The sequence below is a fragment of the Bacillus sp. G1(2015b) genome (assembly GCF_001482475.1).
Taxonomy (GTDB): Bacteria; Bacillota; Bacilli; order Bacillales; family Bacillaceae; genus Bacillus; species Bacillus safensis.
Map to the genome: position 1 here is coordinate 288,357 of NZ_LKIC01000028.1, position 56,192 is coordinate 344,548.

Here is a 56,192-nt window from a genome sequence, read left to right on the forward strand (position 1 = left end):
GCAAGCGTTCTAGTCAATTCAAGATGCTGCTTTTGGTCTTCTCCAACAGGGACTAAATCAGTACCATATAATAAGATATCGCCAGCCATTAATGGGGGATACGTTAATAGGCCTGAAACAACGGCTTCCTTACCAGCGGATTTGTCCTTAAATTGGGTCATTCTTTCTAATTCTCCAATATAAGCAACACATTGCAGCATCCATCCTGCCTGGGCGTGAGCAGGTACCTCTGATTGGATAAACAATGTTGCCTTCTCTGGATCAAGTCCAACGGCTAAATAAAGAGCTGCTAAGCTTCTAATATTTTGGCGGAGAGCTAATCGGTCCTGACTCACTGTAATCGCATGCTGATCTACGACACAAAAATAGCCATTATAGTCATGCTGCAAATCGACAAATTGCTTCATTGCTCCAATATAGTTCCCTAATGTGACAGAACCGCTCGGCTGAATGCCTGAAAAAATTGTCTTCTTTGTCATACTAAAACCTCTTTTCTTCAATATAAAAAGGCCCACCCATCACTTTTCAACAGAAAAGGGACGAATGAACCGTGGTACCACCCTTGTTATTTCACATAGAAATCACTCAAGACGTTGATAACGGAGACTGCTCCGTCTAAGCCTACTTACTTTTTTAGAAGTGTTCGGTTAGCTGCTCCAAAGCCCATTCCATACATGCCATTATCTGCTCACACCGGCCGCAGACTCTCTGTAAATGGGGAATATATGTACTCTTCTTTTTCACCGCAACAATATGTCTATCTATTATAAAGGATGTCCATGAAAAAGTCACGAAGCCATTATGTGACCTTCTCATCATGCCTATTGACACTTAAAATTTTAGATAAAATAACAAATATCTGTCAGAATTTTTTAAAAAAGGATGATTAATTATATGTATAAAACATTATTCCTGCTGAATTTGTTAAATTATTTTAATCAATTTACGCTTTAATTTGTTGAAGTGATTGAGACTTTAGTTTATAAAAATCCCTCTTTATCCCCATTTACGTTTTTAAAAAATATATGAAATTGATATTGCAATAAATTATTCTATTCATTATAATGAATTTGTTCACACGTTTGTGCTAGGCTCTTTACATAGTGAAAATTCAGAAAAAACAAAAGAAATAGAAAGTAAGCTATTCAGGGACTTTTTTACGCTATTTCTTAAATCTGAATCTCATCTTCTATCGAGACCTTTGAACTAAAAACATATTATAAGGGGGAATACAGTTGAAAAAGCGTTGGTCTGTTGTTACTTTAATGCTTATTTTCACACTTGTATTAAGCGCTTGTGGTTTCAGCGGAAACAAATCAGGCGACAGCACGAGCAGTTCTGGAGAGGCTAAAACAACATTAAATGTGAATATCTCCACTGAGCCTTTTTCTCTACATCCGGGATTGGCAAATGATTCAACTTCAGGTAGTGTCATCCGTCAGACTTTTGAAGGATTAACAAGAATTAACGCTGAAGGAAAGCCAGAAAATGCAATGGCTTCTGATATCAAAACAAGTGCTGATGGTAAAACATACACATTCACACTTCGTGATGCAAAATGGTCTAATGGTGACCCTGTTACAGCTAAAGATTTCGAATATGCTTGGAAATGGGCATTAGATCCTAAAAATGAATCTCAATATGCTTACCAGCTTTACTATATTAAAGGTGCTGAAGCAGCGAACAAAGGGAAAGCGAAAGTTGCTGATGTTGGCATTAAAGCTAAAGACGACAAAACGCTTGTAGTTGAGCTAGAGAACCCAACACCGTTCTTTACTGAACTAACTGCATTCTATACGTATATGCCAATCAACAAAAAAGTGGCTGAAAAGAATAAAAACTGGTACACAAATGCTGGTGAAAACTACGTATCTAACGGACCATTCGTTCTTTCTAAATGGAAACATGGCGGTTCTATCACGCTTGAAAAGAACAAAGAATACTGGGATAAAGATACTGTGAAATTGAAAAAAATCAACATGTCTATGATCAAAGATACAAACACTGAGCTTAGCATGTTCAAAAAAGGCGAGCTTGACTGGGCTGGTTCTCCAACTGGAAGCCTTCCAACTGAGTCTTTAAAAACATTGAAAAAAGAAGGCGGTCTGAAAATCCAAACGATCGCTGGTATCTATAACTACAAATTCAACACAAAAGTAAAACCTTTAAACAATGCAAATATCCGTAAGGCCCTGACATACTCAATCAACCGTCAAGCGATCGTTGACAAAATTACGCAAGGTGAGCAAGTGCCAGCAATGGCAATCGTTCCTCCAACAATGGAAGGATTCACTGATAACAAAACTGGCTACTTCAAAGATCACGATGTAGCAACTGCTAAAGAGCTTCTTGAAAAAGGTGTGAAAGAATTAGGTTATAAGTCTGTTTCTGATCTTCCAACATTGAAACTTTCTTACAACACTGATGAAGGCCACCAAAAGATTGCACAAGCAATTCAAGAAATGTGGAAAAAAGATTTAGGTGTGAAAGTTGAACTTGATAACTCTGAGTGGAACGTATACATCGACAAAATCCACAGTGGAGACTACCAAATCGGACGTATGGGCTGGTTAGGTGACTTCAACGATCCAGTGAACTTCCTTGAGCTTTACAAAGATAAAGACGGTGGAAACAACGACACTGGATGGGAAAGCAAAGAGTACAAACAATTGTTGAATGATTCTGCTAAAGAAACAGATAAAACAAAGCGTGAAGAAATGCTGAAAAAAGCAGAAGAAATCATCATCAACGATATGCCTGTAGCACCAATTTACTTCTACACTCAGCTTTGGGTACAAGATCCTAAACTAAAAGGTGTAGTTGTATCTGGACTAGGTGATGTTCAATACAAATGGGCACATTTCGAAAAGTAAGAGTCATAGTGTAAGAGATCTACGGCAAGGATCTTAAGGTATATGGAGGATGTCTCTCCATATACCTTTCTTGCTGATTAGAGAAATTGTTGTAAAATCATGGAGGTGCAATTCCGTTGCTTAAATATATCGGTAAGCGATTAATATATATTTTAATCACACTGTTTGTTATTGTAACTGCAACTTTCTTTCTCATGCAGGCAGCACCTGGTGGTCCATTCTCTGGAGAGAAGAAACTTCCTGCTGAAATTGAAGCAAACCTAAACGAGCACTACGGATTGGACAAGCCCTTATTTGTTCAATATGTAAGCTACTTAGGTTCAGTTGCAAAATTAGATTTTGGTCCCTCATTTAAATATAAAGGACAAACCGTAAATGACTTAATCAGTTCTGGATTCCCCGTTTCCTTTACCCTCGGAATTGAGGCAATTCTCCTCGCATTAGCATTTGGTGTATTGTTTGGGGTCCTTGCAGCGCTCTATCATAACAAGTGGCAAGACTATACGATTGCCATTTTAACGATCTTTGGAATCTCAGTTCCAAGTTTCATTTTAGCGGCGCTACTACAATATGTATTTGCATCTGAGGCAAGCATTATAGCGATCTTCCCAGTTGCAGGATGGGAGTCTTGGGCCAGCACCGTACTACCTTCTATTGCACTTTCCTTCATGCCAATGGCATTTATCGCTAGACTTGCACGGTCAAGTATGCTTGAAGTACTAAATAGTGACTACATTAGAACGGCTAGAGCGAAAGGATTAACAAAATCAGCTGTGACGATCAAACACGCCATCCGAAACGCATTGTTGCCTGTTATCACATACATGGGACCAATGGCTGCTTCAGTTTTAACAGGTAGTTTTGTCGTTGAGAAGATATTTGGTATTCCTGGATTAGGCTCTCACTTTGTCACAAGCATTACAAACCGTGATTACACCGTCATCATGGGTGTTACAGTCTTCTACAGTATTATTCTATTAGTCAGTATTCTAGTCGTTGACGTTCTCTACGGTATTATCGATCCTAGAATTAAACTGACGAAGGCGAAGAAAGGGGTCTAACACATGGAAGAGATGAGAAAAGATTTATTTGTGCCTGCGACAGCTGACGCAGCAGAATCTGAAAAAATTTCTAAACCTAGTCTATCTTTATGGAAGGATGCCATGCTTCGCTTCCGTGCCAATAAACTTGCAATGGTTGGACTCACAATCATTTTTATTATTGTGATGCTGGCCATCTTTGTTCCGATTTTTTCTAAATATGATTACTCTACAACCGATTTATTGAATGCTGACCAGCCGCCTTCAAAAGAGCACTGGTTTGGTACAGATGATTTAGGACGTGACATGTTTGTCCGTACATGGGTCGGGGCAAGAATTTCGATCTTCATCGGTCTTGCTGCAGCGCTCCTTGACGTAATCATCGGTATTATCTGGGGAAGTATTGCTGCATTCAAAGGCGGCCGTACAGATGAAGTGATGATGCGTATTGCAGACGTTTTATGGGCAATTCCAACACTATTAATGGTCATCTTAATGATGGTTGTTCTTCCTAAAGGATTATTAACGATTATTCTCGCCATGACAGTCGTAGGCTGGATTAACATGGCGCGTATTGTTCGGGGACAGGTTTTACAATTAAAGAGTCAAGAATACGTTCTTGCAGCACAAACATTAGGTGCGAAAACATCTAGACTTTTATTTAAACACTTAATTCCAAACTCAATGGGACCGATTCTTGTGACAATGACATTAACGATTCCTTCTGCTATTTTCACAGAGGCGTTCCTAAGCTATCTAGGGCTTGGTGTACCGGCTCCGTTAGCGAGCTGGGGAACAATGGCGTCTGACGGAATTCCAGCCATGACGTACTACCCTTGGAGATTATGGTTCCCAGCCGCATTTATCTGTATTACAATGTTTGGTTTTAACGTGGTTGGAGACGGACTAAGAGACGCTTTAGATCCGAAGTTGCGTAAATAAGGAGTGATTAGGATGGAACGTGAACGTATTCTAGAGGTGAAAGACCTTGCAATCTCATTTAAAACATATGGTGGAGAAGTTCAAGCCATTCGTGGTGTGAACTTCCACTTAAATAAAGGCGAGACACTTGCTATTGTAGGTGAATCTGGCTCTGGTAAAAGTGTGACATCACAAGCGATCATGAGACTAATTCCGATGCCGCCTGGTTATTTCAAGCGCGGACAGATCCTGTTTGATGGCCAGGATATTGTCAAGAAAACCGAGAAACAAATGCAAACCATTCGAGGAAAAGACATCTCAATGATCTTCCAAGATCCGATGACGTCTTTGAATCCAACGATGAAAGTCGGGAAGCAAATTACAGAAGTGCTGTTCAAGCATGAACAAATCTCAAAAGAAGCGGCTGAAAAAGAGCCATTGAACTATTGGAGCTTGTAGGAATTCCAATGCCTGAAAAAAGAATCAAACAATATCCGCACGAATTTAGTGGCGGGATGAGACAAAGGGTTGTCATCGCTATGGCGCTTGCAGCAGATCCAAAGCTGTTGATTGCTGATGAGCCGACGACTGCACTTGATGTAACAATTCAAGCACAAATTTTAGAATTAATGAAAGAAATTCAGAAAAAGGTTGACACTTCGATTATCTTTATTACGCATGATCTAGGTGTTGTGGCCAACGTCGCTGATCGTGTAGCTGTTATGTACGCAGGACAGATTGTGGAGACAGGGACTGTTGATGAAATTTTCTACAATCCAAAGCATCCGTATACATGGGGACTTTTAGCATCAATGCCGAGTCTTGACACTGATGGTGGAGAAGAAGGAAAGCTGACTGCCATTCCAGGAACACCACCAGATCTGACAAACCCGCCGAAAGGAGATGCATTTGCACTCCGCAGCGATTATGCAATGAAAATTGACTTCGAACAAGAACCGCCAATGTTCAAAGTATCAGATACGCATTATGTGAAATCATGGCTACTTCATCCGAATGCACCTAAAGTTGAACCGCCTGCTTCTGTAAAGGCGAGAATGCGTGAACTAGAAGGTAGCTACGAAAAACCTGTATTAGTAAAAGAGGGTGAATAGCATGGCAGAAAAACTGTTAGAAATCAAAAATTTGAAGCAGCATTTCCATACAGCAAGAGGAACTGTGAAAGCAGTTGATGGGGTTTCATTTGATATTTACAAAGGTGAAACGCTTGGTCTTGTAGGTGAGTCTGGTTGTGGTAAATCCACTACGGGTCGTTCAATCATTAGACTTTATGATGCGACAGATGGTGAAGTTCTTTATAAAGGGGAAAATGTACACGGGAAGAAATCAAGACAAAAAATGCTTGAATTCAACCGTCAAATGCAGATGATCTTCCAAGATCCATATGCTTCACTCAATCCTAGAATGACAGTGCTTGATATCATTGCAGAGGGCATCGACATTCATGGTCTTGCGAAAACAAAACAGGCGCGTAAAGAGCGTGTGTATCAATTACTTGAAACTGTTGGATTGAACAAAGAGCATGCGAACAGATACCCACATGAATTCTCAGGCGGTCAAAGACAGCGTATCGGAATTGCACGTGCATTAGCAGTAGAGCCTGATTTCATCATCGCCGATGAACCAATCTCTGCATTAGACGTGTCGATCCAAGCGCAGGTCGTCAACTTATTGAAAGAACTTCAAGAGGAAAAAGGTTTAACGTACTTATTCATTGCCCATGACCTGTCCATGGTAAAATACATCAGCGATCGTATCGGCGTGATGTATTTCGGAAAATTGGTTGAGCTGGCACCAGCGAATGAATTATACGAAAACCCGCTTCACCCATACACAAAATCATTATTGTCTGCGATTCCGCTTCCAGATCCTGATTATGAGCGTAACCGTAAACGAATCAAGTATGATCCATCTGTTCACAAAGGAACAAACACCGAGTTCCGTGAAGTGAAGCCAGGTCACTTTGTGAGCTGCACAGAGGAAGAATTCAAAGAGCTTCAGGCGAAACAATCATAAGAAGAGAGAAGCACTGCTAATGCAGTGCTTCTTTTTATTTGGGTCTAGTTTCATCTATATAGAAAGTGTCACTCATCAAAAAGAAATAAACTCACAATCATAGGTGAAGTGAAAATAAGTAGTTTAATTCAAAATAAGGAAAAATATGATACGCTTATGTTATGAAATTTCAAATTGTAAACTTTTTCGTTTGGGGGAGGACAATTGAAAAGAATAACATTATCAAATGGGGAAACAGTTGAAGTTGAGTGTCTTAGTTGTGCATTAACGAATGGATTAGTTGAACCAGAAGGTGGCGTGGTTATTGAAACAGAGTACTTTCACGCCCATCAAGATGTCGCTTATCCAATTAAAGGGTTAATAATTTTAGCTTCAAAAAGACACATCACATGTTTAGATGATTTAACTAATTCAGAAAGATTAGACTACATAGACGTTTTAGCAAGGATAAGAAAAGCACAAAGAACCGCTTTAGGGATAGAATATGTCTATTATTTTTACAACGAAGATACAACCCATCATTTTCATACTTGGATGGTGCCAAGATATGAATGGATGTATAACTTCGGACGTTCAGTTGAATCAGTCCGACCAGTATTACTTCATGCTAGAAATGAAATGAACACCAAAGAAAATATTGTAGAAGTTAAGGAAGCCATCACCATTCTTACCAAAGAATTAAACAAATAAAAGAAGGGGGGAAATAGGATGTTGAAATGGAAAACCTATCGTTATTCATTGCTTCATGTTCTCATTGTATTCATACTATTTTCAACGTCTTTTTTCAGGAAGCCAAACGGAGGAAAGTGGATGTTCGTGTTTATGGCGCTCATTGGGATTGTGTCTTTTTCAGTGGAATATATGCTTAACCGAAAGACAAGGGGGCAGAAGCAAGAAGCACGGCGTGTAAAATATCTTTATTTCATCATGTTGCAAATCACGATGACACTGATCTTGTTTGTCTGTATTCAACTCGTCATGAATTGTTCGTTATAAAACTTTTTTTACGTTAATTGAAAAAAAGTGAAACTACTGAAGACTTTGCTGCGTCTTACTAGTACAGGCGTTTAAATAGCAGGAAATCGGGAATATCTAAGGAAGTGGTTCTTAACTATAGCATAAGGAGCAGATCCATGAATTGGTATGAAAAGCTCAGTGAATACTTCCCGATAGAAGAAATGAAGTCAAAAGAGCATATGGAAGCTTTATTAAAGGAAAGAAGTGATATTTATCATAAGGAGGAAGGACCTCATCATGTGATGATGTACGCCGAATTTGATTCTTTCATCTTTATTGATTATTTATTTGTTTCCAAAGATGCAAGAGGTGAAGGCCTCGGATCAAAGCTGATCCATAAGCTGAAGGAAAAAAAGAAACCGATCTTGCTTGAAGTCGAGCCTGTAGATGAAGATGATGCAGATACTGCAAAACGCCTAAAGTTTTACCAAAGAGAGCACTTCAAGCATGCAGAATCAATCGGTTATAAACGCAGGTCACTTGCAACAAATGAAGTGAACCGCATGGAAATTCTTTATTGGTCGCCTCTTACAAATCATGAGGAAGAGATCATGGAAGCCATGAGGAAGACCTATGAACGAATCCATACGTATAAAGATGAAGAATGGTATGGACAATCGTATGAGGATGTTGATGATGTATTGAAGATCATTGAAAATAGAAAGCAAAAAAGTATTTTCGATCATCTGGACTAAATGAGAATGTTCTGACATCAAGCAGCACCACAAAATGAATGAAATTGTCTAGTTTTTGTCACAAAAATTGCAAGAAAATCTGTTCACACTTACTTTTTTATAGTATAATCACTATAAAGATTACTTATTTAGAACAATTTTAATTTAAGAATACAGATCAATATTCATTCTACAAATTGAGGAGTGAAGATTTATGGTAACATTATACACATCACCAAGCTGTACATCATGTAGAAAAGCAAGAGCGTGGTTAGAAGAGCACAATATCCCATATCAAGAGAGAAATATTTTTTCTGAGCCTCTTTCAATCGATGAAATCAAAGAAATTCTTCGAATGACAGAAGACGGTACAGACGAAATTATCTCAACACGTTCAAAAGTATTCCAAAAACTAAATGTCAATGTTGAGACAATGCCGCTTCAACAATTGTATAAACTAATCAATGAGCATCCAGGTCTTTTACGTCGCCCAATTATCTTGGATGAAAAAAGATTACAAGTTGGATACAATGAAGATGAAATTAGACGTTTCTTGCCAAGAACGGTTCGTACATTCCAACTAAGAGAAGCTCAGCGACTTGCTAACTAATAAAAACACGAAAAGCTGCCGATCATTTGGCAGCTTTTTTTATTTGTTTTCAGCCGTTTGCTCGTAAAAGAGGCTCGCTAATATGACCACTATGACGGTTAAAAACGGAAGCAACAATTCAAGCGTGGCATGCTGCGACATAAATTCAGTCAATTTCACATCACGCACAATCATTTCTCCGCCAGTAAAGGCCAAAAGCGCACTTCCTCCGTATAAAAGAAACGGAAATTTGGTCAAAGCTGCATGAATCAGCTTGCTTCCCCAAATAATAATCGGTACAGAAATCATGAGACCAAAAGCGGTCAGAAGCATGTTGCCTTTTGCCGCACCTGCAACTGCGATGACATTATCAAGTGACATAAAGAGGTCGGCAATCACAATGGTTTGCACCGCACGCCAAAGGGAGCCGCTGCTCTTAATCCGAATAGATTCCTTCTTTTGTTCAATTAACAGATTGTATCCTATATAAAGGAGAAAAAGACCGCCAATAAACTGCAAATAAGGGATAGTCAATAAATAAACGGCGGCACCAGTCATTGTAATTCTCATCAGCACGGCTAAAAGTGTGCCGATCCAAATGGCTTTATTGCGTTTATCATGTGATAAATTTCGACTGGCCATTGCAATGATGAGCGCATTATCTCCGCCTAAAATCAGGTCTATGCCAATAATCATCAGTAAGGATACGATCCACTCTGTTTCCATCCATTTCACCTCATGTCCCAAATAGAGCTCGTACAACCAATATATGAAGACAATTCAAATATATGTTTCTGCAAGTTTTCTCTGCAAAAAATGCGTTTTTATTTCTTTTATTCATGTTTTATCATAAAATAGACAGTACGAAGCAATACCTCAATTCTTTAAACGGTTAACATGTAGACGGAACGGGTAAAGTGTAGTAAAGTACTATTAATTGGGAGCTTGTATGTCCCTTCAACATCTTATATAGAAGGGAAGGTTGGCAAAATGGAAATCGAAAGAATAAATGAACATACAGTAAAATTTTATATTTCCTACGGTGATATTGAAGATCGCGGATTTGACCGTGAAGAGATTTGGTATAATCGTGAGCGCAGTGAAGAGCTGTTTTGGGAAGTAATGGACGAAGTGCACGAAGAAGAAGAATTTGCAGTAGAGGGACCGCTTTGGATTCAAGTACAGGCACTTGACAAAGGTCTTGAAATTGTCGTGACAAAAGCCCAACTTTCTAAAGATGGACAAAAGCTCGAATTGCCGATTCCAGAAGATAAAAAAGATCAAACAGATGAAGAAAGCTTAGACGCACTGCTTGATGATTTTCATAAAGAAGAGCAAGATCAAGAAGACCATAATGAGAAGGACAAAAAACTTCAACTTCAATTCGTGTTGAAAATGGATGATTTTGAAGATTTGATTGCACTTTCTCAATTAAATATGCAGGATTTTACCACAAGTTTATATTCGTTTGAAAACCGTTATTATCTATATGTTGACTTCCACGAGGATTTGTCAGATGAGCAAGTGGAGAATAAGCTCAGCATTTTGCTTGAATATGCTCATGAATCAGTTGTCAGCATCTACAGACTGAAAGAATACGGTCAGCTGATTATCGAAGGGAATGCCCTTGAAACGATTCAACAGCACTTCTCGTAACTAACAAAAAGTCGATTTCTATAGAGGAATCGGCTTTTTTATCTGAATGAATAGGTAAATAAAGAGATCGGCAAGGAGAAAATGAAATGAGAAATTTAGTCAAAGTTCTATTTTTTCTAATCATTACGATAGGTGCTTATTTAATTGTCCAATTGATTGCCGGTGATTTAGCGGTAAGTGTATTAAGTTCAGTCAGTGTTCTATTTACTTTATCGATTATTTTCATCGGATTTGTTATTTTCTTGGAGAATCGGAATCCGTCTCACACGATTACATGGCTTGTTCTGCTGGGCAGCTTTCCGTTATTCGGCTTTTTGTTCTACATTTTCTTTGGACGCAATATTAAAAAGCGCCGGCTGTTTGAAAAGAAGGCGGTATTGGACGAGAAGTTAATCCAGGAAGATGAAAGTATCCATAGAGAAGCGATTGAAAAAATGACGCATATGGGTGATCATCAGCAGCTCTTATTTAAGCTGGCTCACAGACTTGGACATACTCCTATTACATATCGCACGTCCTCTAAAGTCTTAACCAATGGTGAAGAAACATTCTCTCATATTTTTGAAGAGATCAAAAAAGCAACACATCACATTCATTTAGAATATTACATTCTCCGCCACGATGACCTTGGTCAAGAATTAAAGGACATTCTAATTGAAAAAGCGAAAAATGGCGTGATTGTCCGCTTTTTATATGACGATGTAGGAAGCTTAAAGCTTTCTCGTCAATATATTGCTGACCTAGAAAAGGCTGGCGTTCAGATCGTTCCATTTTTACCAGTAAGGCTCCCCCTTTTAAATAATAAAATTAACTTCCGAAATCATAGGAAAATTGTTGTCATTGATGGAGAAGTGGGATTTGTCGGCGGGCTTAATATCGGAGACGAATACATGGGCAGAAGTAGACAATATGGATTCTGGCGTGATACACATCTGATGATTAAGGGCGAAGCAGTTCGTGACCTCCAGCAGATTTTCATGCAGGATTGGTATTATATGACGAATGAAAGATGCTCAGGTGTGGACTATTTCAAAGATTTCAGCCACATTGAGAGTACAACAGAAGGCGTACAAATGATTGCTGGCGGGCCTGACAAGCAGTGGGAGGTCATTAAAAATCTCTTTTTCTCTATGATCATCTCCGCTAAAAAGTCCATCTGGATCGCTTCACCGTATTTTGTCCCGGATGATGATATTCTGTCCGCATTGAAAATTGCCGCATTGAGCGGAGTAGATGTCCGGATTATTGCTCCAAAGAATCCAGATAAACGGATTGTGTTCCATGCGTCTCGTTCATACTTCCCAGAGCTTCTTGATGCAGGGGCGAAGGTGTACGAGTATGATCAAGGCTTTATGCATAGTAAATTTATTATTGTGGATAATGAACTGGCTTCAATTGGAACAGCAAACATGGATATGAGAAGCTTTCATTTGAACTTTGAAGTGAATGCCTTCCTCTATAAAACGAAAAGCACAGAGAAGCTTGTCAACGATTTCTTAGGTGATTTAGAGCAGTCACATGAAATTGTGTCAGAAGAGTTCGCAAAGAGACCTTTGAGGGTCAGACTGTTTGAATCAACTGCAAGATTATTATCACCACTTTTATAAAGATTGTATTTTCCCTCTTTTCTATAAGGGGGATTTTTTATTTTACGGAAATTATGATCAGTAAAATCATTTTTTGACACGGTGAAAATTCATTTTCCCTTTTCGCTTTCTTATAGACGAACAAGCTATAATACGGGCATCAAAGAGCGAGGGGCGAACTGAATGAATACAGCAATGATGGATAACGGTAAGCTTATCCGAATTACACATCATCTATCGAAAAGCCGGCTGGAGCATGTAAGAACGACGTGCAAATTTTATTGTCCTGAATGTAGGGAAGAGGTGCAATTAAAGCTAGGGGAGCATCGTGTCTATCATTTTGCGCATAAACAGCTGACAGCATGTTCGTTAGCCTCAGGCGAGACGGCTTATCATCAGGCGGGAAAGGAAGCCATTATGAATTGGCTGAAGCGGCTTGGACATAAACCAGCGCTGGAAAAGTATATGTCAAAGGTTCATCAGCGTCCTGATGTGACCGTCTCTATAGGAAATGAAACCTATGCAATCGAATTTCAATGTGCTAATATTTCCCAGAAGGAGCTGCGCAGAAGAACAGCAGGTCTCCGTGAAGCAGGTCTCTTTCCAATATGGATGATAGGGGCAAATCGTTTGAAACGAAAATCTGCCCAGCTTTTTTCTTTCTCATCCATTCATTGGGGATTTTTAAGGGAATCAGAGAAAAGGCGGTTGATTTTTTTCTGCCCGCTTCAAAATAAGTTCATCCATCTTGATCAATTTCTCGTGTTTCAACCAACGAAAATATGTGCGGCAATGACTGTCAGACCACCTTCCGCATACAGCAAAATTCCTTCACTCCTATCTGCGAGCTCAAGCAAGTGTCAAGTAAACCAACAATGGCTTAAATGTATACAGCAATTTAGGCAGCGTCCTCCTCGCATTTTATCAAATGAAAGCAAACGTTTGAGAGATATTTTTTATGAGCATCATCAAACGGCATTCCCTTTTTTGCCGACTGCATTATTTATCCCGGTGCAAGAAGCGTATATCTTTACAAGTCCCGTATATGTTTGGCAAGGTTGCCTCTATGATTGGATGATGAGGAAAAAGGGAAGCAGGCGAGTAACGATTCAACAGCTCATGAAAGAAATCAACCGTTGTGTTCAGATGAAAGAAGTGAAACTCCGATATAGTGATGTGTCAAGAGAAGAAATAAAAGGGGTGGTCACTGCATATGTAAAGGCGCTTGTAAGACAAGGGTTTTTACATATGACGAAAGAGGGTAATTATGAAGTATCGTCGAATCAAATGCCAATACAAACACTTGATGAAGTGCTAAAACGAGATGCTTTCTTATTTCATTAGCATGTTTCATGACCACTTTGATCATGATAAGAAAAAGGTGGTGCTGCTATTGAATCGAAAGAAACGCTTTTTTCTCATTTTTTTAGTCTGTTTGGTATTTATTTCTGCATATGATTTGACAAATATAGTTCAAAACAAAGAAGATAAATACAACACCAATTTCTTTCACTTTCCGAAAGGTTGGTTCAACACAACTCATGCAAGGGGGATTCATATGACTTCACAAAACAAAAACAATCATCTACCAGACAGAAGCGAAGTAAAAGAAGAAAACAAATGGCGCCTTGAAGATATTTTTGAAAGCGTCGATGCATGGAACAAGGAATTCGAAGCGGTCAAAAAAGAAATTCCGAAGCTGGCACAATTTAAAGGCAAGCTGGCCCATTCTGCTGATGTCCTGTATGAAGCCCTAACCTTTCAGGATCAACTTTCTGAAAAGCTTGGCAAGCTTTATACATATGCGCACATGAAATACGATGAAGATACAACGAACTCATCCTTTCAGGCGTTAAATGATAAAGCCTCGAATCTATTTACACAGCTGTCTAGTACATCTGCTTATATTGTTCCAGAGATTTTATCAATTCAAGAAGATAAATTGCAGCAATTTATTCTGGAAAAAGAAGAATTAAAACTGTATTCTCATGCTCTCGAAGAAATTAATAAAGAGCGTCCACATATTTTAAGTGAGGAACAAGAAGCTTTATTAGCTGAGGCCTCTGAACCACTTTCATCTGCATCTACTACTTTTAGTATGTTTAACAACGCCGATATTTCGTTCCCTTCTGTAAAGGATGAGAATGGGGAGGAAAAGAAAATTACCCACGGCAACTTTATTACATTTTTAAATAGTGATGATCGTGAAGTGAGAAAGAATGCCTTTAAAGCTGTGTATAAAACGTATGATCAGTATAAGAACACACTTGCTTCTACACTAAGCGGTTCAATTAAAAAGGATAATTTTTATGCAAAAGTACGAAATTACAAATCGGCAAGAGAAGCAGCACTATCACGAAACAGCATCCCAGAAGAAGTGTATGACAATCTAATTGATACAGTTCATCAATATTTACCGTTGTTACACCGCTATATTGAATTACGCAAAAAGGTATTAAAGCTTGATGAAGTGCACAATTACGACTTGTATACACCACTTGTGAAAGATGCTGGCATGAAGCTCACCTACGATGAAGCAAAGGATTATATGCTGAAAGGGTTAGCGCCATTAGGAGAAGAATATGTGTCCGTGTTAAAAGAAGGACTCGAAAATCGCTGGGTAGACGTTTATGAGAATAAAGGGAAACGAAGCGGTGCTTATTCATCAGGAAGCTATGGTACAAATCCATATATCCTCATGAACTGGCAGAATAACATTGATAATTTGTTTACGCTGGCTCATGAATTTGGGCACTCTGTACACAGCTACTACACGAGAAAACACCAGCCATATCCGTATGGAAACTATAGTATCTTTGTAGCTGAAGTGGCTTCCACTACAAATGAAGCGTTACTAGGCGAATACCTGCTTAATCATTTAGACGATAAAAAACAGCGCTTGTATGTATTAAACCACTTGTTAGAAGGATTTAGAGGAACAGTATTCAGACAAACGATGTTTGCTGAGTTTGAGCATCTTATTCATGTGAAAGCACAAGAAGGAGAGGCTTTAACGCCAGAATTTATGACGAACCTTTATTATGACCTGAACAAGAAGTATTTTGGTGACGGCATGGTGGTTGATAAGGAAATTGGATTAGAGTGGACGAGAATTCCTCATTTCTATTACAACTATTATGTGTATCAATACGCGACAGGCTATAGTGCGGCGCAGGCATTAAGCAAGCAAATCTTACAAGAAGGAAAACCAGCGGTAGAGCGCTATACAGATTTCCTTAAAGCAGGAAGCTCTGATTATCCAATCAATGTGCTGAAAAAAGCTGGTGTTGATATGGCTTCTAAAGAACCAATTGAAGCAGCATGCCAATTGTTTGAAGAAAAACTAAAAGAAATGGAAGAGCTCATCTCCAAAACAGGTGAGTAATGAAAAGACTTCTGTCAGACGTGTGAGTGCCAGCTCATCTTTTGACAGGAGTTTTTTTCTCATAAAAAAGACCTCTTCAGATGTAGAGGCCAATCCTTTTTAATGATCAACCTTTAAAACCTCTAAAGGTCTTACGGTGATTCATTCGATAAAGCGTAAAAAGAATCGCAGCAAATAAGAGTGGAGACGTCAAATAAAGAGGAAGCATTTTCATTAAGCCTAATATATTTAAAAAGAAACATAAGCCAATGGCAACAAGTCCAATAGTTGTGCTGCGCATGCAGATCCCCCCATTTTTTTGTTACTTTTACTATATGAAAGTGACAACCCTCTTATGTTTTGTGACAAAAATATGAACATATAGTATATCTGTTGTCATAAGTCGACAAAATTTGATATACTACAGATGTGAAATTAATCACATACAAACATTACCCCTTTGTTTGACCGTGAAAAATTTCTCCCATCCCCTTTGTTGTCGTTAAGACATAGTGAAACCGCGCTTATCCCGGCGCGGTTTCTTCGTGTCTATAAATAGAACAAATGTTCCTTTTTGGAGTAAAGAAAAAACATGGGTCAGCACCCATGTTCATTTTCACAGCGATATACATCAAGATCTGTATGGTTGTCATTCTCTTTATAGCGCCAAAACATTTCTTGCTGCACTTGTACACGTTCTACCTTTTGAGCGAAAGCTAGCTTCTTCATTTCTCGTTCAACTTCTTCAAGCGTCAGGTCATAAACAACGGCTATCTCTTTTGCGGATGCAAATTGAAAGTATGCAATAAACCATTCAATTGGAGGCCGTTCAGATGGTGTTGGTTTTTCACCAATCATTTCAAAAAGAATTTCCTCGTATATATCATAAGAGTAGGCACCTGAAATTTTTAATCCTTCATCTCCATTTACGGTATTAAAAAAGGCGAAGGTCGGAAGCTCAGATACGTCCATTTCAGCTGCAATTTTCATATCACATTGCAGTGCTTTCACCGCACTTTGAGAATGAATGTCGCGCTGGAATTCCTCGATGTCCAGACCAGCACTTTTTGCATTTTCTATCAGCACCTGCTCACTTGTGACATCTTGCTGATGGCAAAAAAGCGATTCTTGAATGAGACGCAAAAATTTCATTCCGCATTTTCTTCCTTGAAGCTCCGCTGCTTTTAATGCGAGTGAGGCGAGGTAGGGTGATGTCACAATTTGTTCAGACAGCATTTGTTCTTTTTTGGTCTGCGTTTTAGTGGCAAATTTCCCCCATGCTTCAGTCAGTAAATGTTTCTTTCTTTTCCGATTCAATGCATTAATACTAGAACTTGTTACTGTTCGTAAAGTGAAAAAACGGCCATATTTCATTTTCAATTTTTTAATGGATGGCTCTAATAACCAGCAGTCTGGGCTTAGCGGATCAATGAATACATAGATTTCAATCGGCTTTTGAGGATGTCCGTGACAGTGTGAGAAATATTGATCGTGCGAATTGCAGCTCAAGATCGTCCATCCTTTTCAGGTGTTTGGTTGACCATATGACGAGCCGTCAGAGAAAGCCGTTCAAATAAAAAGTCACGAATATCGCCGGTTAGTCCTACTTGATCCATTGCATCCTCCATGCATTCAAGCCATGCGTCCGCCCGCTCCTCAGTAATCGGAAAAGGGAGATGTCTCGCCCGCAGCATTGGGTGGCCATGCTCCTCTGTATAAAGCGGTGGTCCGCCTAAATATTGCGTTAAAAACTGTTTTTGTTTTCTTGCTGTTTCTTTTAAGTCATCCGGGAAAATAGGATGAAGCAAAGGATGACACTTTACATTTTCATAAAAAGTATCAACAAGTTGCGATAGAAGTTCCTCTCCAACCGCTTCGTAAGGTGCGTTAAACGATTGTACCATGTTGACTACTCCTTTTACTCGTAGTTAATAGGATGACTCACCCTATTGCGCATTTCATTTATTTCAAAAGTGATATTCAGTTTGTTCTATTTTATTGTTTCTATTCTTGTACTTATTTTAACAACCTCATCTCAATTCCACAAACAAACAGCTTTGGTCTGCTCGAAATAAAGATTGTGGCGGGTTCCGTGATCAATTGACCATATCATAACACATTCAGTCAAAAAAGGGGGAAAAGCGACATACAAAAAACCGAAGAGGTTATTCTCTTCGGTTTAAGCGAAATATTGAGCTGTGATTTTCTTTACATAATTTTGTGTTTCTTTAAATGGAGGGATGCCCCCGTATTTATCTACATTTCCTGAACCTGCATTATAGGCAGCTAAGGCGAGTGAGATATTTCCGTTATATTTCTGAAGCATTTGTTTTATATACTTCGTACCGCCTTCAATGTTTTGGGCAGCATCAAAGGCATTGTTGACGCCAAGTGACTTAGCCGTAGATGGCATGAGCTGCATGAGACCAAGCGCACCTGCATGGCTGACAGCATTCGTGCGATAGCCGGATTCCTGCTTGATGACTGCGTGAATGAGCTTTTCAGGAACGCCATGCTTTTGAGCCATTTGTGACACGATTTGATTAATCTCTTTTGATGATGAGCCACTGGAGACAGCCTTTTGAAGCGGCGGTGTGTAGCTGTTGTTTAAGACATTTCCAATGCCATTCGCTGTATTTAATTGATTGTCATTTGCATACAAAGATTGAGCCTCAAGCTGATCACTGCCGGCAATCGCAGATAAATATGGGTTTGTACGCGCATATTGCGTGTTCGGAGCCGTTGATGGGTCCGTGCCCATAAAAGCAGAGATGGAAAGCGGGAGACGTGATAATTCTGATCCGCCTAAAAAATCTTGCAGCAGCGACTGAAATGAAGCTTGGGCATTCGATTCTTGACCCGCAGACATTTGCGTTTGTGCTGGATCTGTTTGTAACGTTTTAAGCGCTTGAAGCTGCATAAAGGATTGAAGTTGATTAACGTTCATCATGTTCCTCCTTCAAGGAATTCATCTATTCTGTGTTTTCATTTTTTCTTCATAAAAACGAACGACTTTGTTTTTCGTGTTTCGTACTGGGATATGAAATTTGCGGAGCAATGTGGAGAAAGCGGCTTGTCCGATTTCCAGGTCGCTCACTTCAAATTCAAGTTCATAGTCCTCTACTGTTAAATATCGGCTGTGATCCAAAACAATTAAGCCTTCTTGGATCATTTTTTCTGCTCTTGACGTTTCAAGTGAACCAAAGTACACAATTTGATCCTTTTGAATGTTCAGGTGGTCTAATCTGTCCGCAACTTCACCTTCTGGCAGCTCAAAATCGTTAAGTTGTGATGGGGGAGCGATCGTTTGGTGGGTTTCAAGCAAGCCTATCTCGTGCGGTTCCTTTAATGTGAGCACCCATTGACCGTTTTTTTCTCTCATTCTTAATGCAGCCAATTGAGATTTTATATCAAATTGAGGTGTATCAAAATAATAGTTGGTTTGCGTGTGGAAATCCGCATCCTTCAATTGAAAATGCTGTTTCAGCTGTTCAAATTCTTCTTTCATTAATAATTGTTTTAGTTCTATTTCAATTTCCTGTGCCATTTTGACATCAACCTTTCATTTAGAGGAAATATGATTATTGTACATGAAGTGTGTTCACCATGTAAAAGACTGTTTTTTCTCTTTATTTTCTTTAGGCGTGGACCAAAATGAATGAAGAATCGTGTGAAAGAATCATTTAAAAGAGAAAAACAGGATTTTCTCCAAAAGTTCGGTTTATCAATATTGAACTTGATATGATAAAATAAAGCTGTACTTTGTTGTAAAGGAGATCATGATGCAAAACAGAATTGAAATCACAGAAGCAACTTTAAAAGAAGACAGGCTGATTTTGACAATCCAGTCAGAAGAGCAAATCCAAAAAGCAAAAGCATCAGGACAAATGCTTGTTGATTCTGATCACTTTGCGTTCGTTTACATACTTGAAACCGAGGAGTCCTTTTCGTATCTTATTTTAGGGGAACATACATGGGCTCCATTAAAAGAAGCAATGAATCGTGACATCCCTGTCTATTTGGCATCGGATGAATATTCGCTGGAACTCATTCAGCTTCAACAGGAATTACATTATTTAATCGACAATATTAAAGACAATGCCAATTACGGAGATATGGAAGAGAAAGTGAAAAGCACATTCCTCTGAAATAATTAGGTATATGGAATTGGGGGAAGTTTCATGGACAAAAAACAATGGGATCAATTCCTCGCACCGTATAAACAAGCAGTCGAAGAATTAAAAGTGAAACTAAAAGGCATTCGAAAGCTGTATGAATTCGAGGATGACCATTCACCAGTAGAATTTGTCACAGGCCGAGTGAAACCCGTTGCCAGCATATTAGAAAAGGCAAAGCGTAAAAACATCCCGATGCATGAGATTGAAACGATGCAGGATATTGCTGGGCTTCGCATTATGTGCCAGTTTGTAGAAGATATACAAGTCGTGAAAAAAATGCTCCAGTCACGTAAAGATTTTGTGGTTGTAGATAAACGCGACTATATTGCAGAACATAAAGAAAGCGGATACCGCTCTTACCACCTTGTTGTGTTATATCCGCTGCAAACGATCAACGGAGAGAAGCAGCTCCTTGTCGAAATCCAAATTCGTACGCTTGCGATGAACTTTTGGGCGACCATTGAGCATTCTCTGAATTATAAATATAGCGGGAATATCCCGGAGAAGGTCAAGCTGCGCCTTCAAAGAGCATCTGAGGCAGCATCTCGTCTCGATGAAGAAATGTCCGAAATTAGAGGGGAAATTCAAGAAGCACAAGTGGCATTTTCCCGGAAAAAGAAAAATGACAGCTGAGCCAGTTTGATCAAATATGATGCTGCCCTCTCATAGCAGCAAGGTGAAAAAGGAGAAGAATTCATGAAATTTGCAGTTTCTTCAAAAGGGAATTCTGTATCTGACACGCTCAAAAGTAAAATTCAGACCTACTTATTGGATTTTGGCATGGAACTAAATGAAGAGGAACCGGATCTTGTCATTACGGTTGGTGGAGACGGCACCCTTCTTTATGCCTTTCACCGCTACAGCAGCCGTCTGAATGAAACAGCCTTTGTCGGTGTTCATACAGGTCATCTTGGCTTCTATGCTGACTGGGTGCCGAGTGAAATTGAAAAACTCGTCTTAGCCATTGCGAAAACGCCTTATCATATTGTGGAATATCCGATCTTAGAGGTCATTGTCAGATACAACGACGGCGGCAGAGAAGAGAAATATTTAGCAATGAATGAATGTACGATTAAAAGCATGGAAGGGACACTTGTGGCAGATGTTGAAATCAGAGGCCAGCTGTTTGAAACATTCAGAGGAGACGGCCTTTGTTTGTCTACTCCATCAGGCAGTACGGCCTATAATAAGGCACTTGGAGGCGCCATTATTCATCCTTCCATTAGAGCCATTCAGCTGGCAGAAATGGCTTCAATCAACAACAGAGTGTTCCGGACGGTCGGTTCACCGCTTATTTTGCCTGACCACCATACTTGTGTGATTAAGCCGAGGAATGATGTCGATTTTCAGGTGACGATTGATCATTTGACGCTGCTTCATAAAGACGTCAAATCCATTCAATGCCGGGTGGCAGATGAGAATGTCCGTTTTGCTAGATTTAGACCGTTTCCGTTTTGGAAAAGGGTGCAAGATTCCTTTATCGGAAAAGGAGAATAAGAAAGAGGTTGTTCTCGCTGGAATACTTTACGTTAAACAAAACCATGACAGCCAAAGAAGAAGGGCTGTTTTTAAAGGAATATTTAATTGATCTTGGTATTTCGAAAAGAATGCTGACGGATATTAAGTTTGATGGCGGTGACCTCCTCATTAATGGAGAGCATGTTACCGTGAGATATGAGCTGCATGAAGGGGACAGGCTCACTATTTTATTTCCCGAGGAAAAAGTGAGTGAAGGGCTGAAGCCTGCACCGATTCCGCTTGATATTATATTTGAGGACGAGCATGTCCTTGTGCTGAATAAAAGGCCGTATATTCCTTCGATCCCTTCTCGGGAGCACCCCGAGCACAGTATTGCGAATGGATTACTGCACCATTATGCAAAGCAGTCTGTTCGGCATACGGTTCATTTAGTGAACCGTCTTGATCGTGATACATCTGGTGTTATGCTTGTGGCGAAGCATCGCTTTGCCCATAGCCTTTTATCTAAGGCGCAAAAGAGTGGAGCGGTTAAGCGAACATACAGAGCGTTTACACATGGCATGATCACAGAAAAACATGGAACCATCGCTGCAAAAATTGCCCGAAAAGGGGATAGTATCATCGAGCGGATGGTTGATGATACTGGGCAGGAGGCAGTGACGCATTATACCGTGCGAGCGGTAATCGCTGAGTTGAATATGTCGGATGTGTCTCTCACGCTTGAAACCGGGAGAACACATCAAATTCGTGTGCATATGCAATTTCTTGGGCATCCGCTCATCGGAGATACGCTGTATGGCGGAAGGGCCGAGCGGATAGACAGGCAGGCACTGCATAGTGAAACCCTTGTGTTTCCTCATCCGATGACAGGTGAGCAAATGACATTTTCAGCTCCGCTTCCTGATGATATGAAATCCTTGCTTTTTAATTAGAGAAACCCGGTCACCTGCATCGCAGGGCCGGGTTTTTTTATAATGTGAAATGCTGAAATCTTGAATCGTCATAAGGCATAGATGAGGGAACGGAGACCGTTTTAAGCTCAGGGTATGTGAGGGCAGACAGTTTGTTGCCAAATACGCAGCCTGTATCAATATTGACGGTTCTGCCAACGAATCGAGGTTCTTTCACAGGTGTATGGCCGTACACAATCCACGGTTTTCCGTGATATTCCTTTGCCCAGTCCTTGCGAACAGGCCGTCCATCTGGCCATGTTTCTCCTGTGACGGCACCAAATAATAAATAGGACCGCATCTGTTTATTCGGCTTTTTTCCAATATCCTTTTCCTTCATCGCTGCGTGTGCAATGATCAGCTCATCAGGAATGAGTACATCATAAAGCGGAGCCTTCTCGAATAACTGCTTAAATTCATGTGACAATTTGTTTTGTTCATGAGTTGGCAGTTTTTTTATTTCGTTCACTGTCGTTTCGATGCCATGAAGCAATTTGACGGGATTTCCTTTTAAATAACGATAAAGCTTAAAGCAATGGTTGCCAGGTACATATCGGATTGCACCGTGTGAATAGGCATGAATGACAAATCGCATGACGTCTACTGACTGAGGCCCTCGATCTGTTAAATCACCAACAAGGGCCAGCGTTCTCTTATCAGGATGGACGGGTAATCCATGTTTGAGTTCGTATCCTAGTTTGTGTATGAGGGTAAGCAGCTCTTCGTAGCAGCCGTGGATATCGCCAATGATATCGAATTTCATAAGGTTTCCTCCTGATTTTTTTCATCCATTCGTCGGATATAAAGAAGTTTGAATTTTAGAAAATATAACGAATGGCTTTCATTTCATTTAGGCAATTGTTAGAATCAATGCTTTAACGTAAGACTTTTAAAATTAAACATGAATGTTAGGAGGCTTTAGCCAATGGAGCATACATCTGTTTCATCACTCGTTGTCGTTATTATTGTCGCCTTTTTCACCCCTATTTTATTGCACCGATTTAAGCTGACCATTCCGGTCGTTGTAGCTGAAATCATTATGGGGCTCATCATTGGGAAAAGCGGTCTTCAACTGGTTGTCGAACATGATGCGTGGTTAGATACATTATCCATGCTCGGTTTTATTTTTCTGATGTTTTTAAGTGGACTTGAAATAGATTTTTCTTCTTTTGAGTCAAAGAAGAAAGCACGAGAACTTCCAAATGGTTTAAAAGAACCAAATACATTTAAAGCGGCCACCATTATTTTTCTTGGGGTATTTTGTATTTCTTTTATCCTGTCCTATGCGTTTGTACTCGCAGGGTTTATCCAAAATGCCTTTTTAATGACGCTCATTATCTCTACCATCTCATTAGGCGTAGTGGTGCCAACCTTAAAAGAGGAAAAGTTGATGCAGACGAATATCGGTCAAATCATTCTGCTTGTAGCTGTCATTGCTGATTTGGTCACGATGATTTTACTTGCTGTGTTTTCCTCCATTTATGGAGATGGAACAGGGAACATGTGGCTTCTGCTCTTATTATTTGCTGCAGGCATTCTTCTTTATTTATTTGGCCGCGTATTTAAGACAAAGTCAATTTTTCAGTCGATGTCAAAAGGAACCGTGCAAATTGGGACAAGGGCAATCTTTACTCTCATTATAGTCTTAGTTGCCTTATCTGAATCACTCGGGGCTGAAAATATTCTTGGGGCGTTTTTAGCTGGCGTACTTGTGTCCCTTCTTTCGCCAAATAAAGAGCTCGTTCAGCAGCTGGACTCATTTGGCTACGGATTTTTAATCCCGATCTTTTTTGTGATGGTCGGAGTGGATCTGAATATATGGGCACTGTTTAAGGATCCAACCATCATGATCATGATTCCGCTGCTGTTTATTGCGTTGCTTATAAGTAAGCTCATCCCAATTCTTTATTTGAAAAAATGGTATGACATGAATAAGGTCATCGGCTCCGGCTTTTTATTAACTTCAACGTTATCTCTCGTCATTGCAGCAGCGACGATTGGTGAGCGGCTCGGTGTCATTGATCATAAAATGTCTGGAGCGCTGATTTTAGTTGCTGTGCTAACGAGTATTTTAACACCTGTTTGGTTTAAAGCGCTCTTTAAAAAAGAACAAGCGGCGAGCCATAAGAAGCGTGTGACCTTTATTGGTGCAAATCAGCTGACCTTACCCGTCACACTTGATTTGCATCAGGATGAATATGACATTCGGATTTTGCATGTGTTTCAAGAAAATAAGGAAGCACTGCTGGCAGACTCTATCTTTGAAGTCGAATCAATTGAACAATACGATGATGAGACGCTGAGAAAGGCAGGCGTCGGCCAAGAGGATGTCCTTGTCGTCGCAACAGGCAGTGAGACAAAAAATAAGGAAATTGCTTTATTTGCAAAAGAAGAAGGAGCAAAACAAGTCATTGCAAGTGTCAATAAAGCTGAGGCAGAGCTGACATTGAAGGAAGCGGGCATTGATACGTTTTCTACTTTCCTTTCATCTAAAACGGTGCTAAGAGCTTTGATTGAAGCACCTGATGCGATTCGATTGCTAACAAATGAGGATTCTTCTTTGTATCAAATTCAAATGAACAATCATCGTTATCATAATGTCATGCTGAGAGAATTTCCTTTCACCGGTGATTTGGTATTTGTCCGGATTTTCAGAGGGGTAGACAGCTTAGTACCGCATGGAGATACGACACTTAGAAGCGGCGACCGTGTGCTTGTATCGGGCTCCCGGGAGTATGTAGCAGGACTAAGAGCCCAATTAGAATGACAATGAACCCTTGACCAATGAACAATTCCTGATTAAGATAGAGGTACAACATCATATATTTGATCCACTAGGGGAGTCCTTTAAAAGGGCTGAGATAAAAGTGTCGACTTTTAGACCCTCATTACCTGAACAGGTTCATACCTGCGTAGGGAAGTGGTGCGGTTTTTGACTATGCTTTTTACAAATTCCAAGCCACTTTCCACGCGGAAAGTGGCTTTTTTATATGGAAAAACAGGAGGAGAGGAACATGACGTTTTCAACAGAATGTAAAGAGGCTGCAGCAACATGGTGGAATGGAAGCTTTACGCATCCTTTTGTCAAAGGGATTGGGGATGGCACACTTTCACTCGATCGTTTCACCTATTACGTGATGCAGGATTCGTATTATTTAACTCATTTTGCAAAGGTGCAGGCATATGGAGCGGCGATTAGTGAAGACTTACATACGACGGGCAGAATGGCGTATCATGCCCAGGGCACGTATGAAGCAGAGCTGTCGCTGCATAGGAAATTTACAGAGCTTCTGCAAATTTCTGATGAAGCCATTGAGAACTTTAAGCCTTCCCCGACTGCTTATGCGTATACCTCTCATATGTACCGGTCTGTAAAAAGCGGACGGTTTGAAGAGATTTTAGCCGCGTTATTACCGTGTTACTGGCTCTATTATGAGGTAGGTGAAAAGCTGAAACAAACAACACCTGACCATCCAATTTACCAAGAATGGATTTTGACATATGGAGGCGATTGGTTTAAGGAACTCGTTTTCGAACAGGTGAACCGCTTTGATGAACTAGCAGAAAAAGCACCAGAACATGTACGCGCCAATATGAAAGAAAATTTTGTGATTTCAAGCTATTACGAATATCACTTTTGGGAGATGGCGTATCAAAAAGAATTGTGGCAAACAGCATGCTTAGATGGGGTTGGTGCAAATGGAACTCCACGCAGTGACAAATGATTCGCTTCCTGCGGGTGAACTGATCAAACAAATAAAAGCCATTGCGTCTGAAGTGGATTTTATTCATATTCGGGAACGGTCTAAAACAGCAGGTGAGCTTGTTGATCTCGTGAAGAATCTCCTTTTAGAAGGTGTACCGAAAGAAAAGCTCGTAATCAATGACCGAGTAGACGTGGCGCTGCTAACCAATATTCACAGGGTGCATCTTCCGGGCCATAGCTTTTCGCCGAAAGAGCTGCGAAGAAAATTCCCTCACCTTCATGCAGGGGTGTCCGTCCATTCGATAGAAGAAGCGAAAGCAGCAGAGAAAAATGGAGCAGAGTATGTCATGTTTGGGCACGTATATGACACCTCTTGTAAACCAGGACTCCAGGCAAGAGGTGTACAGCTTGTGAAAGAACTGACTTCTGCACTAACAATTCCAGTGGTGGCCATCGGCGGGATGACCCCAGAACGAGTTCCAGAATTGAAACACGCTCATGTGAAAGGAATCGCTGTCATGTCTGGGATTTTTACTCATCATCAGCCGCTTATGATGGCACAAGCATTTTCTGAAAAGGTAAAGGAGAATCCTTATGAAAAAGCATTATGACGTTGCAATCATTGGTGGTGGAATCATAGGGATGTCAATCGCCTATCACCTTGCAAAAGCAGGAAAACAGGTGATCTTATTTGAAGCGAATGAGATAGGAAAGCAAACGACAAGTGCGGCTGCCGGGATGCTCGGTGCACATGCTGAAGGAGAGGGGCATGAGGATATTTTCTTTCAGGCAGGCAGAGCAAGCCAGGCATTATACGAAAAATTAAAGGTCGATCTTTTGCATGAATCAGGCATTGATATTCGGACTTCAGCAGGCGGCATCATGAAGGTCGCCTTTACTGAAGAAGAGAAGCAGGCCCTTTGCCGGATGCAGCATTTGTCTACGTTTAAGTGGCTTGATGCAAGCAGCGTAAAAAAATGCATGCCTCAAGTCACAGATCACATGCTGGGAGCAGGTTTGATTGAAGAGGATGTGCATGTGGAGCCTTATGCTGTATGCAGGGCTTTGTGGCAGGCGGCGGTCCGGTACGGAGCAGATGTGAAAGAGTGTACACCTGTGATCGAAGTGAAGCGGGACAAAGAAGTGTTAACTGTCAGAACAACGAAGGGCACATTCACATGTGATGACCTGACAGTTGCAAGTGGTGTATGGTCTGGCCGTTTTTTTGAAGAGCTCGGATTATCTCATTCTCTTTATCCAGTAAAAGGAGAATGTGTGTCTGTATGGAATAACGGTCCAGCGCTCGCACACACCATTTATCATGATCATTGTTATATCGTTCAGCGAGATAGTGGAAAGCTTGTTATCGGTGCAACGATGAAGCCAAACGAGTGGCAGGCTGTTCCAACGCTTGGCGGCATGGAAGCTGTGATTCAAAAGGCGTCTCAGCTGATGCCTTCTATTAAAGAGATGCCGATTGAAGAGTGCTGGGCAGGCCTTCGTCCGGCGACAAACGACCGGCATCCCTATATCGGAAGACATCCAGAAGACAAGCGTATTCTTTTTGCTGCAGGGCATTACAGGAATGGCATTTTACTTGCGCCGATTACTGGAGAAATCATTCGTGACCTCATATTAGACAAACCGGTCAAAGAGGAATGGCTTCACGCATTTCGTATTGGACGAAAGGAGGCACTATTCGTATGAAGATTCAATTGAATGGCAGAATCGTTGACTTCGATCAAGAGAATGGAACGATCTATGATCTGCTATCAGCCTATCAGCTTGAAAACCGTGTGGTGATCGTTGAAAAGAACCAAGAAATCATTGATAAAGAAGCGTTTCAACAAGTAGTGATTCAACCAAATGACACGATTGAAATCGTTCATTTTGTAGGAGGAGGATGATCCAATGCTGCACATTGGCGGAAAAACATTCACATCAAGACTATTACTCGGAACAGGGAAGTACCCATCATTTGAGGTTCAAAAAGAAGCGGTGAACGTATCGGAAGCCGAAATTTTAACCTTTGCTGTCAGAAGGATGAACATATTCGAAGCATCTCAGCCTAATTTTCTAGAGCAGCTTGATTTATCAAGATATACGCTGCTTCCGAATACAGCTGGTGCAAGTACAGCAGAAGAGGCAGTGCGTATTGCCCGTTTAGCAAGGGCTTCTGGGCTGTGTGACATGATCAAGGTAGAAGTCATTGGCTGTTCAAGGTCTCTTTTGCCAGATCCAGTTGAAACATTAAAAGCATCTGAAATGCTGCTCGAAGAAGGATTTATCGTGCTGCCATATACATCTGATGATGTGGTGCTCGCAAGAAAATTAGAAGAACTCGGTGTCCACGCCATCATGCCAGGTGCTTCTCCGATTGGTTCAGGCCAAGGCTTACTAAATCCTCTGAATCTCTCATTTATTATCGAGCAGGCGAAGGTGCCGATCATTATTGATGCTGGCGTAGGTTCTCCGAAGGATGCAGCTTATGCGATGGAGCTTGGAGCTGACGCAGTATTACTAAATACCGCTGTCTCTGGTGCAAAGGATCCTGTGAAAATGGCAAAAGCAATGAAACTGGCGATTGAATCAGGAAGACTAGGCTATGAGGCAGGACGTATTCCCCTGAAAAACTATGGGACAGCGAGCAGTCCACAGGAAGGAATGCCGTCATTTTGAGCACTCGTTATTCACGCCAAGAGCTTTTTCAGCCAATTGGAACAGAGGGACAAAAGCGGCTAAATGACTCAAAGGCGGTCATTATTGGAGCGGGGGCACTTGGAACGGCTAGTGCAGAAATGCTCGTTCGTGCCGGAGTTGGATCTGTCACCATTTTGGACCGAGATTATATTGAATGGAGCAACCTTCAGCGCCAGCAGCTTTACACGGAGCAAGACGTGAAGGATCGGCTGCCAAAGGCTGTGGCGGCTGAAAAAAGACTCAAGCAAGTAAACAGTGACGTTTACGTCAAAGGCATCGTGATTGATGTAACTGCTCACAATATTGACGAACTGGTCAGTGGGGCTTCGATCATTGTCGATGCAGCGGATAATTTTGAGGTAAGAATGATTGCAAATGATGCTGCTGTCAAACATCAAATTCCGTTCCTTTATGGGGCCTGTGTAGCCAGTTATGGTATTCAATTTACTGTGATTCCTGGTGAGACGCCGTGTTTACACTGTCTGCTTGAACATTTACCTGCACAAGGCATGACATGTGATACAGCAGGTATCATTAGTCCAGTTGTGCAGCAGGTGGCCGCATATCAAGTGGCAGATGCACTTAAATATTTAACAGGACATCAAGTGACGCCAATATTAAAATCCTTCGATTTATGGAAAAATGAACGGTCTGACATTCGGTCGGTCGCGTCTTTAAAGAAGAAGCAATGTCCAAGCTGTGGACTTAAGACGTATCCATTTCTTTCATATGAGAAGAGTGCGAAGGCAGATGTACTATGCGGCCGTAATACGGTACAAATCCGCAGTGCAGCAGAAACACCGCCACCTTTATATGAAGTAGCTCTTCGGTTAAAGAAAGCAGGGATGGATGTGCTTGAAAATCCATATTTGCTTTCATGTCAAAAGGATGAATTTAAGCTTGTCTTATTTAAAGATGGCAGAGCGCTTGTTCATGGAACCAATGATATTGCCAAAGCAAGAACGATTTATCATCAATGGATTGGCTAATGAGAGGTGTGAAGAAATGACGATCAAAAAAGCATTCACAATCGCGGGTTCTGATTCTGGCGGCGGAGCAGGCATTCAGGCAGATTTGAAAACTTTTCAGGAGCTCGGTGTGTATGGAATGTCTGCAATCACAGCGATTACTGCGCAAAACACACTAGGTGTTCACGGGATTTACCCGCTTTCAATTGAGGCGTTAGAGCGTCAAATAGATGCAGTGGCAGAAGATTTACTGCCAGATGCCGTCAAAACAGGGATGCTGTGGAGTGCAGACATGATCAAGATCGTAGCGGAAAAAACGGTTCAATATGATATGAAGCTGATTGTAGATCCAGTCATGATCGCAAAAGGGGGAGCCTCTTTATTAAATGAAGATGCGGTCGCTGCGATGAAAACACACTTGCTGCCTGTGAGCTATGCTGTAACGCCGAATCTTCCTGAGGCAGAAGTACTGTCAGGTTTACGTATTCAGACGAAAGAGGATCGCTATCTGGCAGCAGAGCGCCTTTATGAGCTCGGTACGAAACATGTCGTGATCAAAGGCGGCCATGGTCCATCTGATGGGATGATTACAGACCTGCTGTATGATGGAAAAGGCTTTATTGAAATCACAAATGAACATATTGATACACCACATACACATGGCACAGGCTGCACGTTTGCAGCAGCATTAACAGCTGAAATTGCGAAAGGTTATTCGATAAAGGAAGCCTTTGAAACAGCAGAAACCTTTGTCCATGAAGCGATCAAATTCCCTTTACGAATTGGATCTGGACACGGGCCTACGAACCATTTTGCTTATCAGCAAAACAGAATCAAACGTTAAGGGAATCGAACCGCCTTCCTTGTGAGGGCGGTTTTTTTGCGAAAATGAAACTTTCTTTCAGAGGAAATTGTCATTCTCTTATGATCTGTGATAATATTATGATCAGGTACTAATACTATGTCTTGAAAAAATAGGAGGCTTTATTACATATGAACTTTTCTTTAGAAGGCCGTAATATCGTGGTGATGGGTGTTGCCAATAAACGAAGCATCGCTTGGGGAATTGCCCGTTCACTTCATGAAGCTGGAGCTCGTTTGATTTTTACTTATGTTGGAGATCGTCTTGCTGAATCGGTAAAAGAGCTTGCAAGCACACTTGAGCGTGATGATTCAATTATTCTTCCGTGTGATGTGACAAGTGATGAAGAAATCGAAAAATGTTTTGCTGAAATTAAAGAAAAAGTACAAGTCATTCATGGCGTTGCGCATGCCATTGCATTTGCAAATAAGGAAGAGCTTGTTGGCGAATACTTGAACACGAATCGTGAAGGTTTCCTTTTGGCGCACAACATTAGTGCATACTCATTAACTGCTGTAGCAAAAGCAGCACGTCCATTAATGACAGAGGGTGGAAGCATTGTGACGCTTACATACCTAGGCGGAGAGCGTGTTGTATCTAACTACAACGTAATGGGTGTAGCAAAAGCATCACTTGAAGCAAGTGTGAAATATTTAGCAGCTGATTTAGGCGCAGAAGGCATCCGCGTGAACAGTATTTCTGCTGGTCCAATTCGTACGTTATCTGCAAAAGGCATCAGCGGCTTTAATACCATTCTAAAGGATATTGAAGAGCGTGCACCACTTCGCCGTACAACAACTCCTGAAGAAGTTGGCGATACAGCTCTATTCTTATTCAGTGATCTATCTCGCGGCATGACAGGTGAAAATCTGCATGTTGATTCTGGCTTCCATATCATTGCCCGCTAAACGAATACATGACTTGCAGCATACCGATGAAGGGTATGCTGTTTTTTTATTTTTCTTCTGATTTGAGGCCTCCGTTCATATATATAAGGAATGAATCATTCGGGAGGGATTAGTATGTCAAATAAAGGTGATGAGAATCAAAAGCCGCTGATGTATATTGTTCAGCCGAGCTATCAAGAATCAAAGCCGGCCATGCAAAATATTGTGAGAAAGCGAAAGAAATCAGAAAAACAGCCAGAAAGTGATCACAATGCAAAAGGCGAGATCGAAGAAAGCACGCAGCAGGAGCCTGCGGCTCAAGAAATAGAGCAGAAAAAAGAAGCCGAGCCGCCTGGACTTCAGCAAGATCGAGATATAAAAAAAGAAGCCGAATTTACAGAAGAACGAGATATCGCACAAGAGGCTGAGCTTGCAGAGGAACAACAGAATACACAAGAAACCGAGCTTACACAGGAACAAGAGAACATACAAGAACCAGAGCTCATACAAAAGCAAGAGCCTCAGCAAGAAGAAGGAAACCAGCCAGAAGGTGTCTTTCATGAAACAAAAGAAGAACCAAGAAGAAAACGAGTGAAAAAGCCTTTAAGTCAGATGAGTATTGATGAAAAAGTCGATTTTCTCACAAGACTGCCTCATAATATGCCAAGGGCTCTTTGTCTGATTGAAGCTGATGGTAAAACATATAGAGGAATCATCATGGATCGAAAAGATGATACTGTGATCATTCGTACAGCAGGCGGGGGAAATCCAGTCGAATTAGCGATTGCTGAGATTTCTTCCATCCACCCGCTTGGTTTTTAACAAAGAAAAAAAGTCCCATATAGGGACTTTTTTTGTTAGCAGTTACGGTTGATGAGTCTTGGGTTTAGGCATTCGATTGCGCAGAAGCAGTCAAGGTCTACTTCAATGCAATATTTTGATTTTTCTAATCGGAACACATCACATAAGGAATCTTTATCTGTAAAATCTAAAATATGACGGTCTTTGTCAAATGCGATAAGCAAGCTGAGAGTTGCGCAGTGATCAGAGATGTGTTCGACTCTGAAAAATGCAGTGCTGAAGCAAGGGCCTGGATCTACTTCTCCGACATTTCCGAATGCGACGAATGGTTTTGATTTGGATGTAAAGAGAACAAATGGGACAGTGTCACCTAAAGAATGTGATGGAGAAAGGAGATTGCTGTAACAGCTGGTCGGGCAATCTTCTTCGACGGCATTTTGTAAGTCGTGAATGTTTTCAACAGCCTCTGCTACACAGTTCCATGAATGTTTGCGGCTCATATTCAACCCTCCTATACTAGGAAATTTGTTTGAGTGTTTGAGCACTGTTATCATCTACAAGCTATTTTTGCCGGTACGTGCATCTACTTTTAACCAATGCGGAAGCGGCCGCTTCTTATGCTGCCTGCTCCGCATAATTGGCTGTCATTCGTAAGGAAGGGGATGCTTTGACTCATGACAAGTTAGATGATCGGCCTGTTGATTTAGCCGTGGTGATGATGCTTTTTATCTTTCGATGGCATGACTCTGTCGACAAGCTCTGGGTTTAAGCATTGGATTGCGCAGAAGCAGTTTAAATCAACCTCAATACAAAAGTCCGTTTTTTCTAGACCAAAGAAGTCAGGGTCACAAGGGTGACACACGCTTAGCGTATGTCCGTGTACATCAACAGGTCTTAATACAGATAACGTAGCACAGCAGTCGTGTAATTTTTCAACCCGGAAGAAAATAGATTCGAAGCATTGGCAATCGTCAACGAATCCTCCAATATTTCCGAAAGTAGAGAACAACCCGCCCTTTTTATCAAAAAGTAAAAACGGAATCGTATCTTTTCCAGAAACTGTTGGGCTTAATAAATTACTGTAGCAGCTCGTAGGACATTTATCTTCTACAGCTTCCTGCTCTGCTAAAATCTTATCAACCGCATCGCATACACAGTTTTCATCATGTCGGCCATGGTGTTTTCCGCAGCTCATGGATTTCAGCTCCTTTAACAAGGTATTTGACTTTAGTCCTTAACAACATATGTATGCGCCCTCTAGTTGGTGTGGGTAAATGACCATTTATATTTGTTGTATTTTTATAAAAGGAAAAGCAGAGCTTTTCGCTCTGCTTTTGGACATTAGAGGATGCCGATTGCAACGATTGTCGCAACAAGAGTTTGTGTAAGTGTTTGGATTGCGATAGAGATGTCCGCATCGATTGTAGATACTGTAACGTTTCTTGAATTTTCGATGACAAGTTTTTGGCGGTTTGTTTGTTTGTGAGTAGCAGCTTGTAAGAGATCCTGCGTGACGCGGTCTGCCAAATCACCGTCTGCGATTGAGATGTTTGTAATGGTGATGATCGCTGTTTGAATCGCTACTTGGATAGATGCTGCAACCTGTGCATCGACAGAAGATACGTTAATGTCACAAGAGTCCCTAACGATAATGACCTCTTCAGATGTCTGCTTTGTGAAGCTTACTTGATCCAAATCTTGTAAGACATCTTCGTCATCATAATAATCGTCACAAAGTGCTTTTCTTTCATAGTTGCAATCGTCGTGGTGTTCGTGGTATCTGTGGTGTCCGTGGTGTGAACAGTTACGATCTAGAGCGACCCAAGAATATGGTTTAGAATCCATTTCTATTCCTCCTTCCGTTTACTTTATTAAATGCTGGAATGCGTTGTTTTGTCTCGGGCATTTACCCTAGCAGGCAACCCATTTTTATTTAATCGTTATTACGCTGAGCATTGCGACGCTGCTGAATACGATTTCGAAGTGAATTTCGATTTGGACGTACTTTTGGTTCAGGCACTACTTCTTCTGGCTGTTTTGCTGCCTCAGCCTGCCTTTTTTTCTCCTGCTGCTGTTCTACGAAATCATTTGCTTTCTTTTGTAAGTCCTCGACTAATTTCAAAATCATTCTTCTTTGATCATCTGAAATTTTTGCTTTCTGATCATCAGTGATATTGTTTTTGTTTAACACATCACTGACAAGAAGACTTGTTAATGGATCAATATCCGTATTGATTTGAAATTCCTTTTTTTCGTTCTCTTCAGCCACGATGATTTCACCTCTTTCATACGTCATGTTAGAAAAAGAAAGGGTCAAAGAATGCCGGCTTCAACTAAGAGCACATTCAATGTTTGAGTGAGAATTTGGACGGAGTTCATAATGGATGCATCTGATAATGTAATTGTAATGTTATAGCAGTTGATGATTTGAATCACAGTTTTCTTTTGGACTTCCACTTGTTGCACAGCTAAAAGCTGATCTGTGATGTCAGCAGCCACTTCATCGTCTGGTACAAGAATTTGGATTAAAAGAGTAATGATTGTCGTTACGGTCGCTTGAAGGGAGAGTGCAGCTGTTACATCTGTTTTATGAATTGTGACATTTTCCGAATCTTTGATCTCAATGAAATCATCATAATTGCTGATTAATTCGTTTAACAGTTGTGTATATAATATTTCAGCACTTTCTTCAATAGACAATACTTTCACTCCTTTCTTATCTATACATTATTTAATGCAGCAACGACTCAAGTTGGAATCGGAAAGTGTGAAAAAGTACAACCCAATTTTATTTCCACTCGATTCATCATGACAGTCTTTTTTCTTGCATATATAAAGAAAGGACGGAAAAAGAAGAAAGAAGGAGGTGGAGGCTTCTGAGCGGTGCTTTGTCATTTGTCGTGTTTGCCCTCGCATCCTTTAGACTGACGAGACTGATTGTGTTTGATACCATTACTGCCCCTTTCCGCCGTCTATTTCATGAAGAACAGGAAGAGGTAAATGAACAAGGTGAAGTCGAAACATATATCATCATTAAAGGTGAAGGGCTGCGGTCCTGGGTTGGAGAACTGTTAAGCTGTTATTGGTGTACTGGCATGTGGTGCACTGCTGCCTTACTTCTGATATACATACTTTTTCCTGTCATCAGCATGTGGCTTAATTTATTATTAGCGATTGCCGCAGCAGCAGGCATCATTGAAGCGGTCGTCTCGAAGCTTGTGAAATAAACAGGCATTCTGATCAGACACGCTTTCAATAAATGCATATACTATCAAGGAATAGGAAAGGAAGGGTTGCGATGAAACCAACTGAAACGCCGTCACATATGCTTCAAGGTTATCCAGCGCAGTCAAATCAACAATCTGTATATACGAAAAAAATCAAGAAAACTGGCTGCGGCTGTGGAAACAAAAAGAAACCTCAATAATAGAAGAGAAAAACAAAAGCCGGATTTATCCGGTTTTTTTGTTGCCCTTTTTTTGAGTGGTGCATATGTAAGAGAGAAGGGGTGACCAGAATGGATGCATTCGAACAATTAATCGGTTCCTTGTTCACTAAACCCCATGATGGGAAAGAACAAGCGCACGAAAAGGCTGAAATGGATCTATCGGATAAAGCGCATGATCTTGAGGAGCACTTAAAAGCATTTGGCGTGAAGATGGAGGCTTTTGCAAAAGAAACAGAAGCATTCATGATACGTCATACAGAGGCAGATTACGTCTTTAAACAGCAGAAATAAAAATTCCGCACTTTTTTATGTGATCGTCCAAACCATTTCTTGCATTTTTCATACTTTGTAAGGGAGAAGAGGAGGTGCTTAAATATGAGTTACGGTTACGGTGGCGGTTCTTGCGGCGGCTACGGTGGAGGCTACGGCGGCGGATATGGATCAACATTTGTTCTTGTTGTCGTGCTTTTCATCCTTCTAATCATCGTTGGTGCTTCTTTCTTTAACTACTAAAAAGTAAGAAGGTGAGGGAAGCAAGGGGGAAGCCTTTTGCTTTCCTTTCTCTTTGGTCAAACAAGGTTTTAGGATAGGCACATATCCCGCCTATTTTCATATAGTAAGGTGATTACTCCACAAAGAGGAGGCAAATGAATGGATAATAAATTCTTTAAAAGCGTAGAAAACAAAACCGGTGTGAATATGAATGATGTGTTTAAACTTGCAGGTTCTTTGCAAAATGCCAACTTTAAAGATGAGAATACCGTTCGAGGTGTCATTAAAAAAGTAGCGCAGCTTGCGAACAAACGTGTACCTAAAGAAATGGAAGACAAAATCGTTCAATCGATTACTAGTGGAAAAGAAAAGCTTGATTTCAATACAATCGCTAAAATGATGAATAACAAAAAATAAACAACAGGCTCTCCGTTTAAAGGGGGGCCTGTTGTTTTTTTGTAAATAATTCACGGTTTTTCTTTAGAAGAGGATACAAAAAGCGAGAACGATGAGCCGTTTTGCCTCGTCTAAATGAAGGAACAGACAGATAAAGAGATTGTTCAGCTCTTGTCATGGCCACGTATAATAAACGGCGCTCTTCTTCCAGCGCTTCTTCATCACCGTTTCTGAGTTCATCCAGTGAGAAATCATGAGGCAGTGCCCCGTCGACCACACAAGTGATGTATACTGTCTGGAATTCAAGACCCTTTGCGCGGTGGATCGTCATGAGCTGAACACCGGGTTCATCTGTTTTTTCCTTTTCGGCAGATTTCATATGTTCGGCATGTGCGAGAAAGGCTTCAATCGTTTCAAAGCGTCTGGCAGCTGTTTTCACATCACGTACATCATCTGTCCCTTTTTCAAGTACATTCGTATCGTTCACCCGTTTTTTTAAGTAATCACCGAGTCCCATCTTTTGTTCAATAAATGTCACCGCGTCCGATGGCTTTAATGTTCGTAACGTTCGGAACAAAGGAACGATTGATTGCAGCTTTTTCCGTTGAAACGGCTGTATATCTGTCAGCTTTCCGAGCGCATCTACCATTGAACAATCCTCTGTGATAGTCAGTGCCTTTAGTGTATTCAGCGTTTGCTGCTTTAAAAAGAAAACCGGCAGCAGCTGTTTCATGGCGGCCACATCATCTGCATCCTGACTTAAGGAAAGAAAGGCGAGGAGTACCCGAACAATTCGTCTGCTGTAGAAGGCTTTAACGCCAGCATCCGTTTCATACGGAATGGCCGACTGATGCAGTCGTTCATAAATCGCACGGCCGCCTGTATTCGTACGAAACAGCACGCAGAAGTCATTCGGCTTTGCGCCGTTTTTAATTTTCTCCTGAATATCTGCGACAATCATCGTCGCTTCCTCTTCTTCATCATATGGATAAAAGAGCGTCGGCGAAATTTTCTCCGCCCGAACGGCTTTTAACGTCTTCTCATAACGATGCTGATTTTTCTTAATAATCGCATCTGCACTTGCGACAATTGTATGATGAGAGCGGTAATTCGCATGTAAATGGACGATCTGAGCCGAAGGATAATCCTGTTTGAATTCAAGGATGAAAGCAGGATTGCTACCCCTAAATGCGTAAATGGCTTGATCATCGTCCCCTACACAAAATAACTGCTCTGATTCTCCGGCTAAAAGTTGAATCAAGCGATATTGCACTGGATTAATATCCTGAAATTCATCCACTAAAATATACTGGAATCGTTCTTGATACCGTTTTAACAGTTTAGGCTGTTCTGTCAGCATATGTAAGCAGGCAATCGCCATATCATCAAAGTCAAATTGCTGATGATCTCGTTTTTGCTGTTCATATGATTGATAGATCGTCCACATGTGTTTTTCCTTTTCATCCTTCAAATCAGGAAGTTCACCTGGTAAAAAGGCATTTTTCCAATAGCCGATGGATTGCAGCACTTGATCAGTAGGGTAGTCTTTCTCATCAAGTCCTTCATTCATTATGGCTTTTCGAATGTATTGCTCCTTTTGCCAGTCAAACTTGATCAGATGCTGGCCGTTCCATTTATTTGCGTCATCGTGAAGCAGCATTTTATAAAAAAGACTGTGGAAGGTGCCTGTCACCACTTGGCTGGCTTGTGAAGGATGAAGCTGGTATTGCTTGCGCAGTCTTTCTTTCATCTCACTGCTCGCTTTTGTAGTAAAAGTTACGAGTAAAATATGGTGAGCAGGAATATGATGATGGGACATGAGATAAGCCGCTCTAGCCGTCAGGACTCTTGTTTTTCCGCTGCCGGCACCAGCCAGCACAAGCATCGGACCATCTAAATGTGTGACAGCTTGAAGCTGCGGTGTGCTAAAGGTGATATGCGGGAAGAGGTCGATCGTATGAACTTGTTCATTCTCTTCTAAATGTAAGGCGTCGCTAAATTGAATCGACTTTGGTTCCTGCCAGTCATATGATTCGCTAGTTTGCGAGATGATCTGTTTGCCGGTTGGAAAACGGAAGCCGCCAAGTTCTTTATAGGAAGTCTTTTCCTCTTGTTCAGCCGTTTGATTATGATCTGCTTGATCTTCAGCTTGTTCACAAATCTCTTGCTGAGACATGTGCTTATGAATAAAGGCAGGTTCATCATGTATATTTAATCTAAAAAAGACCGGTTGTCCGCAATATGGGCAGAATAATTGTCCTTTTTTTCCCTCGTCATGGAGGAATTGATAATGTTCTCTCGAATACGTATGTAATGAGATCGTTCGATCATGTCGTCGTGCGCATTTCAAAGCTAGTCCTCCAATAGTCAATCAATCTTAAAATGAAACACATCTAATCATATCAAATGAGGCGTGTTTCAAACAGTCATAATTAGGGAATAGTAGAGTAAGAGAGAAGCAAAGGAGGCGTTCTTGATGGGATATATAGCCCCGATTCAGCCGGATCTGTATTTTCAATATATCAATCGTCCAGCTCCTCAGGATAAAGAAGACTACGCGAAAGTAACAAAGGTTACTCGCACCTTTCATGACAAGATTTACAGAGAGCTGGAGAAAAAAGAGGACTTAGTGACAGAAGCGGAAACGAAAGTACAGCAAAAAAAGCGGGAACGCTTTGTACGAGATATGTTTATGGAGGAAGGAAAAGGCGTTCATATCAATACGTATATATAAATGATTGCGCTTTCTTCCATTGGCGAACGATAATGAAAAAGAAAAAGCCAGGGCATCTTGAATGCTCTGGCTTTTCTTTTGGTCAAACAGACAGTGTTTTTGTCATTTTGACATGGGTGATTCCAGCTTCTTCAAACGGTTCAGAAACCGCTTTGTAGCCTTTCTTTTCGTAGAAAGGAAGCGCATGGACTTGGGCATGCATCACCGCTTCTTTTGCTCCATTAGCAATTGCTTCTGTTTCTAGCGCTTCTAATAGCTTGAGGCCAAGGCCGAAGGAGCGCGCCTCTTTTAACACACAAATTCTTTCTAGCTTTGCCTTTGATCCCTCAATGATCCGCAGTCTAGCGGCCGCCTGAGGCTTTTTGTCATCATTGTAAATGACAAAATGGGTGGCTTTGTCCTCTAGTTCATCTATTTCGATCTCTACTGGAACTTCTTGTTCTTTGACGAATACTTCTTTTCGAACGTAATATGCATCTTCTCGTTGTGTTTGTTCTGTTGCGATGACTGTTTTCAAATGTCTTTAACCCTCTTCTCCTAAAATAAATGTTTCATAGACGGTCCAAGATCCGTTTTCTAATTGATATAAAAGGTGGAAGCGATCCACTGTTTCTTCATGGTCAATCTTTCTCAGCTTTAATGTGCCAAGTACGTCTGAATGCTCATCATCTGATAGTTTTTGAGCCACTGTCACATGCGGAACAAAGGCATATTCAGGTGTACCAGCAAGTGGCTCTGCGTACAATCTTTCATTGAGCGCCATGATGTCCTCGTTCGGTTCTACTTTCATATAAATGACGTTGTTTACAGGAGCGAATGAACTGAATTTTTTAATACGTAACGTAATAGGAGAAGCATTTTTTGCATAATCTCTTAACGTTGAGACGACCTCAGCCGCTTCTAGATCCGTTAATTCAAAAGGTGTTCTTAATGTTAAATGAGGCGGTATAAGTGCATAGTTCGGATCATAACGCTTCCGGTAAGAGTTCGCAATATCTTGCAATTTTTTTGATGGAAATATAACAACTCCGTATTTCATCATGTTCCCTCCTGAATAAGAAAGTATTTATTATTATTTATTATAACAAAATTCAGTTGATTAACGAATATGGGAGCATTCTTTTTAACGAAGGCGCAATGAGCGGCTGCCAAAACGTCCATTTATGATCCCCTTCGAATGTCTCAAATAAATAATCCGCTCCAGATTGTTCAAGAAGGGCCTTTAAATCATCATTCGGCTGAACAAAATCAAGCACCTGGCCATCTGTTGTTTTCACAGCGGTTTCCTCCAGCCCAATTTGATGGATAATGGCATAATGAGAAAGGGCTGTCGACTGTTTGACGGCTTCTAGAACCGACTCGTCAACATAAGGGGACTGCAAAATCAGCCCGCCAAATAAAGAAGGATAATCAATGGCTGTCATGAGGGAAATCGTCGCACCCAGTGAATCACCAATAAACGTACGTCCTGATCCAATTTGATAGGTTGGATAGTGTTCATCAATATAAGGAACCAGTTCATTAGCTAAAAAGCGTTTATACGCTTCAAACTTTGTGCCGTCTGGATGATACGTGTTCCGTCTCTCCGTAACATTTTCATAAGGGACACCAATGATAATCGAGCGTTCCATTTCTTTGTTCTGCATCAATTCTTCTGCCTGTCTGCCTATTTTGCCTAGGCGGAAATAATCATGACCATCCTGGGCAATGATGACATGATATGTATAAAGGGGGGAGTAATTGACTGGCAAATAGATCAAAATGGTCATGTCCGCCCCAAGTTCTTTTGACTGTAAGGTTTCTTCTTGAATGATTCCTGTTTTCTTCACCATAATCCATTCCTCCAGCTAACCAAATTCATCATAAAGTGAAACGTTTCCATTCATTGTAACACGAAAAACAGCGTTGTTCCTATATGCTAACATGCAATCAAATCGTATAACATCGATTCTGTTATAAAATACAGAAAATTTTAATTAATCATGACATTCCCCCTTGAAAAATGAGATTTAATGGGTTACAGTATTAAGAATTAGAACAGACAGACAACACATTCTTATCGTGAGAGGTGGAGGGACTGGCCCTTTGAAACCTCAGCAACCGGTATGCATCACTTCATGTGATGTACCAAGGTGCTAAATCCAGCAAGCAGCTTTTTTGCTTGGAAGATAAGAGGAAGCGATTAAACCCCTTCTTCTTATGAAGAAGGGGTTTTCTGTTTTGAAATCAGATTTTTACTTAGGATGGTGTCAAATGACAGAACATGTGGAAACGAAATTAGCGCAGATTGGAAACCGTAGCGAAGAGGTGACTGGCACTGTCAGTCCTCCCGTTTACCTTTCGACAGCATACAGACATAGAGGTATAGGGGAATCTACAGGATTTGATTATATTCGAACGAAAAACCCAACAAGACAGCTCGTAGAGGATGCAATTGCTTCACTCGAAGAAGGGACGGCCGGTTTTGCCTTCAGTTCGGGAATGGCTGCGATTCAAACGATCATGGCTCTATTTGAAAGCGGAGATGAACTCATCGTCTCATCAGACCTATATGGCGGTACATACCGTTTGTTTGAAAACGAATGGAAAAAGTACGGCTTACGTTTTCTTTATGATGATTTTGCAGATGAAGACTGTTTACGCTCTAAAATTACGCCAAACACAAAAGCGGTCTTTATTGAAACACCGACAAATCCATTGATGCAGGAAGCAGATATTCAAAAAATAGCGAAGATTGCAAAAGAGCATGGCGCTTTGGTGATTGTTGATAACACCTTTTACACACCAGTCTTGCAAAAGCCAATTACGCTTGGTGCAGACATTGTCATTCATAGCGCAACCAAATATTTAGGCGGACATAATGATGTTCTTGCAGGGCTTGTGGTGACAAAAGGAGAGCAGCTGTCTGAAGACATGTTCCAGCATCAAAACGCGATTGGAGCGGTTCTATCACCATTTGACTCATGGCTTTTAATGAGAGGAATGAAAACACTGGCTCTTAGAATGCGCCAGCACGAGGCAAATGCGAAGGAGCTGGCACAGTTTTTAGAGAAGCAGCCAGAAATTCAAGATGTGCTTTATCCAGGAAAGGGAGGCATGCTGTCTTTCCGAGTAGCCAAAGAGGACTGGGTTAATCCATTTTTAAAGCAGCTGAAAACGATTTGTTTTGCTGAAAGCCTTGGTGGAGTCGAAAGCTTCATTACGTATCCTGCAACGCAAACGCACATGGATATCCCAGAAGAGATTCGCATTGCAAACGGTGTATGTAACAAGCTGCTCCGTTTCTCTGTTGGCATCGAGCATGTAGATGACTTGAAAGCAGACCTGAAACAGGCACTATCACAAGTAAAAGAGGAGGTACACGCCAAATGACCACAGATTGGACACTCGAAACACAACTCGTTCATAATGCGTTTAAAACAGATCGTTCAACAGGTGCAGTCAGTGTACCGATTCAGCATGCATCCACCTTTCATCAAAGCAGCTTCGATGAATTTGGCCAATATGACTACTCGAGATCGGGGACTCCGACACGTCAAGCATTAGAGGATACGATTGCGGCGCTGGAAGGAGGAACGAGAGGGCTTGCCTTTGCATCAGGCATGGCAGCCATTTCAACTGCTTTTCTTCTATTATCTAAGGGAGATCACGTGCTTGTCACAAGAGATGTGTATGGCGGGACTTTCCGAATGATCACTCAAGTTCTGTCGAGATTTGGAATTGAGCATACCTTTGTGGATATGACGGATTTGAATGAAGTCAAAAGAGGTATTCAATCGAATACAAAGGTCATTTACATGGAAACACCGTCAAATCCAACACTAGGCATTACAGATATTGAAGGTGTCGTACAAATTGCGAAAGAGCATGACTGTTTGACATTCTTAGATAATACGTTTTTAACGCCTGCTCTTCAGCGCCCGCTGGACCTTGGTGTGGATGTTGTTCTGCACAGCGCAACGAAATTTTTAAGCGGCCACAGTGATGTGCTGTCAGGCTTAGCTGTGGTGAAAGATGAGAAGCTGGGAGACGAACTCTATTCACTGCAAAACTCCTTCGGTGCGGTCCTTGGTGTGCAGGATTGCTGGCTCGTGTTAAGAGGGTTAAAAACCCTTCAGGTCAGATTAGAAAAAGCTAGTCAAACGGCCTTCGAGCTAGCTTTATTTCTTAAAGAACATCCTGCGGTCAAAAAAGTATACTACCCAGGCTTAGATGATCACCCGGGTGCAGATATTCAGCGAAAGCAGGCAAGCGGAGCAGGGGCTGTTCTCTCATTTGAACTAGAAAACCAAGCGGCAGTCAAAGAATTAGTGGATGCCGTCACATTACCTGTATTCGCCGTCAGCCTCGGCGCCGTCGAATCCATTCTGTCGTATCCAGCCAAAATGTCACATGCGGCTATGCCAAAAGAAGAAAGAGAAAAAAGAGGGATTACAGATGGGCTGCTTCGTTTAAGTGTAGGTGTCGAAAACGGAGAAGACCTCAAACGTGACTTCAAACAAGCACTCGATCAACTAAAGCCCGTCCTTGTGAACCAATCATAAAGAAGGAGAGAAAAAAGCCGGCACGGCCGCCGGCTTTTTGACCTTTTTTAAACAAAACCATTGACGCTTTATTATTATGGTTATATAATAGAGACTGTCAGTAACAGAAAGCCCAGAACTGATACATAACCCGATTCCGTAGCTCAGCTGGGAGAGCGCTACCTTGACAGGGTAGAGGTCGCTGGTTCGAGCCCAGTCGGAATCATCGTTGAAACCCTTGCGTAGCAAGGGTTTTTTGTTTTTTGCAGATTGTTTCTTTTTAGGTTAAAACGATTAAAGTGTTCTGCAGTGTTAAATTCTAATTTGTTTGTGACATGATGATAAATATCTGAGGGTATTTTAACACTAGCATGTCCTGCTCTTTTTTGAATAGATGTACCCCACCTGTTTGGGATGGGGTATCTGCATCAATACATTCAATATTTGTCTGGTGTAATTTAAAAGAATAAAGTTCGTTTATCTTAATATTTAATAATGGTTCTTCCTAAATGTTGGCCATTTTTAATGGCTTCAATTTTTTCAGGTAACGTATCGAGCGTAATCTCATTGACTAGAGTCGTTTGGGAGATATTCCATTCGTTTGCTATCTCGTTCCAAATTACTTTGCGTTTATTGATTGGTACATTTACAGAATCGATCCCTAGAAGGTTGATCCCTCTTAGAATAAAAGGTAACACAGTTGTTGTTAATTTAATTCCGCCTGCATTCCCGCACATGCTCATGCTTCCACCATAAGAAATTTGAGGAATGATCACAGAAGCCACATCTCCTCCTACGGTATCTAAGACGAAGTCAAATTTTTGCTTGTTTAATGGTTTTTTTAGCTCGCCTAATTCGTTTGCAAAAATGACATCAGCTGCTCCTAAAGATTTTGCTATATCAACTTGATTATCTTTACGCACTAAAGCAAAAATATTGTTGTACCCAATTTTAGATAATAATTGTATAGCAATGCTACCAACTCCACCAGTTGACCCTGTAACGAGTATATTAGGTTGATTTTTCGTACTCATACCATTTTCCTGTAAAGCCATGATAGAAAGAGCTGCGGTAAAGCCTGCTGTTCCAAAAATCATTGCTTCTTTTAAAGTCAAGTTATTTGGCAAAGGAACAATCCAATCCGCAGGTACTCTAGCATATTCAGAAAAACCTCCAGTGTGGCTCATGCCCATAGCGAAACCTGTGACAATCACTTGTTGACCCTCTACGAAACGATGATCTGTTGTATGAACGATAGTCCCACTTAGATCAATTCCAGGAATCATTGGATAGTTACGAATAACACCTCCATTTTTTTGAACAGCCAGCATATCTTTATAATTGATTGAAGAATATGCTACTTTAATTAATACTTCTCCTTCAGATAAATCATTAACACTTACATTTTGAAGATCATAACTAACTTGATCATTTTTTTCTGTAACTAGAATCGCTTTAAATGAATCCATTGTGTATCTTCCTCTCTAAAAATATATTACAACAAAATATTTCTGGTCCAAAAGTATTTCAATTAAAAAACTACCATGATATTATAGGTGAAGTCAATATGGGGGAGATAAAATGGAATTATCAGAGTGCATAAATTTTTTACTAAGTGTTAGTCAAAATAAAGTGTTCAAGTACTTTAGTAAACTTTTAGAGGAAAGTGATTTGACACCCGCTCAATATGGTGTGTTGAACTGTCTATGGAGAGAGGGCCAGCTATCTCCTAAACAAATTGGAGAACTTGTATATTTAGAAGCCTCAACCGTTTCTGGAATATTAGATAAAATGCAAAAAGCTGACTTAATTGAACGCACAATAGATCCAAACAATCGAAGAAATATTTTAGTAGAAGCTACTCAAAAATCTTTAGTCATTAGAGATCAAGTTGAAGCAGCAACAATTGAGCTGAACAAGACAGCGCTTCAAAACTTGTCAAATGATGATAAGGTTGTACTAAAGAAAGCATTAAGTACAATTATAAATAATTTTCAATGATGTACTTTTATAAACAAGTTTCATATTAAATCGATAACTATCACAAGGCTCCTTTACAGGAGCTTTTTTCAGTTTCTTTTCGGTGCTTTGTAAATCCTTGGATGTGATAATAAATATAATATTAAGTTTTTTATGGAAATTAGGTAAGGAATGGACAAAATTCTTTCTTCAGTGGAGAAGATTCAATGTTGATGGCAGCTATTCAGAAAGGTTGGCTTGATGCAAATGTTGTAATTGAAGAATCATTAATGTCGTTCTAACGCGCTGGATGCGATGGCATTTTGACTTATTTTGCTTTAGATATGGCTCGGCGACTGAGAGATGGAATCTCAAAACATATAGGCAAAATGAAAACAGACCATGCAGGGTCTGTTTTTTTATGAGGACGATTTGAGGACATTTAGAAAAATATTGGTGGAAGAAAATCCTTTTTCATACCAACCACACATCTTTTAATAGTATCAGCATATTCAGTTTAAGAGGTTACTTACAAAATATTTTAGAACTATCTTGTAAGAATCCTCCTAAATGTAATACGGACTTTACATATTTTCTATTTGTCTATACCTTTCATATCTCTGTTGGATAAGCTCTTCTGAGGATAATGGTGTCAATTTTTTTAGAGATGTTTCGATCACAGATTCAATCATTTGTGCCTGTGATTTGATATCATTTTGTGCTCCACCTTTCATTTCAGGGATGATTTCATCAATCATTCCTAACTGTTTTAAATCTTTTGCTGAAATTTTCATATGTTCAGCAGCTTCTGGAGCATACTTAGCGTCCTTCCATAGGATAGATGCTGCTCCTTCTGGCGAAATTACCGAGTACCATGAATACTCTAACATATGGATATGGTTACCGACACTAATGCCAAGAGCTCCACCACTTGATGCCTCTCCAATTACAATACAAACAATTGGCACTTTAAGCGTAGCCATTTCAAATAGATTTCGAGCTATCGCTTCAGAAATTCCACGTTCTTCAGACCCTTTCCCTGGATAGGCGCCTATTGTATCAATAAATGTAATAATAGGGCGATTAAATTTATCAGCTTGTTTCATAAGTCTTAGCGCTTTTCTATATCCTTCTGGATGAGCCATTCCAAAATTTCTTTCTATATTTTCCTTTGTACTTCTACCTCTTTGATGACCTATAACCGTAACGGGCATTCCTTTAAATTTTGCAATACCACCTATCATTGCTTTATCATCACCATATAATCGATCACCATGAAGTTCGAAAAAGTTTGTAAACAATAAAGGTATATAATCCAATGTCGTGGGCCGGTTACGTAGCCTTGCAATTTGAACTCGTTGAAAAGCTGTAAGATTAGAATAAATTTCATCTTGCATTTTATTTAAACGTTTTTCTAATAAATGAATTTCTGCCGATAAATCTACATTATTTTCTTTCATCATTTTCTTTAATTCATCAAATTTCTCTTTTAGTTCAATAATAGGACGTTCAAAATCCAAACTCATTTTATCCTCCAAAGGTTATGACCTCACTCTAATCAAAAGACTTAGAAATAGAATCAATAAATAATTCAAAACCATCCACAACAATTTTTTGTTCTGATTCTGATAAATTATTAAGGATACGTTGATAAAATGTAAGGGATTGTTCTCTTAAGCGATTAACAGTAATGTGCCCTTTTTCTGTGAGGTGCAGAAAAAGTTCTCTTCTATTTTTTTCATTTACTTCACGATAAACAAGCCCCATTTTTACTAACTTATCTACCAACCTACTTACAGTTGAAGTCTCTAATCTAAGTTTATTGGATAGTTGCCAAACAGTTAATTTTTCCATCTCTAGTTCCTCTAACGCCATCATTTGAGAAGTTGGTAGAGGTTTTTCAAATGGTCCATTCGGCAAATTTTGAGATTCGAAAACCCCAGTTAATATAATCATTTTCTTAATATCTGTTCTTAGTTTTAAGGCATCTTCTCTTTTCAAAAGGTCAACCTCCTACAATTCATGCATCATACATCAATTGTATTATACATCAATGTGATTTTTTCACAAGCTTAACATAAGCCAATATGACAACATGGACGAGGTATTTTTTCTTGTTAAATGTGTCTAATTTGTGAATTTAACAATTTCCACAAACTAAAATATATGGAAGTTCAGTCTATAGTAGGTAACATAATACTCATTGTTATGGCGGGTATCTAGTCTCGTAAAAGTGACAAGACTAATCATTTTGAATGAATAGAAGGAGGTTTCATGATTATTGCCATAACTGATGTTACACACGGTAGTAAAGTAAGAGAGCCAAAAGGTGCTCTGCGTTACTACTATACACATGCCTTAGAAATCGAAAATTCTAAGGAAGAGCTTCTCATCCAAATGGACTTTACAGATAAGCTCTCTAAAAAAAATTACACGGAGGTAATAGGAAATGAGAATTAACCACAATATCGCAGCACTTAACACATTAAACCGTTTATCAGCAAACAATGGTGCAAGCCAAAAGAACATGGAGAAACTTTCTTCTGGTCTTAAAATCAACCGTGCAGGAGATGACGCAGCAGGTCTTGCAATCTCTGAAAAAATGCGTGGACAAATCCGAGGATTAGAAATGGCGTCTAAAAACGCACAAGACGGTATCTCTCTTATCCAAACAGCTGAAGGTGCATTGACTGAAACTCACTCCATCCTTCAACGTGTTCGTGAACTAGTCGTTCAAGCTGGAAATACTGGTACACAGCAAGGTGAAGACTTAGCTGCAATTAAAGATGAGATCACAGCGCTTGTTGAAGAGGTCGATGGTATTTCTAATCGTACTGAGTTTAACGGAAAAAAATTATTAAATGGTACGTTTAATGGAGTAGGTACACCTGGCACACCAGCAACTCCGCCGACAGATCCAGATGATCCAAGTACAGGTACACCTGCAGTCCCAGCAACTCCTGGTGATGCTTTAGTATTCCAAATTGGTGCAAATGCTACACAACAAATTAAAGTCAACATTCAAGATATGAGCGCTGCTGCTTTAGGCGTTACAGACGCAGATGGTGCAGTTGAGACAGGTAAGTCTGTTAAAGACATCGATGTTTCTAAATTTGAAACAATTGCAGCTGATGACGATGGTGGATTTGATGATCAGTTAGCAATCGTTGATGGAGCTATTAAACAAGTTTCTGCACAACGTGCTAAACTTGGTGCAGTTCAAAATCGTCTAGAGCACACAATCAACAACCTTGGTGCATCTTCTGAAAACTTAACGGCTGCTGAGTCTCGTATCCGTGACGTTGACATGGCAAAAGAAATGAGTGAGTTCACGAAGAACAACATTCTTTCTCAAGCGTCTCAAGCAATGCTTGCACAAGCGAATCAACAGCCACAAAACGTACTTCAATTATTACGTTAATAAACCAAAAGCCCCTATATATAGGGGCTTTTTTTGTTTGTCTTAATTCGGTTCGATGCTTCATTTTATTGATCGTTCTAAAAGATGCTTCAACGCCAATAAATACGACAAAGAATATTACTATCCAACTGACCAAATATTCGAGAGTGACTTTTGTATTTCTCAGTGTTGGTCATTATCCTGTTCTCACAAACAGGGAGCTACATAAAGCAGCTCCCTGACAAGTAATCAATCTTTCTTTTTTTTGTAGTCTTTTATTAAGCTTGAAACAGTTAAACCCATTACACCAAAAGCTACTACATAAAATAAAATATTTGTTACAGGTGTATCAATTTTTCCTAAAATCAACACAATTGCGATAATAGCGGTGGGTAAAGTAATTAACAAACCTTTGGATGCCTTATTTTCCTGTGTCACTAGCCGAGCACCTCCTTGAGGAATTACATGAACAAAGGTCGTTCGCAACAAACTAAAACAATTGATTTCTTTACTAAAAGTAAAATGAACATATATAGATGCTTTTTTATAAGTTTTACATTGGTAAAATAGTGAGAAGTATCTCAGTCATTCTTTCCAATATAGAGGAGGGGGAATCGCAGTTAACTTATACAAATGTATAAACAGCACTTCATAGAACTTGCCTTACTAGGGTGAATTTAAACGTATATAATACTTCTCTTAAAGTTGTTGGTTTTAAAAAGTAAAAAACATGGTAAAATTAGATAAAAGTATAAGAAAGAGTGATTCTATGGAATATGTAATTATGTTAATCTTTTTATTAGCACTTTTCTTTATTTTTACTATTTTCCTAAAAACTCGTTACAGTTTTGGTGAAAAATACTTAGTCTTAAAATTTGGTTTATCTAAAACAGAAATACCAATTGATCAAATCGTTAGTATTAAAGAGTCAGACAAGTATGCAGTTGCAGATAATATTGATTATAGAATTGGTGCTCCATATGGTCAACCAGATAGAATCGTTATTGAAACTATGAATAAGCGTTTTCTAGTTTTTTTAAATGAAGGTCATCATTTTCTTCAAAATTATAAAAAAGCTAGTGCTAGAATATAAGATAAGTATCTTCTAAGATAGAAGGTGCTTTTTTATTCGAGTTCCACTTCTTTAGATATACTAATAGAATGAATACTTCAATACTTCAGCCAAGTTGACTTACGAAGAGTTGTTGAAGGTTGCTAAGTGATAGACTGAAACATAATATATCTCTTGAAAGGATGATTGTGGTGGTGAAAACAGATAAAGTCTCCTCCTGAATACAGTAAATCACATTCAGGAGGAGATAAAAAATGTTTAAAAAAATAGATGAAAATTATCCGAGAAAAGAGCACTTTCATCATTATATGAAGGTAACCCGATGCTCATATAGCCTAGTTATCGATTTAGATATCACGAAATTGCATTCAATATTAAAAGAAAAAAAGCTAAAAGTATATCCTGTGCAAATTTATTTGTTAGCAAGGGCTGTGCAAAAAATACCGGAGTTTCGGATGGATCTAGTGAATGATGAACTTGGTCACTGGGATCTTCTCCATCCTAGTTATACGATTCTAAATAAAGAAACAAAGACATTTTCAAGTATTTGGACGCCTTATGACGAAAATTTTGCTCGGTTTTATAAAAGCTGTGTAGCTGATATTGAAGCTTATAGCGAAAGTAACAAACTATTTCCGAAACCTCATATGCCAGAAAATATGTTCAATATTTCAAGCCTGCCTTGGATTGATTTTACTTCTTTTGACCTTAATGTATCTACAGATGAAACTTATTTGCTGCCGATATTTACGTTAGGCAAATTTAAGGTGAAAGAAGGAAAAATCATCTTGCCAGTCGCCATTCAAGTACATCATGCTGTTTGTGACGGCTATCATGCCGGTCAATATGTAGAATATTTGAGATGGCTTATAGAACATTGTGAAGAGTGGTTAGACGATTCATTGGGTAAGTCCTGAATGTCAGGAGTGATTTGCAAGAGGTTTAAGCAGACTTTAACGAGTCTGCTTATTTGTTGTGTAATGAAGGAGCTATTAGTTTGCAAACAAGGCAATCATGTTTTGTTTCTCAATTATTTTTGCGGTTTCTTTTTGGCGTTTTGTAAAAATGAACTACAAAAATCATGTCGAAACACGACGATGATTGATTGAGGCACAGCATCTCAAAATGTGTAAAACATATGAAAACAGACCTTAAGGAGGTCTGTTTTCATATTGGAATCTGTCGAAAGCATCATTAACATAGGGAAGAAGTAAGTGTTGTATTCATTTTTGTTGTGCACAACAATCTATGTTAAGCCTCAAGGTTGTGTAAATAACCATCAAGATAAAAAGACATTGTATTCATCACATCTGTTTTAAAATCTCGTTTAAATTCATGCATATTATGATTTTCAATAATAGTGATGACTTCATCTGGTAAGGTGGCAGTGAGTTTGCATCCAGTGATAATGGCTGCTTCAGCTTGAAAAATATCCATCACTTGCGCCTCATTGATCACATCATTTGAACAAAGTAAGTCTGTCATTTCCTTTAGCTTTTTAAATAACAACATTTTTGACTGAAGCATACCATCAGAGTCGACGTTTCTTTCCAAAACAGAAGTGCGAATTGCTTCTAATCTAATGTATATAGGGTTTTTATCAATAATTTCTTCCAATTCCTTCAGAAAAAGATGTTTGATATCCTGAAGGCTTTTGATCTGTGTTTCAGAAATAATTTCAATGAAGCGTTCTAGTCTCTTTATATATTCCCGGCATAATAGTTGGAAGAACAGAGCTTCTTTCGTTTTGAAATAAACAAACAGTATGCCCTTTGATAGCTTCGTTTCTTTGGCGATATCTGACATTTTGATTTGGTTATATTCATGTGTCTCAAAAAGCTCTGCTGCTTTATCTAAAATCGCTTGAGCTCTTAGAGCCTTTGCTTCATCTGTCATCGCTCTTTTCATTATTTTTCAACCTCCATTTCAAAGGTAATTTTGATTTGGAGTCAGACAAAGAGATATATAAGGAAGCATGTCATTAGCTGAATCTTTTAATGATCTTGTCAAACGTACGATCACCTAGAAGATTTTTCATGAACACCATAGGTTTAGCACCAAACCCAACCAAATAGCGCGTTTTAGGTTTCGTTACAGTGACAGCTTTCACAATCGTATTTGCAATGACTTCTGGTTTTGTTAAACTACTTCCTGAATAAGTTTTTACCATGTTATCTGCTGACTTGTTGGCAGCTTCTTTATAAGCTCCTTTTGCAGATGCAGTTCTTAGATTTTCTGCTGCAATGACGCCCCACTCGGTTGCAATTCCTCCAGGCTCAACCACAATGACATCAATACCAAATGGTTCAACTTCTAACCGTAAGCAATCAGAAAAACCTTCTACTGCAAATTTGGTGGCGTGGTACCATGCACCAAATGATGTCCACACTTTTCCGCCCATAGAAGAAATATTAACGATCTTACCATAGTTGTTTTTTCTCATACTAGGCAGAACAAGCTGCGTCATTCTGGCAAGACCAAACACGTTCACTTCTACTTGTCTTCGCGCTTCTTCCATAGATACATCTTCAACCGCACCATATGAGCCGTAGCCCGCATTATTGACAAGCACGTCGATTCTTCCTTCTTTGTCCAAAATCTCACGTACACAGTTTACCATAGACTCTTCGTCAGTGACATCAAGTGAAATGGTGTTAATTCCTTGAGAGATGAGGTCTTCCATCATTTCTTTTCGACGTGCAGCACCATAAACAATGAAACCTTTCTTATATAATTCAATTGCTGTGGACTTTCCAATACCTGCTGATGCACCTGTGATAAGAGCGACTTTTTTACTCATTTGTTCTTCCTCCTTTTTTGACCACTGGTCAATTATATATGACTTGTGGTCAATTATAAGTGACCGAAAGTCAATTGTAAAGAAGGATTTATTAATATGTTTTATCATTTTTTAAAATATTGAGTTTATAAGTTCCTTTGTATAGATATTTGGCGGTGTTCCATCACTTTAAAATATTAATGTTATACTTACCTCAATAGATATAGGGAGGCATCCACTTTGAAGCCATTTTGGGAGAAAGAAGAAGAGAGTCCTTTCACTTTAGAAAAGATAGATGAGAAAAAAATTCGTGAAGCAGAGGCGAGACTTGGTGTCACTTTACCTGTTACATATAAAAAGCTCGTTTTAGAATGGAACGGTGGTTTTACAGTTCGTAATGCTTTTCCAACCGAAAATCCGAATTCTTGGGCAGATGATCATGTTCAATTTGACCATCTAAGAGGAATCGCCAAAGATGATGGCATCATGAATAGTTCCCAGTTAAGTGATGAATTGGAGCTGCCGGAGGGGCTTGTGATCATCAGCGGAGAAGAAGATACATGGATCGCAATGGATTATCGAGAAACGAAGGAACACCCGCCTATTCACTATTTTGATTTAGAGATGGGAGTCGATTTTAAACTGGCGGATACTTTCGATGATTTTATTGAGCAGTTATATACAGCTGAAGATGCGATGATCGAGGTTGTAGAGATTGATGAGGAATCTTCGGATTTGTATGTCAGTAAAGAAGAGCTTGAACAAATATTTGAGAGACAAGACCTTCGTCAGCAGAACCTCTTTAAAATGGCACATTATCCAATGGAAGACATTGAAGAGATTGAATGGTTTTTCGATCGCATGAAACAAAGCATCAAACATATAAAAGATCAGAATGTTTTGTATGAGGCGGCCACGACGGTTCACTCCATTCTTTTGTTAAATCCAGATATGCCGAGGAATGACCGTATCAATCAAGAGCTGAAAGAAATAGCGGAGTTTCTAGAAAATAGTGGAGAGTCTCTTATCGTCCTTTTGGGAGAAGACATTCATCCAGTGAAAAAACGATAGTGAAAGAATAAAAGTCCTTAAAAGGCAATTAGCCAGCATTATAGAAAAGTTCTATTTGAAGGTTGATCAAAAACGCTTTTTATTTTCTTCTTTATCTGTCTTGAGGTATGAGTTACAATCTATCCAAAATCCATTAAAATAAAGAAAAACTGATAAAGGAGCAACCACATGAATTTTAATTTAAATGAAGCTTTGGATATGTTGAGTCGAACTCCTCACACGTTAGAAAGTCTTTTGTCGGGTTTATCGAAGGATTGGCTTCACAGCCGTGAAGGGGAGGGGACGTGGAATCCAGTTGAAGTCATTGAACATTTGATTGAAGCAGAGAAATTCAACTGGATTCCTCGATTAAATGTGATTCTTGCTGATGGAGAGAATACACCATTTCCTGCGTTTGACCGCTACTCTCATTTGAACCAATCTGAAAGACAGATAGAACAAGCATTATCTGAGTTTCATCATATGCGGATGGAGAATGTGGTATACATTCAGCGTATGACACATTCAGGCCTTGATTTAGAAAAAAAGGGCGTTCACCCGGAGTTTGGAGTCGTGAAAGTGAGCGAATTACTTTCTGCGTGGGTTGTCCATGACTTCACACATATGTCCCAGATTGTTCGGGTCATGGCGGAACGATATCGAACCGATGTGGGCCCGTGGAGCGCTTATTTAGGGATTTTGAATAGGAAATAAATGTTTAATGGTGCTTGGCGGCCCACTCAGATTGAAGCATGGCATATTGATATTCATCGACCCAATGTCCCTTCGACATATAATTTTGCAGCAAATGTCCTTCGCGTCTCATTTCTAAACGTTCCAGCACTCGAATGGATTTTTCGTTGCGCACATCTGTAAAGGCAATGATTTTATGTTTGTTTAGTGTTATAAAGATATATTCGAAAATTGCACTCAGAGCTTCATGAATATAGCCCATTCCTTGGTATTCAGGCGCGAGTGTAAAACCTATTTCAACAATTCTCGGCTCACTGTCAAGTGTATGAATGGCGCAATCTCCTATCAGCTGATTGGATTCAGATAAGGCAATAGCGTATTGAAACCACGTCCCCGGTTGATTAGGTTTTTGTGTCATTTGATGTTGAACAAATGATTCAGCATCTTCGTACGTGTAGTTTTCCCAAGATTGAAATTTTGTAATAGAGGGATTTGCTCGGTATTGATAAAATGCTTCAATATCCTGCCTGTCAAATTGGCGAATAACAACCCGGTTTGTTCTTGTAAATATGCTGTTTGCATTCTTCATGTGTTAACCTCACTTTTTAGTTTGTTCTTGATTTGAAAAAGTCTATCAGCCATTCAGATAGCTGCTGTTGTGCTTTGCTGACAAATCGATCTGCATAATAAATTAATTCCAAGTGCCGGACAGGTGCTGGCTCAGCAATAGGAATCGAAACAATATTGGACCACGTCGAATGTTGTTTTAGTAATCCTCTTGGCTGAATGGTTGCACCGATCCCGGCTTCAACCAGCTGCAATAGCGAAAATGCGGATCCAACCTCCATGGCAGTGTCTAGTTCAACACCCTGTTCTTTACATACGTCATCTACTAAATCCCTTCCTAGATATCCCTTCGGATACATGACCAACGCATGCTGAGTCAGCTCTTCTAATGTCACTTCACTCTTCTTAGCTAAATCACTTTCTGAATGAACAAATAATTCGTAAGGCTCACTTCCAAGTGGAATTTGAACGAGCCGCTTATCCGCAGGCCCTCGCAGCCCGATGCCGAGATCTACTTTATGCGAAAGGACTTCTTCACGCACGAAGATATTTGAATATGCCTTCAGATTGGTTTCGGGGTAAAGTGTTTTAAATTCTACAAAAAGTGGCACTAGCTGAAAATCAAGATCGGAGGGGAGTACTGCGAGACGAACGGTTCCTCGTTTTTCCGATAATAGTTCTTTCATCGCATTTTTTGCATCTCTTTCAGCTTGAAGCATTTTCATGCCATATTGATAAAGCAGCGAACCGGCTTCGGTAGCCACGACTTTTTTACCGATTCGATCAAAGAGCGG

The 56,192-nt window shown here is 40.0% G+C and carries 66 protein-coding genes, 1 tRNA gene, 1 pseudogene, 2 riboswitches and 1 other annotated feature (2 of these 71 cut by a window edge); of the genes and pseudogenes, 43 read left to right on the forward strand and 25 right to left on the reverse strand.

From position 1 onward, the window contains the following. Nucleotides 1–479 carry the 5' portion of a tryptophan--tRNA ligase gene (trpS, locus tag AMR95_RS16060; protein ID WP_024425046.1) on the reverse strand. It extends 517 nt beyond the left edge of the window, so 479 of the gene's 996 nt are visible here — the first part of the coding sequence; it begins with the start codon at nt 477–479; its stop codon lies off the left edge, out of view. A gap of 53 nt (nt 480–532) precedes the next feature. Then, nucleotides 533–753 (reverse strand) — a binding site (T-box leader). Nucleotides 754–1,235: 482 nt separating this feature from the next. On the opposite strand from trpS, the gene AMR95_RS16065 reads away from it, so the two are divergent. The 9 genes and pseudogenes from AMR95_RS16065 to spxA all read left to right on the forward strand — a co-directional run bounded on the left by AMR95_RS16065 (nt 1,236) and on the right by spxA (nt 9,169). Beyond that, on the forward strand, nt 1,236–2,873 hold the full coding sequence (locus tag AMR95_RS16065) for a peptide ABC transporter substrate-binding protein (protein ID WP_058838844.1): 1,638 nt from the start codon (nt 1,236–1,238) through the stop codon (nt 2,871–2,873). Nucleotides 2,874–2,989: 116 nt separating this feature from the next. After that, nucleotides 2,990–3,934 (forward strand): ABC transporter permease, encoded by a 945-nt coding sequence (locus tag AMR95_RS16070; protein ID WP_047201795.1) that lies wholly within the window; start codon nt 2,990–2,992, stop codon nt 3,932–3,934. Between the two features lie 3 nt (nt 3,935–3,937). Next, nucleotides 3,938–4,855 carry an ABC transporter permease gene (locus tag AMR95_RS16075; protein ID WP_048238483.1) on the forward strand — a complete coding sequence of 306 codons (918 nt, stop codon included), beginning with the start codon at nt 3,938–3,940 and terminating at the stop codon, nt 4,853–4,855. Between the two features lie 12 nt (nt 4,856–4,867). Next, a pseudogene (locus AMR95_RS16080) lies at nt 4,868–5,946 on the forward strand (ABC transporter ATP-binding protein). Nucleotide 5,947: 1 nt separating this feature from the next. Next, nucleotides 5,948–6,868, forward strand: a complete 921-nt coding sequence (locus AMR95_RS16085; protein ID WP_024425041.1) for an ABC transporter ATP-binding protein — start codon at nt 5,948–5,950, stop codon at nt 6,866–6,868. Between the two features lie 204 nt (nt 6,869–7,072). Then, entirely contained in the window at nt 7,073–7,558 is a 486-nt protein-coding gene (locus AMR95_RS16090) for an HIT family protein (RefSeq protein ID WP_041089836.1), read from the forward strand. Between the two features lie 18 nt (nt 7,559–7,576). Beyond that, entirely contained in the window at nt 7,577–7,864 is a 288-nt protein-coding gene (locus AMR95_RS16095; protein WP_058838845.1) for a hypothetical protein, read from the forward strand. A 137-nt stretch (nt 7,865–8,001) separates the two neighbouring features. After that, a complete protein-coding gene (locus AMR95_RS16100; RefSeq protein ID WP_058838846.1) occupies nt 8,002–8,580 on the forward strand; it encodes a GNAT family N-acetyltransferase in 579 nt (192 codons plus the stop codon). A gap of 193 nt (nt 8,581–8,773) precedes the next feature. Next, the gene (spxA, locus tag AMR95_RS16105; RefSeq protein ID WP_003211421.1) at nt 8,774–9,169 is read left to right on the forward strand and encodes a transcriptional regulator SpxA; all 396 of its coding nucleotides are present in this window, start codon (nt 8,774–8,776) and stop codon (nt 9,167–9,169) included. A 39-nt stretch (nt 9,170–9,208) separates the two neighbouring features. Here spxA and AMR95_RS16110 read toward each other — a convergent pair whose 3' ends face one another. After that, the gene (locus AMR95_RS16110) at nt 9,209–9,874 is read right to left on the reverse strand and encodes a TerC family protein (RefSeq protein WP_058838847.1); all 666 of its coding nucleotides are present in this window, start codon (nt 9,872–9,874) and stop codon (nt 9,209–9,211) included. Nucleotides 9,875–10,138: 264 nt separating this feature from the next. Between AMR95_RS16110 and mecA the strand changes: the two genes are divergently transcribed. From mecA to pepF, 4 genes are all read left to right on the forward strand, one after another. After that, on the forward strand, nt 10,139–10,804 hold the full coding sequence (gene mecA, locus AMR95_RS16115; RefSeq protein WP_024425038.1) for an adaptor protein MecA: 666 nt from the start codon (nt 10,139–10,141) through the stop codon (nt 10,802–10,804). A gap of 86 nt (nt 10,805–10,890) precedes the next feature. After that, on the forward strand, nt 10,891–12,411 hold the full coding sequence (gene cls / locus AMR95_RS16120; protein ID WP_058838848.1) for a cardiolipin synthase: 1,521 nt from the start codon (nt 10,891–10,893) through the stop codon (nt 12,409–12,411). A 162-nt stretch (nt 12,412–12,573) separates the two neighbouring features. Next, a complete protein-coding gene (locus AMR95_RS16125) occupies nt 12,574–13,734 on the forward strand; it encodes a competence protein CoiA (protein WP_058838849.1) in 1,161 nt (386 codons plus the stop codon). A 214-nt stretch (nt 13,735–13,948) separates the two neighbouring features. Next, entirely contained in the window at nt 13,949–15,775 is a 1,827-nt protein-coding gene (gene pepF / locus AMR95_RS16130) for an oligoendopeptidase F (RefSeq protein ID WP_282960901.1), read from the forward strand. A gap of 106 nt (nt 15,776–15,881) precedes the next feature. On the opposite strand, the gene AMR95_RS19280 is transcribed toward pepF, so the two are convergent. The 5 genes from AMR95_RS19280 to AMR95_RS16150 form a co-directional block, all read right to left on the reverse strand. Continuing rightward, nucleotides 15,882–16,055 (reverse strand): hypothetical protein, encoded by a 174-nt coding sequence (locus tag AMR95_RS19280; protein ID WP_039177829.1) that lies wholly within the window; start codon nt 16,053–16,055, stop codon nt 15,882–15,884. A 296-nt stretch (nt 16,056–16,351) separates the two neighbouring features. Next, complete coding sequence (locus tag AMR95_RS16135; protein ID WP_039177830.1) at nt 16,352–17,263, reverse strand: ClpXP adapter SpxH family protein; 912 nt, start codon at nt 17,261–17,263, stop codon at nt 16,352–16,354. Beyond that, entirely contained in the window at nt 17,260–17,658 is a 399-nt protein-coding gene (locus AMR95_RS16140; RefSeq protein WP_008355333.1) for a globin domain-containing protein, read from the reverse strand. Before AMR95_RS16140 ends, AMR95_RS16135 begins: the two co-directional genes overlap by 4 nt. Before the next feature lie 275 nt (nt 17,659–17,933). Further along, the gene (locus AMR95_RS16145) at nt 17,934–18,701 is read right to left on the reverse strand and encodes a lytic transglycosylase domain-containing protein (RefSeq protein ID WP_039177832.1); all 768 of its coding nucleotides are present in this window, start codon (nt 18,699–18,701) and stop codon (nt 17,934–17,936) included. Nucleotides 18,702–18,722: 21 nt separating this feature from the next. Further along, nucleotides 18,723–19,301 carry a CYTH domain-containing protein gene (locus tag AMR95_RS16150; RefSeq protein WP_058838851.1) on the reverse strand — a complete coding sequence of 193 codons (579 nt, stop codon included), beginning with the start codon at nt 19,299–19,301 and terminating at the stop codon, nt 18,723–18,725. 235 nt (nt 19,302–19,536) lie between these two features. Here AMR95_RS16150 and AMR95_RS16155 point away from each other — a divergent pair, with 235 nt between their 5' ends. The 4 genes from AMR95_RS16155 (at nt 19,537) to AMR95_RS16170 (ending at nt 22,343) form a co-directional block, all read left to right on the forward strand. Beyond that, nucleotides 19,537–19,902: a hypothetical protein gene (locus AMR95_RS16155; protein WP_024425029.1), complete on the forward strand. Its 366-nt coding sequence runs from the start codon at nt 19,537–19,539 to the stop codon at nt 19,900–19,902. Nucleotides 19,903–19,935: 33 nt separating this feature from the next. Continuing rightward, nucleotides 19,936–20,565, forward strand: a complete 630-nt coding sequence (locus tag AMR95_RS16160) for a GTP pyrophosphokinase (protein WP_039177834.1) — start codon at nt 19,936–19,938, stop codon at nt 20,563–20,565. A 63-nt stretch (nt 20,566–20,628) separates the two neighbouring features. Then, nucleotides 20,629–21,429, forward strand: a complete 801-nt coding sequence (locus AMR95_RS16165; RefSeq protein WP_041089854.1) for an NAD kinase — start codon at nt 20,629–20,631, stop codon at nt 21,427–21,429. A gap of 17 nt (nt 21,430–21,446) precedes the next feature. Continuing rightward, entirely contained in the window at nt 21,447–22,343 is an 897-nt protein-coding gene (locus tag AMR95_RS16170) for an RluA family pseudouridine synthase (protein ID WP_197412170.1), read from the forward strand. A 37-nt stretch (nt 22,344–22,380) separates the two neighbouring features. Here AMR95_RS16170 and prpE read toward each other — a convergent pair whose 3' ends face one another. Then, nucleotides 22,381–23,124 carry a bis(5'-nucleosyl)-tetraphosphatase PrpE gene (gene prpE / locus AMR95_RS16175; RefSeq protein ID WP_058838852.1) on the reverse strand — a complete coding sequence of 248 codons (744 nt, stop codon included), beginning with the start codon at nt 23,122–23,124 and terminating at the stop codon, nt 22,381–22,383. Nucleotides 23,125–23,286: 162 nt separating this feature from the next. Between prpE and AMR95_RS16180 the strand changes: the two genes are divergently transcribed. The 10 genes from AMR95_RS16180 to AMR95_RS16225 all read left to right on the forward strand — a co-directional run bounded on the left by AMR95_RS16180 (nt 23,287) and on the right by AMR95_RS16225 (nt 32,306). Continuing rightward, complete coding sequence (locus AMR95_RS16180; RefSeq protein ID WP_058838853.1) at nt 23,287–25,128, forward strand: monovalent cation:proton antiporter family protein; 1,842 nt, start codon at nt 23,287–23,289, stop codon at nt 25,126–25,128. A gap of 59 nt (nt 25,129–25,187) precedes the next feature. Next, nucleotides 25,188–25,297: riboswitch (TPP riboswitch) on the forward strand. Nucleotides 25,298–25,375: 78 nt separating this feature from the next. Continuing rightward, nucleotides 25,376–26,086 (forward strand): thiaminase II, encoded by a 711-nt coding sequence (gene tenA, locus AMR95_RS16185; protein WP_039177838.1) that lies wholly within the window; start codon nt 25,376–25,378, stop codon nt 26,084–26,086. Continuing rightward, on the forward strand, nt 26,061–26,678 hold the full coding sequence (tenI, locus tag AMR95_RS16190) for a thiazole tautomerase TenI (RefSeq protein WP_058838887.1): 618 nt from the start codon (nt 26,061–26,063) through the stop codon (nt 26,676–26,678). Before tenA ends, tenI begins: the two co-directional genes overlap by 26 nt. Then, nucleotides 26,662–27,774: a glycine oxidase ThiO gene (gene thiO / locus AMR95_RS16195; protein ID WP_058838854.1), complete on the forward strand. Its 1,113-nt coding sequence runs from the start codon at nt 26,662–26,664 to the stop codon at nt 27,772–27,774. The genes tenI and thiO overlap by 17 nt, the downstream gene beginning before the upstream one ends. Beyond that, nucleotides 27,771–27,974: a sulfur carrier protein ThiS gene (thiS, locus tag AMR95_RS16200; protein WP_039177840.1), complete on the forward strand. Its 204-nt coding sequence runs from the start codon at nt 27,771–27,773 to the stop codon at nt 27,972–27,974. The genes thiO and thiS overlap by 4 nt, the downstream gene beginning before the upstream one ends. A gap of 4 nt (nt 27,975–27,978) precedes the next feature. Beyond that, a complete protein-coding gene (locus AMR95_RS16205; RefSeq protein ID WP_058838855.1) occupies nt 27,979–28,746 on the forward strand; it encodes a thiazole synthase in 768 nt (255 codons plus the stop codon). After that, nucleotides 28,743–29,756, forward strand: coding sequence for a thiazole biosynthesis adenylyltransferase ThiF (locus AMR95_RS16210; protein WP_058838856.1), 1,014 nt, complete (start codon nt 28,743–28,745; stop codon nt 29,754–29,756). The genes AMR95_RS16205 and AMR95_RS16210 overlap by 4 nt, the downstream gene beginning before the upstream one ends. A gap of 16 nt (nt 29,757–29,772) precedes the next feature. After that, entirely contained in the window at nt 29,773–30,579 is an 807-nt protein-coding gene (thiD, locus tag AMR95_RS16215) for a bifunctional hydroxymethylpyrimidine kinase/phosphomethylpyrimidine kinase (protein ID WP_058838857.1), read from the forward strand. A gap of 149 nt (nt 30,580–30,728) precedes the next feature. Then, nucleotides 30,729–31,505 carry an enoyl-ACP reductase FabI gene (gene fabI / locus AMR95_RS16220; RefSeq protein ID WP_039177844.1) on the forward strand — a complete coding sequence of 259 codons (777 nt, stop codon included), beginning with the start codon at nt 30,729–30,731 and terminating at the stop codon, nt 31,503–31,505. Between the two features lie 114 nt (nt 31,506–31,619). Then, nucleotides 31,620–32,306, forward strand: a complete 687-nt coding sequence (locus AMR95_RS16225; protein ID WP_058838858.1) for a CotO family spore coat protein — start codon at nt 31,620–31,622, stop codon at nt 32,304–32,306. 35 nt (nt 32,307–32,341) lie between these two features. Here the strand turns inward: AMR95_RS16225 and AMR95_RS16230 are convergent, their stop codons facing one another. The 5 genes from AMR95_RS16230 to AMR95_RS16250 form a co-directional block, all read right to left on the reverse strand. Then, nucleotides 32,342–32,785, reverse strand: coding sequence for a CotY/CotZ family spore coat protein (locus AMR95_RS16230; protein WP_039177847.1), 444 nt, complete (start codon nt 32,783–32,785; stop codon nt 32,342–32,344). Between the two features lie 203 nt (nt 32,786–32,988). Then, on the reverse strand, nt 32,989–33,480 hold the full coding sequence (locus AMR95_RS16235) for a CotY/CotZ family spore coat protein (protein WP_003211658.1): 492 nt from the start codon (nt 33,478–33,480) through the stop codon (nt 32,989–32,991). A 146-nt stretch (nt 33,481–33,626) separates the two neighbouring features. Then, nucleotides 33,627–34,130, reverse strand: a complete 504-nt coding sequence (locus AMR95_RS16240) for a spore coat protein (protein ID WP_039177849.1) — start codon at nt 34,128–34,130, stop codon at nt 33,627–33,629. Between the two features lie 88 nt (nt 34,131–34,218). Further along, the gene (locus AMR95_RS16245) at nt 34,219–34,554 is read right to left on the reverse strand and encodes a hypothetical protein (RefSeq protein ID WP_024425013.1); all 336 of its coding nucleotides are present in this window, start codon (nt 34,552–34,554) and stop codon (nt 34,219–34,221) included. 44 nt (nt 34,555–34,598) lie between these two features. Continuing rightward, complete coding sequence (locus AMR95_RS16250) at nt 34,599–34,994, reverse strand: spore coat protein (protein WP_228279989.1); 396 nt, start codon at nt 34,992–34,994, stop codon at nt 34,599–34,601. 167 nt (nt 34,995–35,161) lie between these two features. Here AMR95_RS16250 and AMR95_RS16255 point away from each other — a divergent pair, with 167 nt between their 5' ends. From AMR95_RS16255 to AMR95_RS16265, 5 genes are all read left to right on the forward strand, one after another. Continuing rightward, entirely contained in the window at nt 35,162–35,512 is a 351-nt protein-coding gene (locus AMR95_RS16255; RefSeq protein ID WP_039177852.1) for a DUF1360 domain-containing protein, read from the forward strand. 71 nt (nt 35,513–35,583) lie between these two features. After that, nucleotides 35,584–35,712 carry a hypothetical protein gene (locus AMR95_RS19535; RefSeq protein ID WP_254967544.1) on the forward strand — a complete coding sequence of 43 codons (129 nt, stop codon included), beginning with the start codon at nt 35,584–35,586 and terminating at the stop codon, nt 35,710–35,712. Between the two features lie 90 nt (nt 35,713–35,802). Then, a complete protein-coding gene (locus AMR95_RS16260) occupies nt 35,803–36,024 on the forward strand; it encodes a hypothetical protein (protein ID WP_058838860.1) in 222 nt (73 codons plus the stop codon). Nucleotides 36,025–36,108: 84 nt separating this feature from the next. Beyond that, a complete protein-coding gene (locus AMR95_RS19000) occupies nt 36,109–36,246 on the forward strand; it encodes a YjcZ family sporulation protein (protein WP_024426457.1) in 138 nt (45 codons plus the stop codon). A gap of 138 nt (nt 36,247–36,384) precedes the next feature. Continuing rightward, the gene (locus tag AMR95_RS16265; protein WP_008348417.1) at nt 36,385–36,642 is read left to right on the forward strand and encodes a stage VI sporulation protein F; all 258 of its coding nucleotides are present in this window, start codon (nt 36,385–36,387) and stop codon (nt 36,640–36,642) included. Between the two features lie 16 nt (nt 36,643–36,658). On the opposite strand, the gene AMR95_RS16270 is transcribed toward AMR95_RS16265, so the two are convergent. Then, nucleotides 36,659–38,971: a UvrD-helicase domain-containing protein gene (locus AMR95_RS16270; protein WP_058838861.1), complete on the reverse strand. Its 2,313-nt coding sequence runs from the start codon at nt 38,969–38,971 to the stop codon at nt 36,659–36,661. 126 nt (nt 38,972–39,097) lie between these two features. On the opposite strand from AMR95_RS16270, the gene AMR95_RS16275 reads away from it, so the two are divergent. Further along, nucleotides 39,098–39,355 (forward strand): hypothetical protein, encoded by a 258-nt coding sequence (locus AMR95_RS16275; RefSeq protein ID WP_003210759.1) that lies wholly within the window; start codon nt 39,098–39,100, stop codon nt 39,353–39,355. Nucleotides 39,356–39,437: 82 nt separating this feature from the next. On the opposite strand, the gene AMR95_RS16280 is transcribed toward AMR95_RS16275, so the two are convergent. From AMR95_RS16280 to AMR95_RS16290, 3 genes are read right to left on the reverse strand one after another with little or no spacing between them, the layout of a single operon-like run. After that, nucleotides 39,438–39,872: a GNAT family N-acetyltransferase gene (locus tag AMR95_RS16280; protein ID WP_039177857.1), complete on the reverse strand. Its 435-nt coding sequence runs from the start codon at nt 39,870–39,872 to the stop codon at nt 39,438–39,440. A gap of 6 nt (nt 39,873–39,878) precedes the next feature. Beyond that, nucleotides 39,879–40,394, reverse strand: coding sequence for a YjcG family protein (locus AMR95_RS16285; protein ID WP_039177859.1), 516 nt, complete (start codon nt 40,392–40,394; stop codon nt 39,879–39,881). A 52-nt stretch (nt 40,395–40,446) separates the two neighbouring features. Then, a complete protein-coding gene (locus AMR95_RS16290; protein ID WP_039177861.1) occupies nt 40,447–41,187 on the reverse strand; it encodes an alpha/beta hydrolase in 741 nt (246 codons plus the stop codon). A 221-nt stretch (nt 41,188–41,408) separates the two neighbouring features. Next, a riboswitch (SAM riboswitch) is annotated at nt 41,409–41,530 on the forward strand. Between the two features lie 78 nt (nt 41,531–41,608). On the opposite strand from AMR95_RS16290, the gene AMR95_RS16295 reads away from it, so the two are divergent. From AMR95_RS16295 to AMR95_RS16305, 3 genes are all read left to right on the forward strand, one after another. Continuing rightward, a complete protein-coding gene (locus AMR95_RS16295; protein ID WP_058838862.1) occupies nt 41,609–42,727 on the forward strand; it encodes a methionine biosynthesis PLP-dependent protein in 1,119 nt (372 codons plus the stop codon). Then, nucleotides 42,724–43,899 carry a cystathionine beta-lyase gene (gene metC, locus AMR95_RS16300; protein ID WP_058838863.1) on the forward strand — a complete coding sequence of 392 codons (1,176 nt, stop codon included), beginning with the start codon at nt 42,724–42,726 and terminating at the stop codon, nt 43,897–43,899. The genes AMR95_RS16295 and metC overlap by 4 nt, the downstream gene beginning before the upstream one ends. A 132-nt stretch (nt 43,900–44,031) precedes the next feature. Next, nucleotides 44,032–44,104 (forward strand) — tRNA-Val (locus AMR95_RS16305). Between the two features lie 256 nt (nt 44,105–44,360). On the opposite strand, the gene AMR95_RS16310 is transcribed toward AMR95_RS16305, so the two are convergent. Next, complete coding sequence (locus AMR95_RS16310; protein WP_039177867.1) at nt 44,361–45,347, reverse strand: YhdH/YhfP family quinone oxidoreductase; 987 nt, start codon at nt 45,345–45,347, stop codon at nt 44,361–44,363. A gap of 112 nt (nt 45,348–45,459) precedes the next feature. Between AMR95_RS16310 and AMR95_RS16315 the strand changes: the two genes are divergently transcribed. Continuing rightward, on the forward strand, nt 45,460–45,879 hold the full coding sequence (locus tag AMR95_RS16315) for a MarR family winged helix-turn-helix transcriptional regulator (RefSeq protein WP_039177869.1): 420 nt from the start codon (nt 45,460–45,462) through the stop codon (nt 45,877–45,879). A 542-nt stretch (nt 45,880–46,421) separates the two neighbouring features. Here the strand turns inward: AMR95_RS16315 and AMR95_RS16320 are convergent. Next, complete coding sequence (locus AMR95_RS16320; protein WP_058838864.1) at nt 46,422–47,363, reverse strand: acetyl-CoA carboxylase carboxyltransferase subunit alpha; 942 nt, start codon at nt 47,361–47,363, stop codon at nt 46,422–46,424. Nucleotides 47,364–47,391: 28 nt separating this feature from the next. Beyond that, nucleotides 47,392–47,838 (reverse strand): MarR family winged helix-turn-helix transcriptional regulator, encoded by a 447-nt coding sequence (locus tag AMR95_RS16325; protein ID WP_039177872.1) that lies wholly within the window; start codon nt 47,836–47,838, stop codon nt 47,392–47,394. 273 nt (nt 47,839–48,111) lie between these two features. On the opposite strand from AMR95_RS16325, the gene AMR95_RS16330 reads away from it, so the two are divergent. Both AMR95_RS16330 and hag read left to right on the forward strand, forming a co-directional pair. Continuing rightward, nucleotides 48,112–48,297, forward strand: coding sequence for a hypothetical protein (locus AMR95_RS16330; protein ID WP_058838865.1), 186 nt, complete (start codon nt 48,112–48,114; stop codon nt 48,295–48,297). Further along, nucleotides 48,287–49,258, forward strand: a complete 972-nt coding sequence (gene hag, locus AMR95_RS16335) for a flagellin Hag (RefSeq protein WP_058838866.1) — start codon at nt 48,287–48,289, stop codon at nt 49,256–49,258. Before AMR95_RS16330 ends, hag begins: the two co-directional genes overlap by 11 nt. Nucleotides 49,259–49,486: 228 nt before the next feature. Here hag and AMR95_RS16340 read toward each other — a convergent pair whose 3' ends face one another. Beyond that, complete coding sequence (locus AMR95_RS16340; RefSeq protein ID WP_058838867.1) at nt 49,487–49,675, reverse strand: hypothetical protein; 189 nt, start codon at nt 49,673–49,675, stop codon at nt 49,487–49,489. 331 nt (nt 49,676–50,006) lie between these two features. Here AMR95_RS16340 and AMR95_RS16345 point away from each other — a divergent pair, with 331 nt between their 5' ends. Continuing rightward, complete coding sequence (locus AMR95_RS16345) at nt 50,007–50,330, forward strand: SunI/YnzG family protein (protein ID WP_058838868.1); 324 nt, start codon at nt 50,007–50,009, stop codon at nt 50,328–50,330. 233 nt (nt 50,331–50,563) lie between these two features. Beyond that, nucleotides 50,564–51,226, forward strand: coding sequence for a type A chloramphenicol O-acetyltransferase (catA, locus tag AMR95_RS16350; RefSeq protein WP_058838869.1), 663 nt, complete (start codon nt 50,564–50,566; stop codon nt 51,224–51,226). Between the two features lie 334 nt (nt 51,227–51,560). Here the strand turns inward: catA and AMR95_RS16355 are convergent, their stop codons facing one another. Both AMR95_RS16355 and AMR95_RS16360 read right to left on the reverse strand, forming a co-directional pair. Continuing rightward, nucleotides 51,561–52,217: a TetR/AcrR family transcriptional regulator gene (locus AMR95_RS16355; RefSeq protein ID WP_047202764.1), complete on the reverse strand. Its 657-nt coding sequence runs from the start codon at nt 52,215–52,217 to the stop codon at nt 51,561–51,563. 73 nt (nt 52,218–52,290) lie between these two features. After that, entirely contained in the window at nt 52,291–53,109 is an 819-nt protein-coding gene (locus AMR95_RS16360) for an oxidoreductase (protein WP_047202763.1), read from the reverse strand. A gap of 219 nt (nt 53,110–53,328) precedes the next feature. Here AMR95_RS16360 and AMR95_RS16365 point away from each other — a divergent pair, with 219 nt between their 5' ends. Further along, nucleotides 53,329–54,159 carry an SMI1/KNR4 family protein gene (locus AMR95_RS16365; protein ID WP_058838870.1) on the forward strand — a complete coding sequence of 277 codons (831 nt, stop codon included), beginning with the start codon at nt 53,329–53,331 and terminating at the stop codon, nt 54,157–54,159. Between the two features lie 168 nt (nt 54,160–54,327). Further along, on the forward strand, nt 54,328–54,852 hold the full coding sequence (locus AMR95_RS16370; protein ID WP_058838871.1) for a DinB family protein: 525 nt from the start codon (nt 54,328–54,330) through the stop codon (nt 54,850–54,852). Between the two features lie 4 nt (nt 54,853–54,856). Here the strand turns inward: AMR95_RS16370 and AMR95_RS16375 are convergent, their stop codons facing one another. Both AMR95_RS16375 and AMR95_RS16380 read right to left on the reverse strand, forming a co-directional pair. Continuing rightward, nucleotides 54,857–55,420: a GNAT family N-acetyltransferase gene (locus tag AMR95_RS16375; protein ID WP_058838872.1), complete on the reverse strand. Its 564-nt coding sequence runs from the start codon at nt 55,418–55,420 to the stop codon at nt 54,857–54,859. A 16-nt stretch (nt 55,421–55,436) separates the two neighbouring features. Then, nucleotides 55,437–56,192: the 3' portion of a LysR family transcriptional regulator gene (locus tag AMR95_RS16380; protein ID WP_231730908.1), read on the reverse strand. Its footprint extends 135 nt past the window's final position; the window shows 756 of its 891 coding nt (coding positions 136–891); its start codon lies off the right edge, out of view; its stop codon occupies nt 55,437–55,439.

Coding starts and splice junctions, on each gene's coding strand:
- AMR95_RS16075 (WP_048238483.1), top strand. CDS start 3,938: ATGGAAGAGATGAGAAAAGATTTATTTGTGCCTGCGACAGCTGACGCA.
- AMR95_RS16085 (WP_024425041.1), top strand. CDS start 5,948: ATGGCAGAAAAACTGTTAGAAATCAAAAATTTGAAGCAGCATTTCCAT.
- AMR95_RS16095 (WP_058838845.1), top strand. CDS start 7,577: ATGTTGAAATGGAAAACCTATCGTTATTCATTGCTTCATGTTCTCATT.
- AMR95_RS16100 (WP_058838846.1), top strand. CDS start 8,002: ATGAATTGGTATGAAAAGCTCAGTGAATACTTCCCGATAGAAGAAATG.
- spxA (WP_003211421.1), top strand. CDS start 8,774: ATGGTAACATTATACACATCACCAAGCTGTACATCATGTAGAAAAGCA.
- AMR95_RS16110 (WP_058838847.1), bottom strand. CDS start 9,874: ATGGAAACAGAGTGGATCGTATCCTTACTGATGATTATTGGCATAGAC.
- mecA (WP_024425038.1), top strand. CDS start 10,139: ATGGAAATCGAAAGAATAAATGAACATACAGTAAAATTTTATATTTCC.
- cls (WP_058838848.1), top strand. CDS start 10,891: ATGAGAAATTTAGTCAAAGTTCTATTTTTTCTAATCATTACGATAGGT.
- AMR95_RS16125 (WP_058838849.1), top strand. CDS start 12,574: ATGAATACAGCAATGATGGATAACGGTAAGCTTATCCGAATTACACAT.
- pepF (WP_282960901.1), top strand. CDS start 13,949: ATGACTTCACAAAACAAAAACAATCATCTACCAGACAGAAGCGAAGTA.
- AMR95_RS19280 (WP_039177829.1), bottom strand. CDS start 16,055: ATGCGCAGCACAACTATTGGACTTGTTGCCATTGGCTTATGTTTCTTT.
- AMR95_RS16140 (WP_008355333.1), bottom strand. CDS start 17,658: ATGGTACAATCGTTTAACGCACCTTACGAAGCGGTTGGAGAGGAACTT.
- AMR95_RS16145 (WP_039177832.1), bottom strand. CDS start 18,701: ATGAACGTTAATCAACTTCAATCCTTTATGCAGCTTCAAGCGCTTAAA.
- AMR95_RS16150 (WP_058838851.1), bottom strand. CDS start 19,301: ATGGCACAGGAAATTGAAATAGAACTAAAACAATTATTAATGAAAGAA.
- AMR95_RS16155 (WP_024425029.1), top strand. CDS start 19,537: ATGCAAAACAGAATTGAAATCACAGAAGCAACTTTAAAAGAAGACAGG.
- AMR95_RS16160 (WP_039177834.1), top strand. CDS start 19,936: ATGGACAAAAAACAATGGGATCAATTCCTCGCACCGTATAAACAAGCA.
- AMR95_RS16165 (WP_041089854.1), top strand. CDS start 20,629: ATGAAATTTGCAGTTTCTTCAAAAGGGAATTCTGTATCTGACACGCTC.
- prpE (WP_058838852.1), bottom strand. CDS start 23,124: ATGAAATTCGATATCATTGGCGATATCCACGGCTGCTACGAAGAGCTG.
- AMR95_RS16180 (WP_058838853.1), top strand. CDS start 23,287: ATGGAGCATACATCTGTTTCATCACTCGTTGTCGTTATTATTGTCGCC.
- tenA (WP_039177838.1), top strand. CDS start 25,376: ATGACGTTTTCAACAGAATGTAAAGAGGCTGCAGCAACATGGTGGAAT.
- tenI (WP_058838887.1), top strand. CDS start 26,061: ATGGAACTCCACGCAGTGACAAATGATTCGCTTCCTGCGGGTGAACTG.
- thiO (WP_058838854.1), top strand. CDS start 26,662: ATGAAAAAGCATTATGACGTTGCAATCATTGGTGGTGGAATCATAGGG.
- thiS (WP_039177840.1), top strand. CDS start 27,771: ATGAAGATTCAATTGAATGGCAGAATCGTTGACTTCGATCAAGAGAAT.
- AMR95_RS16205 (WP_058838855.1), top strand. CDS start 27,979: ATGCTGCACATTGGCGGAAAAACATTCACATCAAGACTATTACTCGGA.
- thiD (WP_058838857.1), top strand. CDS start 29,773: ATGACGATCAAAAAAGCATTCACAATCGCGGGTTCTGATTCTGGCGGC.
- fabI (WP_039177844.1), top strand. CDS start 30,729: ATGAACTTTTCTTTAGAAGGCCGTAATATCGTGGTGATGGGTGTTGCC.
- AMR95_RS16225 (WP_058838858.1), top strand. CDS start 31,620: ATGTCAAATAAAGGTGATGAGAATCAAAAGCCGCTGATGTATATTGTT.
- AMR95_RS16230 (WP_039177847.1), bottom strand. CDS start 32,785: ATGAGCCGCAAACATTCATGGAACTGTGTAGCAGAGGCTGTTGAAAAC.
- AMR95_RS16235 (WP_003211658.1), bottom strand. CDS start 33,480: ATGAGCTGCGGAAAACACCATGGCCGACATGATGAAAACTGTGTATGC.
- AMR95_RS16240 (WP_039177849.1), bottom strand. CDS start 34,130: ATGGATTCTAAACCATATTCTTGGGTCGCTCTAGATCGTAACTGTTCA.
- AMR95_RS19535 (WP_254967544.1), top strand. CDS start 35,584: ATGAAACCAACTGAAACGCCGTCACATATGCTTCAAGGTTATCCAGCG.
- AMR95_RS16260 (WP_058838860.1), top strand. CDS start 35,803: ATGGATGCATTCGAACAATTAATCGGTTCCTTGTTCACTAAACCCCAT.
- AMR95_RS19000 (WP_024426457.1), top strand. CDS start 36,109: ATGAGTTACGGTTACGGTGGCGGTTCTTGCGGCGGCTACGGTGGAGGC.
- AMR95_RS16265 (WP_008348417.1), top strand. CDS start 36,385: ATGGATAATAAATTCTTTAAAAGCGTAGAAAACAAAACCGGTGTGAAT.
- AMR95_RS16275 (WP_003210759.1), top strand. CDS start 39,098: ATGGGATATATAGCCCCGATTCAGCCGGATCTGTATTTTCAATATATC.
- AMR95_RS16285 (WP_039177859.1), bottom strand. CDS start 40,394: ATGAAATACGGAGTTGTTATATTTCCATCAAAAAAATTGCAAGATATT.
- AMR95_RS16290 (WP_039177861.1), bottom strand. CDS start 41,187: ATGGTGAAGAAAACAGGAATCATTCAAGAAGAAACCTTACAGTCAAAA.
- AMR95_RS16295 (WP_058838862.1), top strand. CDS start 41,609: ATGACAGAACATGTGGAAACGAAATTAGCGCAGATTGGAAACCGTAGC.
- metC (WP_058838863.1), top strand. CDS start 42,724: ATGACCACAGATTGGACACTCGAAACACAACTCGTTCATAATGCGTTT.
- AMR95_RS16310 (WP_039177867.1), bottom strand. CDS start 45,347: ATGGATTCATTTAAAGCGATTCTAGTTACAGAAAAAAATGATCAAGTT.
- AMR95_RS16315 (WP_039177869.1), top strand. CDS start 45,460: ATGGAATTATCAGAGTGCATAAATTTTTTACTAAGTGTTAGTCAAAAT.
- AMR95_RS16320 (WP_058838864.1), bottom strand. CDS start 47,363: ATGAGTTTGGATTTTGAACGTCCTATTATTGAACTAAAAGAGAAATTT.
- AMR95_RS16330 (WP_058838865.1), top strand. CDS start 48,112: ATGATTATTGCCATAACTGATGTTACACACGGTAGTAAAGTAAGAGAG.
- hag (WP_058838866.1), top strand. CDS start 48,287: ATGAGAATTAACCACAATATCGCAGCACTTAACACATTAAACCGTTTA.
- AMR95_RS16345 (WP_058838868.1), top strand. CDS start 50,007: ATGGAATATGTAATTATGTTAATCTTTTTATTAGCACTTTTCTTTATT.
- catA (WP_058838869.1), top strand. CDS start 50,564: ATGTTTAAAAAAATAGATGAAAATTATCCGAGAAAAGAGCACTTTCAT.
- AMR95_RS16355 (WP_047202764.1), bottom strand. CDS start 52,217: ATGAAAAGAGCGATGACAGATGAAGCAAAGGCTCTAAGAGCTCAAGCG.
- AMR95_RS16360 (WP_047202763.1), bottom strand. CDS start 53,109: ATGAGTAAAAAAGTCGCTCTTATCACAGGTGCATCAGCAGGTATTGGA.
- AMR95_RS16370 (WP_058838871.1), top strand. CDS start 54,328: ATGAATTTTAATTTAAATGAAGCTTTGGATATGTTGAGTCGAACTCCT.
- AMR95_RS16375 (WP_058838872.1), bottom strand. CDS start 55,420: ATGAAGAATGCAAACAGCATATTTACAAGAACAAACCGGGTTGTTATT.